Annotated in this window: 57 protein-coding genes (2 of these 57 running past the window's edge); 33 read left to right on the top strand and 24 right to left on the bottom strand. The window is 66.0% G+C overall.

The window, feature by feature from the left end:
- A protein-coding gene (locus tag AC07M1_RS17090) for a TetR/AcrR family transcriptional regulator (protein WP_495163829.1) crosses the window boundary here: on the top strand, positions 1-187 show its 3' end. 323 nt of this gene lie to the left of the window's left edge; only the last 187 of its 510 coding nucleotides appear in the window; its start codon lies off the left edge, out of view; the stop codon is at positions 185-187.
- Positions 188-191: 4 nt separating this feature from the next.
- Here AC07M1_RS17090 and AC07M1_RS17085 read toward each other — a convergent pair whose 3' ends face one another.
- Positions 192-557 carry a winged helix-turn-helix transcriptional regulator gene (locus AC07M1_RS17085; RefSeq protein WP_495163828.1) on the bottom strand — a complete coding sequence of 122 codons (366 nt, stop codon included), beginning with the start codon at positions 555-557 and terminating at the stop codon, positions 192-194.
- Between the two features lie 134 nt (positions 558-691).
- Between AC07M1_RS17085 and AC07M1_RS17080 the strand changes: the two genes are divergently transcribed.
- The 4 genes from AC07M1_RS17080 to AC07M1_RS17065 all read left to right on the top strand — a co-directional run bounded on the left by AC07M1_RS17080 (position 692) and on the right by AC07M1_RS17065 (position 5,111).
- Complete coding sequence (locus tag AC07M1_RS17080; protein ID WP_495163827.1) at positions 692-1,681, top strand: zinc-dependent alcohol dehydrogenase family protein; 990 nt, start codon at positions 692-694, stop codon at positions 1,679-1,681.
- A gap of 69 nt (positions 1,682-1,750) precedes the next feature.
- The gene (locus tag AC07M1_RS17075; protein WP_495163826.1) at positions 1,751-3,109 is read left to right on the top strand and encodes an amidohydrolase family protein; all 1,359 of its coding nucleotides are present in this window, start codon (positions 1,751-1,753) and stop codon (positions 3,107-3,109) included.
- 78 nt (positions 3,110-3,187) lie between these two features.
- On the top strand, positions 3,188-3,952 hold the full coding sequence (locus tag AC07M1_RS17070) for a tryptophan 2,3-dioxygenase (protein ID WP_495163825.1): 765 nt from the start codon (positions 3,188-3,190) through the stop codon (positions 3,950-3,952).
- 10 nt (positions 3,953-3,962) lie between these two features.
- Positions 3,963-5,111 (top strand): aminotransferase class V-fold PLP-dependent enzyme, encoded by a 1,149-nt coding sequence (locus AC07M1_RS17065; protein ID WP_495163824.1) that lies wholly within the window; start codon positions 3,963-3,965, stop codon positions 5,109-5,111.
- On the opposite strand, the gene AC07M1_RS17060 is transcribed toward AC07M1_RS17065, so the two are convergent.
- Complete coding sequence (locus tag AC07M1_RS17060) at positions 5,088-5,516, bottom strand: CoA-binding protein (RefSeq protein ID WP_495163823.1); 429 nt, start codon at positions 5,514-5,516, stop codon at positions 5,088-5,090. The genes AC07M1_RS17065 and AC07M1_RS17060 overlap by 24 nt on opposite strands.
- Before the next feature lies 1 nt (position 5,517).
- Positions 5,518-6,480 carry an Mrp/NBP35 family ATP-binding protein gene (locus AC07M1_RS17055; protein WP_495163822.1) on the bottom strand — a complete coding sequence of 321 codons (963 nt, stop codon included), beginning with the start codon at positions 6,478-6,480 and terminating at the stop codon, positions 5,518-5,520.
- Between the two features lie 109 nt (positions 6,481-6,589).
- Here AC07M1_RS17055 and hflK point away from each other — a divergent pair, with 109 nt between their 5' ends.
- The 4 genes from hflK (at position 6,590) to AC07M1_RS17035 (ending at position 12,027) form a co-directional block, all read left to right on the top strand.
- Positions 6,590-7,735: an FtsH protease activity modulator HflK gene (gene hflK, locus AC07M1_RS17050; RefSeq protein WP_495163821.1), complete on the top strand. Its 1,146-nt coding sequence runs from the start codon at positions 6,590-6,592 to the stop codon at positions 7,733-7,735.
- Positions 7,732-8,595, top strand: coding sequence for a protease modulator HflC (gene hflC / locus AC07M1_RS17045; RefSeq protein ID WP_495163820.1), 864 nt, complete (start codon positions 7,732-7,734; stop codon positions 8,593-8,595). Before hflK ends, hflC begins: the two co-directional genes overlap by 4 nt.
- 178 nt (positions 8,596-8,773) lie before the next feature.
- A complete protein-coding gene (locus AC07M1_RS17040) occupies positions 8,774-10,288 on the top strand; it encodes a Do family serine endopeptidase (protein WP_495163819.1) in 1,515 nt (504 codons plus the stop codon).
- Between the two features lie 74 nt (positions 10,289-10,362).
- On the top strand, positions 10,363-12,027 hold the full coding sequence (locus AC07M1_RS17035; protein WP_495163818.1) for a helicase HerA-like domain-containing protein: 1,665 nt from the start codon (positions 10,363-10,365) through the stop codon (positions 12,025-12,027).
- A gap of 103 nt (positions 12,028-12,130) precedes the next feature.
- Here the strand turns inward: AC07M1_RS17035 and queF are convergent, their stop codons facing one another.
- Positions 12,131-12,577, bottom strand: coding sequence for a preQ(1) synthase (gene queF, locus AC07M1_RS17030; RefSeq protein ID WP_495163817.1), 447 nt, complete (start codon positions 12,575-12,577; stop codon positions 12,131-12,133).
- 71 nt (positions 12,578-12,648) lie between these two features.
- Between queF and sseA the strand changes: the two genes are divergently transcribed.
- From sseA to AC07M1_RS17010, 4 genes are read left to right on the top strand one after another with little or no spacing between them, the layout of a single operon-like run.
- Complete coding sequence (gene sseA, locus AC07M1_RS17025) at positions 12,649-13,485, top strand: 3-mercaptopyruvate sulfurtransferase (RefSeq protein ID WP_495163816.1); 837 nt, start codon at positions 12,649-12,651, stop codon at positions 13,483-13,485.
- Complete coding sequence (metC, locus tag AC07M1_RS17020) at positions 13,482-14,675, top strand: cystathionine beta-lyase (RefSeq protein WP_495163815.1); 1,194 nt, start codon at positions 13,482-13,484, stop codon at positions 14,673-14,675. Before sseA ends, metC begins: the two co-directional genes overlap by 4 nt.
- Positions 14,672-15,991 carry a mechanosensitive ion channel family protein gene (locus AC07M1_RS17015; protein ID WP_495163814.1) on the top strand — a complete coding sequence of 440 codons (1,320 nt, stop codon included), beginning with the start codon at positions 14,672-14,674 and terminating at the stop codon, positions 15,989-15,991. Before metC ends, AC07M1_RS17015 begins: the two co-directional genes overlap by 4 nt.
- 9 nt (positions 15,992-16,000) lie before the next feature.
- Positions 16,001-17,137 (top strand): GNAT family N-acetyltransferase, encoded by a 1,137-nt coding sequence (locus tag AC07M1_RS17010; RefSeq protein ID WP_495163813.1) that lies wholly within the window; start codon positions 16,001-16,003, stop codon positions 17,135-17,137.
- On the opposite strand, the gene AC07M1_RS17005 is transcribed toward AC07M1_RS17010, so the two are convergent.
- The 5 genes from AC07M1_RS17005 to AC07M1_RS16985 form a co-directional block, all read right to left on the bottom strand.
- Positions 17,134-18,834: a hypothetical protein gene (locus AC07M1_RS17005; protein ID WP_495163812.1), complete on the bottom strand. Its 1,701-nt coding sequence runs from the start codon at positions 18,832-18,834 to the stop codon at positions 17,134-17,136. The two genes, AC07M1_RS17010 and AC07M1_RS17005, sit on opposite strands and share 4 nt — an antisense overlap.
- A gap of 88 nt (positions 18,835-18,922) precedes the next feature.
- Positions 18,923-20,380 (bottom strand): hypothetical protein, encoded by a 1,458-nt coding sequence (locus AC07M1_RS17000; protein WP_495163811.1) that lies wholly within the window; start codon positions 20,378-20,380, stop codon positions 18,923-18,925.
- Between the two features lie 62 nt (positions 20,381-20,442).
- On the bottom strand, positions 20,443-22,161 hold the full coding sequence (locus tag AC07M1_RS16995) for a hypothetical protein (protein WP_495163810.1): 1,719 nt from the start codon (positions 22,159-22,161) through the stop codon (positions 20,443-20,445).
- Between the two features lie 81 nt (positions 22,162-22,242).
- Positions 22,243-23,460 carry an argininosuccinate synthase gene (locus AC07M1_RS16990; protein WP_495163809.1) on the bottom strand — a complete coding sequence of 406 codons (1,218 nt, stop codon included), beginning with the start codon at positions 23,458-23,460 and terminating at the stop codon, positions 22,243-22,245.
- 34 nt (positions 23,461-23,494) lie between these two features.
- Positions 23,495-24,832 carry an MATE family efflux transporter gene (locus tag AC07M1_RS16985; RefSeq protein WP_495163808.1) on the bottom strand — a complete coding sequence of 446 codons (1,338 nt, stop codon included), beginning with the start codon at positions 24,830-24,832 and terminating at the stop codon, positions 23,495-23,497.
- 49 nt (positions 24,833-24,881) lie between these two features.
- Here AC07M1_RS16985 and AC07M1_RS16980 point away from each other — a divergent pair, with 49 nt between their 5' ends.
- Positions 24,882-25,301 (top strand): DUF1801 domain-containing protein, encoded by a 420-nt coding sequence (locus AC07M1_RS16980; RefSeq protein ID WP_495163807.1) that lies wholly within the window; start codon positions 24,882-24,884, stop codon positions 25,299-25,301.
- Positions 25,302-25,344: 43 nt separating this feature from the next.
- Positions 25,345-25,722: an EF-hand domain-containing protein gene (locus tag AC07M1_RS16975; protein ID WP_495163806.1), complete on the top strand. Its 378-nt coding sequence runs from the start codon at positions 25,345-25,347 to the stop codon at positions 25,720-25,722.
- A 162-nt stretch (positions 25,723-25,884) separates the two neighbouring features.
- Here AC07M1_RS16975 and AC07M1_RS16970 read toward each other — a convergent pair whose 3' ends face one another.
- From AC07M1_RS16970 to AC07M1_RS16955, 4 genes are all read right to left on the bottom strand, one after another.
- Complete coding sequence (locus AC07M1_RS16970) at positions 25,885-27,123, bottom strand: class I SAM-dependent methyltransferase (RefSeq protein WP_495163805.1); 1,239 nt, start codon at positions 27,121-27,123, stop codon at positions 25,885-25,887.
- Positions 27,124-27,191: 68 nt separating this feature from the next.
- Positions 27,192-27,941 (bottom strand): molybdopterin-dependent oxidoreductase, encoded by a 750-nt coding sequence (locus AC07M1_RS16965; RefSeq protein ID WP_495163804.1) that lies wholly within the window; start codon positions 27,939-27,941, stop codon positions 27,192-27,194.
- Positions 27,938-28,660 (bottom strand): cytochrome b/b6 domain-containing protein, encoded by a 723-nt coding sequence (locus AC07M1_RS16960; protein WP_495163803.1) that lies wholly within the window; start codon positions 28,658-28,660, stop codon positions 27,938-27,940. The genes AC07M1_RS16965 and AC07M1_RS16960 overlap by 4 nt, the downstream gene beginning before the upstream one ends.
- Before the next feature lie 95 nt (positions 28,661-28,755).
- Positions 28,756-29,457: a glutathione S-transferase family protein gene (locus AC07M1_RS16955; RefSeq protein ID WP_495163802.1), complete on the bottom strand. Its 702-nt coding sequence runs from the start codon at positions 29,455-29,457 to the stop codon at positions 28,756-28,758.
- Positions 29,458-29,570: 113 nt separating this feature from the next.
- Here AC07M1_RS16955 and AC07M1_RS16950 point away from each other — a divergent pair, with 113 nt between their 5' ends.
- Entirely contained in the window at positions 29,571-29,909 is a 339-nt protein-coding gene (locus tag AC07M1_RS16950) for a winged helix-turn-helix transcriptional regulator (protein WP_495163801.1), read from the top strand.
- A gap of 61 nt (positions 29,910-29,970) precedes the next feature.
- On the opposite strand, the gene AC07M1_RS16945 is transcribed toward AC07M1_RS16950, so the two are convergent.
- The gene (locus tag AC07M1_RS16945; protein ID WP_495163800.1) at positions 29,971-30,501 is read right to left on the bottom strand and encodes an AAA family ATPase; all 531 of its coding nucleotides are present in this window, start codon (positions 30,499-30,501) and stop codon (positions 29,971-29,973) included.
- A gap of 107 nt (positions 30,502-30,608) precedes the next feature.
- Entirely contained in the window at positions 30,609-31,367 is a 759-nt protein-coding gene (locus tag AC07M1_RS16940) for a sulfite exporter TauE/SafE family protein (RefSeq protein WP_495163799.1), read from the bottom strand.
- 89 nt (positions 31,368-31,456) lie between these two features.
- On the opposite strand from AC07M1_RS16940, the gene AC07M1_RS16935 reads away from it, so the two are divergent.
- Both AC07M1_RS16935 and AC07M1_RS16930 read left to right on the top strand, forming a co-directional pair.
- Positions 31,457-32,290, top strand: a complete 834-nt coding sequence (locus AC07M1_RS16935) for a PhzF family phenazine biosynthesis protein (protein WP_495163798.1) — start codon at positions 31,457-31,459, stop codon at positions 32,288-32,290.
- Between the two features lie 18 nt (positions 32,291-32,308).
- Complete coding sequence (locus tag AC07M1_RS16930) at positions 32,309-32,917, top strand: class I SAM-dependent methyltransferase (protein WP_495163797.1); 609 nt, start codon at positions 32,309-32,311, stop codon at positions 32,915-32,917.
- On the opposite strand, the gene rlmN is transcribed toward AC07M1_RS16930, so the two are convergent.
- Positions 32,918-34,135, bottom strand: a complete 1,218-nt coding sequence (gene rlmN, locus AC07M1_RS16925; RefSeq protein WP_495163903.1) for a dual-specificity RNA methyltransferase RlmN — start codon at positions 34,133-34,135, stop codon at positions 32,918-32,920.
- A 139-nt stretch (positions 34,136-34,274) separates the two neighbouring features.
- On the opposite strand from rlmN, the gene AC07M1_RS16920 reads away from it, so the two are divergent.
- On the top strand, positions 34,275-34,637 hold the full coding sequence (locus tag AC07M1_RS16920) for a DUF4168 domain-containing protein (RefSeq protein ID WP_495163796.1): 363 nt from the start codon (positions 34,275-34,277) through the stop codon (positions 34,635-34,637).
- A gap of 28 nt (positions 34,638-34,665) precedes the next feature.
- Here AC07M1_RS16920 and AC07M1_RS16915 read toward each other — a convergent pair whose 3' ends face one another.
- A complete protein-coding gene (locus tag AC07M1_RS16915; protein ID WP_495163795.1) occupies positions 34,666-35,133 on the bottom strand; it encodes a hypothetical protein in 468 nt (155 codons plus the stop codon).
- Complete coding sequence (locus tag AC07M1_RS16910) at positions 35,130-35,759, bottom strand: histidine phosphatase family protein (protein ID WP_495163794.1); 630 nt, start codon at positions 35,757-35,759, stop codon at positions 35,130-35,132. Before AC07M1_RS16910 ends, AC07M1_RS16915 begins: the two co-directional genes overlap by 4 nt.
- Positions 35,760-35,934: 175 nt before the next feature.
- On the opposite strand from AC07M1_RS16910, the gene AC07M1_RS16905 reads away from it, so the two are divergent.
- The 3 genes from AC07M1_RS16905 (at position 35,935) to AC07M1_RS16895 (ending at position 38,697) form a co-directional block, all read left to right on the top strand.
- On the top strand, positions 35,935-36,531 hold the full coding sequence (locus AC07M1_RS16905) for an outer membrane beta-barrel protein (protein ID WP_495163793.1): 597 nt from the start codon (positions 35,935-35,937) through the stop codon (positions 36,529-36,531).
- A 193-nt stretch (positions 36,532-36,724) separates the two neighbouring features.
- Positions 36,725-37,828, top strand: a complete 1,104-nt coding sequence (gene dnaN / locus AC07M1_RS16900) for a DNA polymerase III subunit beta (RefSeq protein ID WP_495163792.1) — start codon at positions 36,725-36,727, stop codon at positions 37,826-37,828.
- Between the two features lie 65 nt (positions 37,829-37,893).
- Positions 37,894-38,697: a Coq4 family protein gene (locus AC07M1_RS16895; protein WP_495163791.1), complete on the top strand. Its 804-nt coding sequence runs from the start codon at positions 37,894-37,896 to the stop codon at positions 38,695-38,697.
- A gap of 149 nt (positions 38,698-38,846) precedes the next feature.
- Here AC07M1_RS16895 and AC07M1_RS16890 read toward each other — a convergent pair whose 3' ends face one another.
- Positions 38,847-39,662 carry an LD-carboxypeptidase gene (locus tag AC07M1_RS16890; protein ID WP_495163790.1) on the bottom strand — a complete coding sequence of 272 codons (816 nt, stop codon included), beginning with the start codon at positions 39,660-39,662 and terminating at the stop codon, positions 38,847-38,849.
- Positions 39,663-39,828: 166 nt separating this feature from the next.
- On the opposite strand from AC07M1_RS16890, the gene AC07M1_RS16885 reads away from it, so the two are divergent.
- The 3 genes from AC07M1_RS16885 (at position 39,829) to AC07M1_RS16875 (ending at position 41,910) form a co-directional block, all read left to right on the top strand.
- Entirely contained in the window at positions 39,829-41,226 is a 1,398-nt protein-coding gene (locus tag AC07M1_RS16885; RefSeq protein WP_495163789.1) for a UDP-N-acetylmuramate--L-alanine ligase, read from the top strand.
- 67 nt (positions 41,227-41,293) lie between these two features.
- Positions 41,294-41,710: a hypothetical protein gene (locus tag AC07M1_RS16880; RefSeq protein WP_495163788.1), complete on the top strand. Its 417-nt coding sequence runs from the start codon at positions 41,294-41,296 to the stop codon at positions 41,708-41,710.
- On the top strand, positions 41,707-41,910 hold the full coding sequence (locus AC07M1_RS16875) for a helix-turn-helix transcriptional regulator (RefSeq protein WP_495163787.1): 204 nt from the start codon (positions 41,707-41,709) through the stop codon (positions 41,908-41,910). Before AC07M1_RS16880 ends, AC07M1_RS16875 begins: the two co-directional genes overlap by 4 nt.
- Positions 41,911-41,973: 63 nt before the next feature.
- Here AC07M1_RS16875 and fsa read toward each other — a convergent pair whose 3' ends face one another.
- Entirely contained in the window at positions 41,974-42,627 is a 654-nt protein-coding gene (fsa, locus tag AC07M1_RS16870) for a fructose-6-phosphate aldolase (RefSeq protein ID WP_495163786.1), read from the bottom strand.
- A gap of 115 nt (positions 42,628-42,742) precedes the next feature.
- On the opposite strand from fsa, the gene AC07M1_RS16865 reads away from it, so the two are divergent.
- Entirely contained in the window at positions 42,743-43,414 is a 672-nt protein-coding gene (locus AC07M1_RS16865) for a DUF2490 domain-containing protein (protein ID WP_495163785.1), read from the top strand.
- On the opposite strand, the gene AC07M1_RS16860 is transcribed toward AC07M1_RS16865, so the two are convergent.
- A complete protein-coding gene (locus tag AC07M1_RS16860) occupies positions 43,411-43,857 on the bottom strand; it encodes a hypothetical protein (protein WP_495163784.1) in 447 nt (148 codons plus the stop codon). The two genes, AC07M1_RS16865 and AC07M1_RS16860, sit on opposite strands and share 4 nt — an antisense overlap.
- Before the next feature lie 68 nt (positions 43,858-43,925).
- Between AC07M1_RS16860 and AC07M1_RS16855 the strand changes: the two genes are divergently transcribed.
- The 4 genes from AC07M1_RS16855 to AC07M1_RS16840 all read left to right on the top strand — a co-directional run bounded on the left by AC07M1_RS16855 (position 43,926) and on the right by AC07M1_RS16840 (position 49,800).
- Positions 43,926-46,091, top strand: coding sequence for a primosomal protein N' (locus tag AC07M1_RS16855; protein ID WP_495163783.1), 2,166 nt, complete (start codon positions 43,926-43,928; stop codon positions 46,089-46,091).
- Positions 46,092-46,161: 70 nt separating this feature from the next.
- The gene (locus AC07M1_RS16850) at positions 46,162-47,718 is read left to right on the top strand and encodes a hypothetical protein (protein WP_495163782.1); all 1,557 of its coding nucleotides are present in this window, start codon (positions 46,162-46,164) and stop codon (positions 47,716-47,718) included.
- A 70-nt stretch (positions 47,719-47,788) separates the two neighbouring features.
- Complete coding sequence (locus AC07M1_RS16845) at positions 47,789-49,321, top strand: S1C family serine protease (protein WP_495163781.1); 1,533 nt, start codon at positions 47,789-47,791, stop codon at positions 49,319-49,321.
- On the top strand, positions 49,321-49,800 hold the full coding sequence (locus AC07M1_RS16840; protein WP_495163780.1) for a GNAT family N-acetyltransferase: 480 nt from the start codon (positions 49,321-49,323) through the stop codon (positions 49,798-49,800). The genes AC07M1_RS16845 and AC07M1_RS16840 overlap by 1 nt, the downstream gene beginning before the upstream one ends.
- A 9-nt stretch (positions 49,801-49,809) precedes the next feature.
- On the opposite strand, the gene AC07M1_RS16835 is transcribed toward AC07M1_RS16840, so the two are convergent.
- Positions 49,810-50,304, bottom strand: coding sequence for a DUF1203 domain-containing protein (locus AC07M1_RS16835; protein ID WP_495163779.1), 495 nt, complete (start codon positions 50,302-50,304; stop codon positions 49,810-49,812).
- Positions 50,301-51,335 carry a bifunctional DNA-binding transcriptional regulator/O6-methylguanine-DNA methyltransferase Ada gene (gene ada, locus AC07M1_RS16830; RefSeq protein ID WP_495163778.1) on the bottom strand — a complete coding sequence of 345 codons (1,035 nt, stop codon included), beginning with the start codon at positions 51,333-51,335 and terminating at the stop codon, positions 50,301-50,303. Before ada ends, AC07M1_RS16835 begins: the two co-directional genes overlap by 4 nt.
- A gap of 128 nt (positions 51,336-51,463) precedes the next feature.
- Here ada and purE point away from each other — a divergent pair, with 128 nt between their 5' ends.
- Both purE and AC07M1_RS16820 read left to right on the top strand, forming a co-directional pair.
- The gene (gene purE / locus AC07M1_RS16825; RefSeq protein WP_495163777.1) at positions 51,464-51,949 is read left to right on the top strand and encodes a 5-(carboxyamino)imidazole ribonucleotide mutase; all 486 of its coding nucleotides are present in this window, start codon (positions 51,464-51,466) and stop codon (positions 51,947-51,949) included.
- A gap of 20 nt (positions 51,950-51,969) precedes the next feature.
- The gene (locus tag AC07M1_RS16820) at positions 51,970-53,037 is read left to right on the top strand and encodes a 5-(carboxyamino)imidazole ribonucleotide synthase (RefSeq protein ID WP_495163776.1); all 1,068 of its coding nucleotides are present in this window, start codon (positions 51,970-51,972) and stop codon (positions 53,035-53,037) included.
- Between the two features lie 5 nt (positions 53,038-53,042).
- Here the strand turns inward: AC07M1_RS16820 and AC07M1_RS16815 are convergent, their stop codons facing one another.
- Positions 53,043-53,924, bottom strand: a complete 882-nt coding sequence (locus tag AC07M1_RS16815) for a LysR substrate-binding domain-containing protein (protein WP_495163775.1) — start codon at positions 53,922-53,924, stop codon at positions 53,043-53,045.
- 99 nt (positions 53,925-54,023) lie between these two features.
- On the opposite strand from AC07M1_RS16815, the gene AC07M1_RS16810 reads away from it, so the two are divergent.
- A protein-coding gene (locus tag AC07M1_RS16810) for an FMN-dependent NADH-azoreductase (protein ID WP_495163774.1) crosses the window boundary here: on the top strand, positions 54,024-54,727 show its 5' portion. Its footprint extends 4 nt past the window's final position; only the first 704 of its 708 coding nucleotides appear in the window; its start codon is at positions 54,024-54,026; the stop codon falls past the right edge of the window.

The following is a 54,727-nucleotide window of genomic DNA, read 5'->3' as shown; positions in this document are numbered from 1 at the left end:
GCTCCAGCACCACCTCGCCGGCATGGTCGCCGCAGGCCTCAAAGACGCGCACGTCCCGGCCACGATGCGGGCCACCGCCATCGCCGCAGCCCAGTTCGCGATGCTGCGCCTGTGGCTCGGCGGCACCGCGCCCTGCACCGCACAGGCGCTGGCACGGCAGATGATGGCCTGCGCCCGGATCGCTTGACCGGTCAGGCCGTCAGATGGTCCGCGCGCGCCGTCAGCTCACGCCGGCTCAGCCAGCCATGCCCCCAGTCGCGCAGGCCCAGCAGCACCGGCTCCAGCGCGCGGCCCTCTTCGGTGATCGCATAGTCGACCCGCGGCGGCACCACCGCAAAGACGGTCCGCTCGACCAGCCCGTCCTCCTCCAGCTCGCGCAGCTGCTTGATCAGCATGCGCTGCGAACAGCCCTTCAGCTCGCGTTGCAGCGCGTTGAACCGCCGCTCGCCGCGCAACAGATGATACAGGATCATCCCCTTCCACTTGCCGCTGATCAGGTTGAGCGCGGCGTAGAGGGTGCAGCCCGGCACCACGTCATAATCCTTCAGCTTCTGCATCTCGGTTCCCGGGGTGGTTACTTCCGGTTCACTATGTGAATCCGATTACCGTATTTTCAATTCCGGCTGCGCCCACATCTCCCCCGCTCCCGCCGCGCTGATCCCCGGCCCGGCATTCATCACGGAGTGGAAACATGGCGAAACAGGTTCGGTTCGAGTCGATCGGCGGTCCCGAAGTCTTGCGCATCGTCGAGGTCGATGTCCCCGCGCCCGGCCCCGGCGAGGTCCGCATCGCGGTCAAGGCGCTCGGTCTCAACCGGGCGGAGAGCATGTACCGATCGGGCAGCTATATCATCGACCCCATCTTCCCCGCCCGGCTCGGTTCGGAGGCTGCGGGGGTGATCGACGCGGTCGGTCCCGACGTCACCGGTCTCGCCCCGGGGGATCGCGTCGCGGTGGTCCCCGCGTTCAGCTATCACGATTATGGTCTCTACGGCGATCTCGTCCTCGCCCCGGCGCGCGCCACGGTGAAGCTGCCCGACGACCTGAGCTGGACCGACGCGGCGGCGGTGTGGATGGCCTATGTCACCGCCTGGGGCGCATTGATCGACACCGCGGGGCTGAAGGCGGGTGAGACGGTGTTGATCCCCGCCGCCTCCAGCAGCGTCGGCCTCGCCGCGATTCAGGTCGCCAACGCCATCGGCGCGATTCCGGTCGCGCTCACCCGCACCGCCGCCAAGGCCGATCTCCTGCGCGAAGCCGGCGCCGCGCATGTCATCGTCACGGACACCGCCGATCTCGTCACCGAAGTCCGCCGCATCACCGGCACGGCCGGCGCTCGCGTCGTGTTCGATCCCGTCGGCGGCCCCGCTTTCGCGCAGCTCGCCGCCGTCACCGCCGAGCGTGGCACGATCATCGTCTATGGCGCGCTCGATTCACGCACGACCCCGCTTCCCGTCGGCGATGTCCTCGGCCGCAGCCTCACCGTCCGCGGCTATCTGATCTTCGAGGCGTCACAGGACGATGCCAAGCTCGCCGCGGCCACCGCCTTCGTTCTCGACGGCCTCGCCGGCGGCACGTTGCGCCCGCGCATCGACCGCGTCTTTCCGTTCGCCGCGATCGCCGACGCCCACCGGCACCTCGAAGCCAACGGTCAGATCGGCAAGATCGTCGTGACAGTGTAGCCGGGCAGGCGCGACGGCGGCGGGCGATTCCGCTGTCGCGCCCGACGCGCGCCGGGCTAATCAAAGCCCATGCGATGCTTATCCCTGTGGCGCGCCCTCGCGCTGATGCTGTCCGTGGTCTTCGCCGTCGCGGCACAGGCGGAGGAAACGCCTTCGCGCATCGCCTTTGTCGGCGCCAATGTCGTCCCGATGGACCGCGAGCACGTGCTGCGCGATCAGGTCGTGCTCGTCGAGAATGGCCGCATCGCCGCGATCGGTCCGAAGGTCGCCATTCCCGCCGACGCGCGCCGGATCGACGCCCGCCACCTGTGGCTCAGTCCCGGCCTCGCCGACCTACACACCCACGCCCATACGCGCGACGATCTCGCCATCTACCTCTCCTACGGCGTCACCACCGTGCTTCACATGGGGGAAGCGTCGAACGCCTTTGCCGGCCGCACCCGCCTCGCCGCCAATGAAGGGGCGATCCCCAGTCCACATATCTACACCGCACTCGCGGTCGATGGCTCGCCGCGCTACGGCCATCTCGTCGTCACCAATGCGGAGGAGGCGCGCGCCGCCGTCCTGCTCGCCCGCGCCAATGGCTATGCCTTTATCAAGGTCTACAACAACCTCTCCGCTGGTACCTTTACCGCGCTCGCCGCTGCGGGCCAGGAGTATGGCATTCCCCTTATCGGCCACACCGTCTCCGCGATGGGCGGGCTCGATCGCCAGCTCGCTGCGGGCCAACTGCTCGTCGCCCATGCCGAAGAATTCATCTACAGCCATTTCTTCGCGCCCGACTTCGATTCCGGGCAGAGCGTCCCGCCCGACAGCGCCATCCCCGGCGCGATCGCGCTGGTGAAACACCACAACGCCTTCGTCACCGCCGATCTCGTCACCTACCGCATCATCGCGCAGCAATGGGGCAAGCCCGCCGCCGTCCAGGCCTGGCTCGCCAGCCCGGAGGCGCGCCTGCTCTCCCCGCGCTACCGGCTCGACTGGCCCAATGCCGGCTACGACCGGCGCAGCGGCGATCTCATGCCCCGCTCCGCCTTTCTCGCCCGTCTGGTCAAGGCGTTCGCCGACGCGGACGTCCCGCTGGTCTCGGGCACCGATACGCCGACCATCCCCGGTCTGTTCATCGGCGATTCGCTCCACCAGAATCTTGCGTTGCTCGAAGCGGCGGGCCTGACCCGTTACCAGGCGCTCGTCACCGCCACTCGCAGCGCCGGCGCGTTCATTGCCCGTGCCCGCCCCAGCGAGCCGTCCTTCGGTATGATCGTGCCGGGCGCGCGCGCCGACCTCGTCCTCACCCGCGCCAACCCGCTCGACGACCTGTCGACGCTGCGCCAGCCGGCCGGGGTGATGATGCATGGCGTGTGGCGCGACCGCGCCGCGCTCGACGCGCTGATCGCGCCGATCGTCGATCGTTACGCGGCGCGATGACTGTGCTTTCCTCGGCGCCTGCGTCCCGATAGGACCCCGTTGCACACGACATGATCCACCCTCAGCGCGGATACCAGAATGAGCGATGACATGACCTATGGGCGCTATCTCGCGCTCGACCAGCTTCTCTCCGCCCAGCATCCGATCTCGGACGAGCATGACGAATTGCTGTTCGTCATTATCCATCAGACCAAGGAACTCTGGCTCAAACAGGCGATCGCCGAGCTGCGCATCGCGCTCGATCTGGTCCGCAACGACAAGCTGGTTGAGGCCTATAAGAGCCTCGCCCGCGTCAGCCGCATCCAGGCGGTGATGACGCTGTCGTGGGACGTCCTCACGACGATGACCCCCAGCGACTACAGCGCTTTCCGCAGTGTACTCGGTGGCTCCAGCGGCTTCCAGTCGGACCAGTTCCGCGCGGTCGAAACCCTGCTCGGCCTGCGCGGCGGCGGCGTCCCCGGCCCGCTCACCACCCAATTCGCCGCGCTGCCCAGCCTGTGGGACGAGGCCAATGCCGCGCTCGCCCGTGCCGGCTTCGATCTGCCCGAATCGGCGCTGAACCGCGACTGGACCAAACCCTATCAGCCCAGTCCCGAGATCGAGGCCGCCTGGGTTCAGGTCTATCGCGAGCCGCATCGCTGGTGGGAGCTCTACCAGCTCGCCGAGAAGCTGGTCGACATTGACGACGCGCTCGCCACCTGGCGGCATAAGCATGTTCTCACGGTCAGCCGCGTGATCGGGATGAAGCCCGGCACCGGCGGCACCCCCGGCGTCCCCTATCTCCAGTCGACGCTGTCAAAGCGCGCCTTCCCCGAACTCTGGTCGCTGCGCACGTCGCTGTGAGGATTCGCCTGTGAGCTACAAGCACCTCTTCCAGCGTGCGCTGGCTGCCGCGCCCGACCGGCTCCACTTCGCCGCGCACAGCCACAGCCTGTGGCCCGACGCCTCGTGGCTCGGGCAACAGGCGGCGTGGGAGGACGCCGCGCGCCTCGCCGATCATAAATGGGGCCGGGTAATGGGCGAGATCTACCCCGCCGCGCAGGGAGAGGTCGCCGCCGAGCTTCGCTTGCCCGATCCGTCCACGATCGTGTTCGCGGGCAACACCCACGACCTGCTGCTCCGCGTCGTCTCCGCGCGCGCGGAACATCCGGTCCGCATCCTCACCAGCGACGGCGAGTTTCACAGCTTCCGCCGCCAGTCGCGGCGCTGGCTCGAATCGGGCCGCGTGGTGCTCGACATCGTCCCTAATGGCTCCGATTTCGCCGATCGCTTCCTCGCCGCCGCGCGCGCCGGCGGCCACGACCTGATCTTCGTCAGTCAGGTGATGTTCGAAACCGGCGCCGTCTTCGCCGCGCTGGCCGACCTCGCCGCACTCGCCCGCCCCGACGGCCCCTGGGTGGTGATCGACGGCTATCACGGCTTCATGGCGATCGAGAATGATCTGTCGGCGGTGGCCGACCGCATCTTCTACGTCGCCGGCGGCTATAAATACGCGATGGCGGGCGAAGGCGCCGCTTTCCTCCACTGCCCGCCCGGCTTCGGCGCGCGGCCGGAGATCACCGGCTGGTATGCCGAGTTCGCCGAGCTGGAGAAGGCGCCGGGCAAGATCGGCTATTCGGCCGACGCGATGCGCTTCATGGGTTCGACCTTCGACCCCTCCGGCCTCTACCGCTTCGTCGCGGTGCGCGACATGCTCGCCGCCGAAGGCATCACCACCGCCACCGTCAACACCCATATCGCCCCGTTGCGGGAGCAACTGATTGCCGGCCTCGCCGCCACCCCGCTGGCCGAGGCGCAATTGCTCAACCCCGGCGGCGATCCCCGCGCCCGTTTTCTCGCGCTGCGCTCACCCAAGGCGTCGGCATGGAAGACGGCGCTCGAGGGCCACGATATCGTCACCGACGTCCGCGGCGACGTGTTGCGCATCGGCTTCGGCCTCTATCACGACGAACGCGACGTGAAGCGACTGCTTGGCGCGTTACGCGACCTTCGCGACGCCTAGCCGCGGGATCTCGATCGCGGGGCAGCGGTCCATCACCACCTTCAGCCCGGCCGCCTCGGCGCGCTCGGCGGCTTCATGGTTGACGATCTGGAGCTGCATCCACACCGCCTTCGCCCCAACCGCGATCGCCTCGTCCACCGCCTCCCCCGCCGCCAGCGGACGGCGGAAGATGTCGACGATGTCGATCGACTCGCCGATGTCCGCCAGCGCCCCGAAGACATATTCGCCATGGATATGTTCTCCCACAATCTGCGGGTTGACCGGGATTACCCGGTATCCGCGTCCCTGCAGGAACTTCATCACGCCATAGCTCGGCCGGTCGGGCCGGTCGGACGCGCCGACCATCGCGATGGTCCGGGCATTCTCGAGCAGCGCCTTGATGTCCTCGTCGCGGGTCAGGGGCATCTCATCCTCCGTTGGCAGCGAGCCAGTCATTCACCTGGCCGGCTATTTCAGTGAACGCCGCCGCCTCCGGCCCGTTCCCCGCCACCGGCGGCGTGCCCGCGTCCGATGCCGTCCGGATCGCGATGTCGAGCGGAATCCGCCCCAGGAACGGCACGCCCAGCTTCGCCGCCGCCGCCTCCGCGCCGCCATGTCCGAACGGATCGGACACCTCGCCGCAATGCGGGCAGGCATAGCCCGCCATATTCTCGATCAGGCCGATCACCGGAATCCCGGCCTTGGCGAACAGGTCGATCGCGCGCGTCGCGTCGATCAGCGCCAGGTCCTGCGGGGTCGAGACAATCACCGCCCCCGCCGGCCGGTGCTTCTGGATCATCGTCAGCTGCACGTCGCCCGTCCCGGGCGGCAGGTCGATCACCAGCGCCTCCGCCGCGCCCCAATTGGCATCGACCAACTGGGTCAACGCGCCCGCGATCATCGGGCCGCGCCACGCGATCGCCTGCCCTTCGGCCACCAGGCCGCCCATCGACAGCATCGGCACGCCATAGGCGGTCGCCAGCGGCACCAGCTTCTTGTCATGCGCCTCGGGCTTTCTGCCTTCGATCCCCATGATCTTGGGCTGCGAGGGGCCATAGATATCGGCATCGACCAGCCCCACCCGCCGCCCAAGCCGGGCCAGCCCGATGGCGAGGTTGGCGGAAACGGTGGACTTGCCCACCCCGCCCTTGCCGCTCGCCACCGCGATCAGCTTGCGGTTCACCCGTTGCGCCGTCCGCGCGATCCGTACCTCGTCGATCCCCGGCAACGTTGCCGCCGCGCGGATATCGGCCTCCAGCGCGTCCTGCGCCGCTTCGGGCAGGCCGGTGACGTCGAGGATGATGCTCGCCCGCGCCCCCTCCACCCGAACGGTGGCGCGCCCGGCGGCAACGGGGGCAAGGACGGCTTCGATCTCGGCTCTTTCGGTCATGGCCGCGCAGATAGGGTGAGTTTGTGCCGAGCGAAAGCCGCACGATTCCAACTCAAACAACACAGCTGCCCACTGTAAATCCGCGGATCGCCCCCTATAAAGAATGGCTATGGCGAAACTGAGCGGTTGGATCGCGCGCGCCCCCGGACTGTGGGGTGCGCTGTGGAATGAGAACAAGGGCCCCCAGAGTCCGTGGGGCGGCGGCAAAGGCGGCAATGACGGCGGCGACGCTGGCAAGGGCGGTGGCGACGATGCCGGCGGCCCCCGCAACCCCTGGGCCTTTCCCCCCGAGGGCAAGCGCGGCGGACGCGGCAGCGTCACCAGCCTCGATGATTTCCTGAAACGCGCCCGCAAGGGCGGCGGTGGCGGCGGCGGCGGGTTTCCCGGCGGCATGCCCAGCCGCCCGGTTATCTTCGGCGGCATCGCCATTCTCTTCCTGTTGTGGATCGCCTTCACCAGCTTCCACGTCATCGCGCCCGAACAGCGCGGCGTGGTCGCGTTGTTCGGCAAATATTCAAAGACGATGGAGCCGGGTATCGGCTGGACCTTGCCGGCCCCGATCGCCAGCGTGAAGAAGCTCAACGTCCAGCAGATCCGCACCGAGAATTTCCCCGCGACCAGTGGCGAAAATCTGATGCTGACCCAGGATCAGAACATCGTCGATCTCGCCTATTCGGTGCGCTGGGACATCGCGAATCCGGAGGATTACGTCTTCCAGATCGCCAACCCCGAACAGACGGTACGTGCCACGGCCGAAAGCGCGATGCGCGCGGCGGTTGCCGGCGTGAACCTCAACGACGCGATCGGCCCGGGCCGAACCGTGATCGAGGCGCGGGTACAGCAATCGACCCAGGCGATTCTCGACGAGTATAATTCGGGCATCCGCATCCAGGGCGTCTCGATCCGTGGCGCAGCGGCGCCGGGCGCCGTCGATGAGGCGTTCAAGCAGGTCACCGCCGCACAGCAGGAGTCCGAAGGCGCCCGCAACCAGGCGCGCGCCTATGCGCAGCAGGTCCTTGCCGCGGCACAGGGCCAGACCGCCGAGTTCGACAAGATCTACGAACAGTACAAGGCCGCGCCCGAAGTCACCCGCCGTCGCCTTTATTATGAAACCATGGAGGCCGTGCTGGCCAAGTCCAACAAGACGATCGTCGAGACCAACGGCGTGACCCCCTATCTTCCGCTTCCCGCCGCGCGCGGCGGCTCGACGCAGCCGTCGGTCCAGCAAGGCCAGCAGCAGGGAGGCGCCCAGTGAACGGCGTCCTCAATCGGCCGGTCATCTTCGGCGGCCTCGCCCTCGTCATCCTCTTCCTGCTCCTGAGCACGATCGCGATCGTGCCTGAGACCAAGCAGGCGGTGATCCTGCGCTTTGAGCAGCCGGTGCGCACCATCAACCAGTGGCAGCCGGGCGAACAATTCGGCCGCACCACCGGCGCCGGCCTGATCGCGCGCTGGCCGCTGATCGAACGCATCGTCTGGGTCGACAAGCGCGTGCTGGATATCGAGCTTGAGAACCAGCCAGTGCTTTCGACAGATCAGCTCCGGCTCGAAGTGGACGCGTTCGCGCGCTTCCGCGTCGTCGATCCGTTGCGCATGGTCGTGACCGCTGGCACCGAGACGCGCGTCGCCGATCAGCTCGAGCCGCTGTTCGGCTCGGCATTGCGCGCGGAACTCGGCAAGCGTCCCTTCGCCTCGCTGCTCAGCCCTGAACGGACCGCGGTGATGGACAATATCCAGGCCGGTCTTCAGCGCTATGCCAGCCAATATGGCGTCCAGATTGTCGACGTGCGCATCAAGCATGCCGACCTGCCCGACGGCAGCCCCCTCGAATCGGCGCTGCAGCGGATGCGCACCGCGCGTGAGCAGGAAGCGACAACGATCCGCGCCAACGGGCAGAAGGACGCTCAGATCATTCGCGCCGAGGCGAATGCCCGCGCCGCGCAAATCTATGCGACCAGCTTCAACAAGGATCCGCAATTCTACGATTTCTGGCGCGCGATGCAGTCGTACCGCACCACCTTCATCGGCGATCCGCGCCAGAAGCAGGGCGAGACGTCGATCATCCTGTCGCCCGACAATGATTATCTGCGCGAGTTCAGAGGGAAGAGCCGTTGATCATGGGCGATACCGGCTCGGTTCAGCAGAACTGAATCGAGCCGGCTGAACCGGAGAGCTTTCGGTTCGTTCATATTCAATTGCCGTTCAGCTATCCTAGGTGAGTAATACACGCATGACTGACCCTCAGCCCGGCAAAGGCCCGATGACCCAGAGCAAACTCAAAGGAACGTCCCCCGTGCGTTACGCATATGCGATCACCTCGGCGCTGCTGATTGGCGGCGCGAGCGCGGCGCTCGTCCTGCAGACTCCTGCAGGCGCACAGACCGCGCAGAACGAACCCGGCGCGATCCAGGCCGGCGCCCCGCGCGCCGGCGCGCCGATGAGCTTCGCGGATATGGTGTCCAAGCTCCAGCCCGCGGTGGTGAACATCTCGACCACCCAGCGCGTGCAGGTCCAGACCAACCCATTCGCGGGCACACCCTTCGGTGATCTGTTCGGCGGCCAGCAGGGCGGCGGACGTCCCGTGACCCGTCAGGCCGAATCGCTCGGCTCGGGCTTCATCATCTCGGCCGACGGCTACATCGTCACCAACAACCATGTGATCTCGGCCGGCCAGCGCGGCGCGGTGGTCGAATCGATCAAGGTCATTCTTTCGGACCGCAAGGAATACACCGCCAAGCTGATCGGCCGCGACGTCGAATCCGATCTCGCGGTGCTCAAGATCGAGGGTACGAACCTGCCCTTCGTCCGCCTCGGCAATTCCGATCAATCGCGCGTCGGCGATTGGGTGGTCGCGATCGGTAACCCGTTCGGCCTTGGCGGTTCGGTGACCGCGGGAATCATCTCCGCCGTGCATCGCCCCACCGTGGGCGGCGCGTTCGATCGCTTCATCCAGACCGACGCCTCGATCAACCGGGGCAATTCGGGCGGCCCGCTGTTCGATCTCAACGGTAACGTGATCGGCATCAACTCGCAGATCTACTCGCCCACCGGTGGCAATGTCGGCATCGGCTTCGCGATCCCCGCGACCGAGGCGAAGCCGATCCTCGATACGCTGATGAAGGGCGCCAGCGTCCAGCGCGGCTATCTTGGCGTCGGCATCCAGCCGCTGAGCGAGGACCTCGCCAAGTCGTTCGGCGTGCCCAAGGGCAAGGGCGAACTCGTCTCGCGCGTCGAGCCGGGCGAAGCCGCGGCCAAGGCCGGCGTCAAGCAGGGTGATATCATCACCAAGGTCGACGGCAAGGACGTCACGCCAGATCAGACGCTATCGTTCCTCACCGCGAATATTCGTCCGGGCACGCGCGTGCCAATCGAGTTGGTCCGTGACGGCAAGACGATGACGCTCCAGCTCACCGCCGGCACTCGTCCGCCGGCCGATCAGCTCGCCGGCTTCGATCCGGATTCGGAAGAGGGTAATCAGGGCGACAGCGAACAGGGCACGCAGGCCGCGGCGGCATCGCTCGGCATCAGCGTCACCGCGCTGACCCCGCAGATCGCACGCAGCGTCGGTGTCGATCCCGAAACCAAGGGCGTTGTCGTGGTCGGCGTCGATCCGGCGAGCGACGCCGCGCAGAAGGGGATCACCCGCGGCTTCGTCGTGGCCTCGGTCAACCGCGTGCCGGTGGCGACCCCAGCTGAATACAACGCGGCGGTCGCCCGTGCGAAGAGCGGCGGCGCCGAGCGCGTCGTGCTCTACGTCGTGCGCCGCGGCGGCGTCGGCACCTATGTGCCGGTCGACCTCGCCAAGTAGGCTCGACCCGCAATTTTCAACTGACCTGACCGTTTTCCCCGTTATGCTGGCTCCCTGAAATTCAGGAGTTCGGCATGACGGGTGAGACGGAGCTTTTCATCGGAGCCGGCGCGGGCGGTGGCCAGCGCCAGGCACTCGTTCTCAAGCGCGCCAACCGCCACGGACTGATCGCGGGCGCGACCGGCACCGGCAAGACGGTGACGCTTCAGGGCCTCGCCGAAAGCTTCAGCCGCGCCGGCGTCCCCGTTTTTGCCGCCGATGTGAAGGGCGACCTCTCCGGCCTCGGCATGGCCGGCTCCGCCACCGCCAAGCCGCACGAGGCCTTTGCTGCCCGCGCCGCCGAGATTGGCGATACCGAATGGAAATACGCCGCCGCCCCGGTCCAGTTCTGGGACCTGTTTGGCGAGCAGGGCCATCCCGTCCGCACTACCGTCTCGGAAATGGGCCCGCTGCTGCTCTCGCGTCTCATGGGTCTCAATGACGTGCAGGAAGGCGTGCTCGCCATTGCCTTCCAGGTGGCTGACGATGACGGCCTGCTCCTGCTCGACCTCGACGATCTTCAGTCGATGCTTGTCCATTGTGCCGAGCGCGCCGACGAGCTCACCGCCAAATACGGCAACGTAGCCAAGACCTCGGTCGGCGCGATCCAGCGCCAGCTGCTCCAGTTGCGCAGCGAGGGCGGCGCGCACTTCTTTGGTGAGCCCGCGCTCGACATCGACGATTTCATCAAGCTCGACGAGAATGGCCAAGGCGTGGTCAACGTCCTCGCCGCCGACAAGCTGATGGCCTCGCCGCGGCTCTACGCCACCTTCCTGCTCTGGCTGCTTTCGGAGCTGTTCGAGACGCTCCCCGAGGTCGGCGACCCCGACAAGCCCAAGCTCGTCTTCTTCTTCGACGAGGCGCATCTGCTGTTCGAGGAGGCGCCCAAGGCGCTGCTCGACAAGGTCGAACAGGTCGTCCGTCTGATTCGGTCCAAGGGCGTCGGCGTCTATTTCGTCACCCAGAACCCGATCGACATTCCCGAGGATGTCGCCGGCCAGCTCGGCAACCGCGTCCAGCACGCGCTCCGCGCCTTCACCCCGCGCGAACAGAAGGCGATCAAGTCCGCCGCCGAGACGTTCCGCGCCAATCCCGGCGTCGATGTCGCGACCGCGATCACGGAATTGAAGGTGGGCGAGGCCTTGGTCTCACTGCTGATGGCAGACGGCGCCCCCTCCCCGGTCGAACGCACCCTCATCAAGCCGCCCTGCTCGCGCGTCGGTCCGGTGACGCCGGAAGAGCGCAAGGTGCTGATCGACACCGACATCGTCGGCGACAAGTACGACACGGCGCTCAACCGCGAATCCGCCCACGAACTGCTGACCGCCAAGGCCGGCGAGGCCGCCGCCGCCGCCGCCGAGGCCAAGGCGACGACCGAGGCCGAAAAGGCCGCCGCCGCGCAGGCCAAGGAAGACGCCCGTCTCGCCAAGGAGGCCGAGCGCCAGCGGCTCGCCGCCCAGCGCGAAGCCGACCGTCAGGCCCGGCTCGACTCGCAGGCGCAGCGCGCGGCCGAGCGTGAAGCGGCGAACAATCCGTGGAACCGCGCGATCAAGTCCGCGACCCAGTCAGCCTCTTCCGCCGCCGGACGTGCGGTCGCGGGCGAGGTATCGAAGGCGATCTTCGGCAAGAAGTCGGGCGCCGGTGCCAGCGTCGTCGGCGGCATCGTCCGCGGTATCCTGGGGGGATTGTTCAAGGGCTGATTCGCGCGAGTCGCCCTTGTGGACAATTGCTCATCAGAGAGTGGAACATGCGATCGCGCGCCGAACCAACTTCGGTTGCCGCTTGTTCCACTTTCCAGACGCGTCAGCCGCGTCCACGATAGCCCGGAACGTCCTGCGCGGGGATCCACACGCCCTCGGGGACCGGACCGGATTGCCAGAACACGTCGATCGGGATGCCACCGCGCGGATACCAATACCCGCCGATTCTCAACCACTTGGGCTTCATCTCGTCGAACAGTCGCTGGCCGATACCGACGGTACAGTCCTCATGGAAGGCACCATGGTTGCGGAAGCTGCCCAGGAACAGCTTGAGCGACTTGGACTCGACGATCGTCTCGCCCGGCACATAGTCGATCACCAGATGCGCGAAATCAGGCGCACCAGTGATCGGGCAAAGCGAAGTGAACTCGGGCGCCGCAAACCGCACCAGATAATCGGTACCCGTCCGCGGGTTGGGGACGTAATCAAGCGCGGCTTCCTCTGGGGAAGCAGGAAGCGCGCTCTGCTGGCCTAGATGTTTGGGGTTCATGCGCGCCATTTAGGCGTTCTGATCGCATCTGGAAACTCGACGCGACAAGAACGGCAGATTACCAAGGGTAAATGGACGCTCTGGTCACCACGCAATGGCTCGCAGGCGAGCTTTCCGCCCCCGATCTCCGCATTCTCGACGCCACATGGTTCCTGCCCGCCGAAGGCCGGGATGCTGCGGCAGAGTACGCTGCGGGACACGTTCCTGGGGCAGTGTTCTTCGACATCAACGCAATCGCCGATCAGTCCAACTCGCTTCCGACCATGCTGCCTTCACCGGAGCAGTTCGCGACGCAGGTCGGCGCGCTCGGCGTCGCAACCGGCAATCGGATCGTCCTCTACGACAATGCCCCCCATCACACCGCGACGCGCGCCTGGTGGATGCTGCGCAGCTTCGGGATCGACGCGGCCATTCTCGACGGCGGCCTGGCCAAGTGGAAAGCTGAGGGCCGCCCGCTTCTCAGCGGAAGACGGGCTCCTTCGCCCGCCGCGCTTGCGGTCAGCGCGGACACCGCACTCGTCCGCACATTAGATCAGGTAAAGGCCAACCTCGTCAGCCATGCGGAACAGCTGGTCGACGCCCGTTCGGCGGTCCGCTTCACCGGGCAGGAGGCGGAAACCCGCCCTGGCCTCGCCAGCGGCCATATCCCGGGCAGCGCCAACATCCCCTATTCGTCCTTCTTCAATCCTGATGGCACCTGGAAGCATGTTCCAACGCTGCGCTTGTTGTTCGAGGATGAAGGTATCGAGGTCGAACGCCCGGTAATCGCCACCTGCGGCTCGGGGATCAGCGCAGCGGTGGTCGTCTTCGCACTCCATCTGCTCGGCCATCCCGCCGCGCTGTATGATGGTAGCTGGAGCGAATGGGGCGCCGCCCCCTCCACGCCCAAGGCGACCGGTGCAGCATGAGCGGTTCGGATAGCAAGAAGGGCGACGGCACCCGCGTCGTCGGTGCCGGCCGCCGGCCCGAATGGACTCAGGGTATCGTCAACGCCCCCGTCTGGCGCGCCTCGACCATCCTCTATGACAATGTCGGCGATCTACGCGCCGGCGCTGGCCGGGACACGCATCACCGCCTCTTCTATGGCCGTCGGGGCACGCCTACCCAATGGAGCCTCGCCGAAGCGCTAACCGAACTCGAGCCGGGTGCCGAGGCGACCTTCCTCTACCCGTCGGGCGTCGCCGCGGTTTCGGCCGCGCTGCTTTCGGTCCTGTCTCCCGGCGACGAGCTACTGCTCGCCGACAGCGTCTATGATCCGACGCGCAGCTTCGCGACGAGCTTCCTCAAGCGCTTCGGGGTTACCACGCGCTTCTACGATCCCATGATCGGCGGCGGCATCGCCGATCTAATCGGCGAAAGGACCCGTGCGATCTTCATGGAAGCGCCCGGCAGCCTCACCTTCGAGGTGCAGGACGTCCCGGCCATCGTGGCCGCGGCCAAGGCGCGCGGCGTGGTCACCCTGCTTGACAACACCTGGGCGACGCCGCTGCTGTTCCCTGCGATCGAGAAGGGGATCGATCTCACCATCCTCGCCTGCACGAAATACGTCGTCGGCCACTCGGACGTGATGCTGGGCAGCGTCACCACGACCGCCGAATATTGGCAGCAGCTGCGAGCCACCAGCTTCCAGCTCGGCCAGACCGCCAGTCCCGATGATGCCTGGCTCGGCTCACGCGGCCTGCGCACCATGGCGCTTCGTCTCAAGCATCATGGCGAGGCGGCGCTTGAGATCGCGCGCTGGCTGGACACCCGGCCCGAGGTCGCGCGTGTCCTTCATCCCGCGCTACCCTCTTGCCCTGGCCACGAATTCTTCGTGCGTGACTTCAAGGGACCGGCCGGCCTGTTCACCTTCATCCTGCGTGGCGGGAACGAAGCCGCTCGCGCCGCCTTGATTGATGGACTGGAGCTGTTCGGGATCGGCTATAGCTGGGGCGGCTTTGAGAGCCTTGCCATCCCGGTCGATCCGGATCGCTACCGAACCGCCGTGCCATGGGAAGCCGAAGGTGTCGCTGTGCGGCTCCAGATCGGCCTTGAGGATCCCACCGACCTCATCGCGGACCTTGCCGCCGGGCTCGACCGGTTCCGGGCGGCGCAATGACCCCGATCATCCCGTCCGCATTGGCCAACTGGCTCGTGGCGAACGGGGTGCACCTGCCCACCAATGCCGAGCTGATCGAGGGCGCCGTCGCCGGCGGCCTGGCCATCCTCGCGCTCGCGACGGGCTGGTTCACCGGGCGAAAGCTGGGCCCGAAGCTCGCGGAGATATGGCAGAAGCGCGTCGGCTCGCATGCCGAGGGCCTTGCGCACCGCATGCACACCATCGTGCGGCATGGCAGCGCCGCCCTCCTGCTCGCGATCCTCATCAACGTCGCGCCGTGGAGTGGGTTCGCCGCGCTGCTGCTCGGCATCGCGCTCGGGGCCGCAACCGCGGCCTTCACGCTCGCCTTTCTGCGCGGCCTGCATACGCCGCGCTGGATTGCCTGGGTCACTGCGGCGATCGTGTTCGTCGCGATCCTCAGTCATGCGATCGGCGGATTCAATGTCATCACTGACACGCTCGACAAGATCGGCGTCAATATCGGCCGCCGTCGCCTGTCGCTGCTCGCACTTGTCACCGTGCTGGTCACCGCCGTCGCGCTCTATGCCGGCGCGCGGCTCACCAACCGGGTGATCGGCCATTCGATCGGGCAGGCGCGCGGCTTCGACCCCACCCAGAAGCTGCTCTTCCAGAAGATCGCGAGCATCGTCGTGGTCGTCGCCGCCTTCTTCTTCGGCATCGATCTGTTGGGGATCGATCTCACCAGCTTCGCGATCTTCTCGGGCGCGTTCGGCCTCGCGATCGGCTTCGGGCTGCAAAAGACGATCGGCAACCTGATTGCGGGGATCATCCTGCTCATGGACCGCTCGATCAAACCCGGCGACGTCATCGTGGTGGGCGAGAGCTTCGGCTGGGTGAACAAGATCGGCGTGCGCGCGGTCAGCGTCATCACCCGTGACGGCAAGGAACACCTGATCCCCAACGAAATCCTGATGACTCAGGAAGTGGAAAACTGGTCCTTCTCCGACCGCAACGTGCGCGTGCGCATTCCCGTCGGCGTCGGTTATGAGACCGACCTCAAGCTTGCCCAGGCATTGATGCTTCAGGCGGCGACCGACAGTCCCCGCGTTCTCAAGAATCCTCCTCCCAATGTCTGGCTTACCAGCTTCGGCGACTATGCGGTGGAGCACGAGATCCTCGCCTGGATCAGCGATCCGGAAGGCGGCGTCGGCAATGTGAAGAGCGACGTCCTCAACCGCTTATGGGTGTTGTTCAAGGAAAACGGCATCGACATTCCGGTGCCGCGCCGCGAGATCATGGTGAAGAGCTGGCCAAAGGGCGAACAGACGGTTCAACTCCCGCCCGCGAAAACCTAAATAGAGCGCGTGTCCTCATCCGTAACCGCCCGCATCGCCAACGGAGTCGCGTCGATCCCGGCGGCGCAATGGGACGCATGCGCGGGCGACGCGAATCCCTTCGTCTCTCACGCCTTTCTCTCGGCGCTGGAACGTTCGGGTTCCGCGACGGCAGAGACCGGCTGGCAACCGCTGCCGATCGTGATCGACGGCCCCTGCGGCACCCCCGCCGCGATCGTGCCCACCTATGCCAAGAGCCACAGCCAGGGCGAGTACGTCTTCGACCATGCCTGGGCCGATGCGTGGGAGCGCGCGGGCGGGCGTTACTATCCAAAGCTGCAAGCGGCTGTCCCCTTCACGCCCGTACCCGGCCCGCGCCTGCTGCTGCGTGATGCCGCACTAGCGCCAGGTCTGATCGCAGGCCTTGAGGCCGTCACCGATCAGAACCGCCTCTCCTCCGCGCACGTCACCTTTCTTGACGACGCTCAACTCCCCCTATTCGAGCAGGCGGGCTGGCTGATACGCTCAGGCACGCAGTTCCACTGGCGGAATGACGGCTATTCGCGCTTTGACGACTTCCTCGATGCTCTCTCCTCCCGCAAGCGCAAGGCGATCCGCAAGGAACGCGAACGGGCATTGGACGGCCTCACCATCCGTCATCTCACCGGCACGGACATCACCGAAGCCCATTGGGATGCCTTCTGGACCTTCTATCAGGACACCGGCAGCCGGAAATGGGGTCAACCCTATCTCACCCGACCCTTCTTCTCGATGCTGAACGAGGCGATGGGCGACAAGGTGCTGCTGATGCTCGCGGAACGCGACGGGCGCCCCATCGCGGGCGCGCTCAATCTGATCGGCGCGGACGCACTCTACGGCCGCTATTGGGGCTGCGTGGAGGACGTGCCGTTCCTCCATTTCGAGCTTTGCTATTACCAGGCGATCGAGGCCGCGATTGCGCATGACCTGTCCCGTGTCGAAGCGGGTGCGCAGGGGGAACATAAACTCGCGCGCGGCTATGTCCCCGTCACCACCTGGTCGGCGCATTACCTGCCTGACCCGGATTTTCGTCGCGCGGTCGCCGACTATCTGGAACGGGAGCGCGCCGCAGTGGCGCACGAACAGGAATTCCTCGGCGAACTGACGCCCTTCCGGCGAACCGGTTAGACTTTCTTCTGCGCGTTGGCCCAGGCTTCCAGCTGCTTCTGCTTGTCGCGCTTCAACAAGTCCCGGATCTTTTCGATCTGACCATGATAGGGGCCAAGGTCGACCGGGTTAAGCACCGCCGCGGGCGTGCCGTGATCGATCTTGAACAGCACGCTACGCCCGTCGCGCCAGATCGGGATCAACCCCGCTTCCAGCCTCTTGTCATAGGGCGGTGGGCTGATCACCCACAGATAGTCATATGCTTGGCGCGGGAAGCGCGCGAGACTGACCGCAACCGGGCGCCACCATTCGCGCGGACATTTGGTATCGGTCACGATCTGTGACGGATCGTGGTTGAATCCGCGCGCCTGCTTGTAGCGTACCGTCAGCAGCTGGCCGCCCGCCATCGACCACTGGTCGTTGGTGTAGGCGAGTTTGCGCACCATCGCCATGCCCGGCAGATGCTGGAGCCGGGTCATCGTCCATTCGTTATAGCAGGTCTCGCCGACAAAGCTCAGCAGCCGTGCGCCTTCGGGCACATGCTCGAGCGCGGCGAGCTCGCGATCATAGGACTTGTCATAGATGACATAGCTCCACGTCGTCGCTCCCATGCGGACGAGGAAGAAAGCAAGCCCAGCCATCGCCAGCGCATTCGCGCCGCGCATCGTCATCCCCGGCTTGGGTCGCAGGGAGATCACCGCGATCGCGATCATATAGGGGGCCAAGCGCATATCGGCATAGGCCGATCCGAACACAACGCGCGGCAGCAGCACGAACACGGCGATCAGGAACAGCGCCGAGATGCCCAGGTGTCGCGAATAGCCGATATTGGGATCGCGCACGCCCTTGAGCAGGATCAGGTAGATCACACCGAGACAGGCGATATCGAAAAGCTGCCAGCGGTCGCGCAGCACCATCAGGACCCACCAGATCTTGGCGCGCCAGTTGAACCAGTCGCCCGTCTGTCCGCTGACATGACCGCCGCTGCGCCATGCGAGCATCAGCAGCGCCGGCGGCACAAGGACGAGGCAATGGATGCCCGCCCAGATCCACGGCACCACCCAGCGCTGCACAAAATCGGCATGCCAGGGCCCGCTGCGTGGGCCGCTCTTGTCGTGCTGACGGATCAGCTCGGCGGCAAAGCAGAGCACGCCCAGCATACCCCAGCCAAAGGTGTGCGTGACCCAGATGATGAGACCGATCGGCACAAACAGCACCGCTCGCAGCTTGATATGTCCCAGCCGCGCCAGCCGCAGCCACAATGCGAAGGCGTTGAGCGCCAGGGCCATCGACAGCGCGAAGTTCGCGAAGCCGAAGTGGAAAGCGTAGTTATAGGCGAGCGGCAACGCGAACAGCGCGGTCGCGGGGATACGACCATGCACCTCCCGAGCGATCCAAAGCAGACCGGTGACGGTGAGCACGGGGGTGGCGATGACAATCAGCTTCACCGCCAGCTCCAGGCCGAAGATCGGTTCGAGCGGAATGATCAACAGGTCGAGTCCGAGATTGCCGATCAGGCTCCACTCGAACTTGTACCAATCGTTGAGCCACGGCACCTCGCCGTGCGATAGCTGAACGCGGAACCGCGCCATATGCCCGGGCAAATCCACCATCGGCGGAATGTCGGGCCACAGCAAAGGGATTGCCGCCGCGATCGCCGCGAACAGCACGAACCAACGCGTCTGCCACCAGCGCGGCGTCTCAGAACCCCCTTGCATCGGCCGCTTCTAGTGCGCGGGTATGGCGCGGGGCAAGCGGGCTTTGGGGTTGCGACCTACCAATTTTCGACGAAATGTGACGTTACAGCTACTGGATGACTGGCGATTCCGGGGATTCGATGCGCAGCAGCATATCCGTCCCGTTGCGCCAGACGAGCGTCATGCCGCGCAGACCACGTGGATCGAATGCGGGCGGACGAATCAGCCAGACATGATCAAAACGGGTACGCGGCAGGCCGGCCAGCGCCACATCCAGCGTACGGAATTCCGAACTTTGCTTGCATGTGCGATCCACCACGATCTGAGACGGATCGAGCGCATAACCCTCGACTCCCGGCGCGACCACGCGCAACAGCGCCGTGGCGCCGAGGTCAAACTGGTCGTTGGTGAACGCCGCGCGCCGAACGATCGCCATGGACGGAAGATGCGCAAAGCGCTCCACATGCCAAGGCCGCTCGCAGTTGGCGCCGACGAACGCCGCCACGCGCGCGCCGCGTGGAATTCGTTCAACGGCTTCCAGATGCCGCTCCCAGTCGCGATTCTCGATCCACAGGCTCGCGGCTCCCGCCGTCGTACGGACCAGCACGAACGCCAACCCGATCCAGGCAAGCACCCTCTGTTCGCGCGGGCTTACCGAATCGCAGCGGATTGCGAGCAACGCGAACATCACGGCGTAGGGGGCCAGCCGCATATCGGCAAAAGCCGACATGAACGGCATCGCGACGAACATCGCCAACGCCCCGACCGCTGCCGCGGTAATCGGCACCGCATGCCCGAAGCGCGGCGAGCGGACACAACGGTACAGCGACAGCGCGATCAGGATGATCGACGCGATATCGAACCAGCGCCACCGGTCGCGTAGCACCGTCACCAACCAACCCGGCTTGAGCTTGAGACCCGGAAGCCAATCGCTTTCCGCGCCTCCCTCTCCCGGCCGCCACCCCAGAAACATCGCGAAGGGAGGCGCGAGCGGCAGGCAGGCCAGCCCGCCGTGGAAGATCGCCGCCGGCCATATACGGCCACTGGCCCGCTCCCGCATCAACTCGGTCGCGAAAGCCATCATGCCGAGCATGAGCCAGCCAAAAAGATGCGCGCTCCAGATCACGAAGGCGAGCGGGACGAACAGCGCGGCGCGAAGCCGGAAGCGACGGACTCGCCCGAGGCGTATCCATAGCGCCCAGGCGTTGAGCGTCAGGGCCATCGCCAGCGTGTAGTTGATGAACCCATATTGCAGCGCGGGGTGGTAGGCGAGCGGGAGCGCCAGCAGCGCGAGCGGCTGAACCCGGCCATGCGCCTCGTGCGAGATCCACAATATGCCCGCGACGGTGAGCATCGGTATCGTGATCACGATCGCTTTGACCGCCAACTCAAGCCCGAGCAGCGGCGCCAGCACCGCCGCGAGCAGATCGCCGCCCAGATAGCCTATCGGTCGCCAGGTGAATTGATACCATTGCGAAAGCGTGCCGGTATCGGTGTCGAGCATCACCCGATAGCGGCCCATGTGCCCCGGTACGTCGGTGAAGGGGGGAATGGCGGGCAGCAGCAATGGCACGGCGGCAAGCGCAACCATCAGCAGCGCGAAGCGGCGCGATTGCCACCATGCGCCGTTCACGGCGCGACCCGCAGAATGACGAGCTCGGGGCGGCGCGAAACCGCCCTCGCCCAGCCGGGAGTCCGCCCCGCAGCGGCGAGTTTGACGATCGAGCCGGAAGCGGCGATCCCCATCGGATCGAGATCGCCGACCCAGCCCGGACAATAGGCGATGGCCTGGATACCATGTCGCTCCGCCGCCGCTCTCGCCGCCGCAGGCCCTGCAAGGAACAGTCGATAGTGTGCGATGTTGGCGGCTCCGTTGCGATGATAGGGAGCGGCGAGCACGCGGGCGTCAGTCGCGGCGAGGACATAGCCCCCCATGTCGATCGGCACAGCGATCTTCACCGGGCCGAGCGCGGCGATTCGTCCAAGGTTATCGGGAGTGAAACATGGCGCACGCGCCGTTTCCGTATGACCGACTGCCGCCATGCTTCCAGCAAACGGATACAGGATCCCGGCGGATACCACCCACGCGCCGATCCGGCCTGGCGAGGAGCCGCGCTGGCGAGCGGCTGCAACCAGCCCCGCCAGAACCGGCACCGCGAGGGCCGCGCCGAACGGCGCAAGTCTGAGCTGGATGCAAGCCAGCATCGCTGCGCCCAGCAGCAGCGCATACCAGCCAAGCGAAACAACATCGCGCTGGCCGCGCATCAAGCGAACCATTGCCACCGCCAACCCTGTAAGCATCAGCCCGCCATAGCCGATCGCAACGCCTGGCGGCGCGGCGAACAGCGGTTGCGCCTCCGCGACATGATCGAGCCACAAGACGCGCAAGAGCGGTGGTACAGCGGAATAGGGTCCGGCAAGACAGTCGGGCGCGAATAGGGTCACGGCGATAAGGCCCACGATTCCGGCTATGCTGAGTGCGATCCAGCGGCGCGGCCGTTCAGGCAGCGTGCGTCCCGCGACACCGAGCCCGATCAGCAGCAGCCCGGCCACACCGCCCAGTACCGTGACCGGCGGCGTGAACGCATCGCACAATGGCGGCCAAATTCGCGGCGCCAGGATCAACGCCGCCAACGCCATCCCGCCGGCCAGCCCGGCACCACACCCTGCGAGTTCCGCATCGCGCTCGCGCCCAGCCAAAATCCAACGGAGCACCATCACGATGAGCATGACGGCGCAGAGCGGCGCTGTTTCCAGGCCGATCGCAAGGCTGGCGGCAACCGCCACGCCCGTCAGCACGCCACTGCGGATGTCCGTTCCGCCCGTCAATCCCCGGGCCGCGACCAACAACAGCACCAACTGCAGCCCATGATGATCGATCCGGCCCGGCATGAAGAAGCCGGTTGCCGGATAGGCGATCGCACCGAGGAGCAATGCGATCACCCCGACCGAGGGATCGGGATCCAATCGCCGGGATATCTGCGCGAGGAGCGTGAGCGCGGCGGCGAACAGCATTATTGGCCAGCCGATCACTGCCGCAAGCTCGGCACCATGACGACCTGTCAGCGGCTCCAACAGCACGATCAGCATCGCGGGCACCAGGTCGGGAAGACGCGACCAGTGCATCGCCAGTCCATCCCCCAACCGGTACTGCGTCAGGTCCGAAAAGGCCTGCCCACCGATCCAGTTGCGGATCTGGACAAGCCGCATCATATCATCCGGATCTGGCAGCGTTAGCGCGGTGAGCCGTGCCCAGTCGGCCACGCTCCACGCCACGGACAACAGGACCGCGATCCCGATCGCGATTCCCGGTTCGAACCGGACCCGGCCTGCTCCCCGCTGCTCCATTCCCCCGAGCTAGACCAAGATGGTTAACTCAGCCTAAACCTCGGCCTCGGTTGCAACCGTTAGGCGAGCCTCGCGGCATCGTCAGTCGTCGCGCCGTCCCAACAGACGAAGCCGCAGCGCGTTGAGCTTGATGAAGCCCGCCGCGTCGCGCTGGTCGTACGCGCCCTGGTCGTCCTCAAAGGTCACGACCTTCTCGCTGTACAGCGAGTTGGGCGACTTCCGCCCGACGACATAGACCCCGCCCTTGTAAAGCTTGAGGCGCACGGTGCCGTTGACGTTCTGCTGGCTGTGGTCGATCGCCGCCTGCAGCATCTCGCGCTCGGGCGCGAACCAGAAGCCGTTGTAGATCAGCTCGGCATAGCGGGGCGCCAGCTCGTCCTTGAGGTGCGCGGCGCCGCGATCGAGCGTGATGCTTTCGATCCCGCGATGGGCAAGGTGATAGATGGTGCCGCCCGGCGTCTCGTACATGCCGCGCGACTTCATACCGACGAAGCGGTTCTCGACCAGATCGAGGCGGCCGATGCCGTGTTTGCGGCCTAGATCGTTAAGCGCACCGAGTAGCGTTGCAGGGGACATCGCCTCGCCGTTGAGTGCGATGCCGTCGCCCTTTTCGAAATCGATCGTGATATATTCGGGCGTATCCGGCGCATCTTCCGGGTTCACCGTGCGCGAGAAGACATAGTCGGGCACCTCTTCCCACGGATCCTCGAGCACCTTGCCCTCGGAGCTGGTGTGGAGGAGGTTCGCGTCGGTCGAGAAGGGCGCCTCGCCGCGCTTGTCCTTCGCGACCTGGATCTGGTGCTTCTCAGCGAACTCGATCAGCTTGGTGCGGCTGGTCAGATCCCATTCGCGCCACGGCGCGATCACCTTGATGTCCGGGTTCAGCGCATAGGCGGACAGCTCGAAACGCACCTGATCATTGCCCTTGCCGGTCGCGCCATGGCTGACCGCATCGGCGTTCACTTCCTTGGCGATCTCGATCAGCCGCTTGGAGATCAGCGGGCGCGCGATCGACGTGCCGAGCAGATACAGCCCCTCGTACAGCGCATTGGCGCGCATCATCGGGAAGACGAAGTCGCGGACGAACTCTTCCTTGAGATCGTCAATGAAGATGTGCTCGGGCTTCACGCCGGCGTTGAGCGCCTTCTGGCGCGCCGGCTCCAGCTCTTCGCCCTGGCCGAGATCGGCGGTGAAGGTCACCACCTCGCACTGATATTCCTGCTGGAGCCATTTCAGGATCACGCTGGTGTCGAGGCCGCCCGAATAGGCAAGCACCACGCGATTGATCTTGTCGGCCATTGCATACGCTCCAGAGGGAAAAGTCGCGTGGCCTCTAGGCCCGTGGGCGCGCTTCCGCAACCGTAGCGAACAGGCGGGGTAGATAGAATGCGAGCGCACCCGCCCGGTAGAAATAGCTGGCGACGAACGCGAGCCAAAGGCCGGTCGCGCCGAACGGGCGCAACAGCAGGTCAGTGCCGATATACAGCACCGTCGCCAGGATCGCCGCGTTGCGCAGCGCCCTGCCCTGCGTCGCGCCGATGAACACCCCGTCGAGCAGCCATGCCGGAACCCCCAAAGTCGCGGTCAGCGCGGCGAAGGGCAGCATGGCATAGGCAGCCGCGCGCACCTCCGCATTGGTGGTCAGCAAATCGACCAGCAGCCAGCCGAACGCGGCCGCGATCGCGCTCGCGATCAGCCCGAAACCAAGCGAGAACTCCCCCGTCAGCCGGATCGCGCGTTTCACATCCGCCTTTGCCCCCGCCCCAATCGCGATCCCCACCCGCGATTCGGCGGTGAAGGCGAAGCCGTCGAGCACAAAAGCAAAGATGCCGACGAGTTGCAGCAGCACATGGTTGGCGGCGAGTTGTACCGTCCCCAGCCGCGCGCCGGCATTGGCGAGCCACAGGAACATCGTCAGCAACGCGATGGTGCGGATCATGATGTCGCCATTGACCGCGAACAGCCGCTTCCACGCGGCCGGATCGAAGAACCCCGCGCGCTGGCGCATCAACGCGCCCGGCCCGACGATCCGAAGCACCATCACGATGCCGAGCGCCAGCGCGACCCACTCGGCCAGCGCGGTGCCGAGGCCGACACCCCGCGCGCCCATCCCGAAATGCCACACGAACAGGATGTCGAGCGCGACATTGACCACGTTCATCGCGATCTGAAGCAGCAACGTCTCACGCGTTCGGCCAAGCCCGTAGAGCCAGCCGTTGATCGCGTAGAAGCCTAGCGCCGCCGGTGCGCCGAGGAAGCGCGCGGTCACGAACTCATGCGCGGCGGCGGTCAGCGTCTCGCCCCCGGCCAACAGACTGAGCGCGAGCGGCACGATCAGCAGCTGCAGCGCGACCAGCACCGCGCCGATCGCCAGACCGGCGGCGACGCCGCGCGCGAGCAGCGCATTGACCTCGGCCGCGTCGCCGCGACCATGCGCTTGCGCGGTCATCCCGGTCATGCCCATGCGCAGGAAGCCGAACGCCCAGAAAATGAAATTGATGATCGCGACGCCCAGCGCCACGCCCGCCAGCGCCGCCGCATCCCCGGTCCAGCCGATCACCGCGGTATCGACGAGGCCCACCAGCGGCACCGTCGTCTGGCCGAGCATGATCGGCCATGCCTGCGCGAAGATCGAGCGGCGGGTGAGGACGAGGGGCTGAGCCGCTTGCATGGCGTTCCCATGCGCATATGCTCGCCGCGAAATCCAGCGGAGCCGTCCGATGGCCGAGATCAAGACCAAGCCGACACAGATCACCGCCGATGACTTCATCGCGGCAGTCGAAAGCCCCGCCCGGCGCGAGGACGCCCAGGTCGTCTGCGCGATGATGGAACGAATCACCGGCGAGCCGCCACGTATGTGGGGGCCGTCGATCGTCGGCTTCGGCAGCTACCATTATCGATACGACAGCGGCCATGAGGGCACGATGTGCCGGCTCGGCTTTTCGCCGCGCAAGGCACAGCTCGTGCTCTACATCCTTACCGAAGACCCCGCACAGCACGAACAACTCGCCCGGCTCGGCAAGCACAAGACCGGCAAGTCGTGCCTCTATATCAACAAGCTCGCCGATGTGGACATGGCGGTGCTGGAGAACATGACCCGCGATGCGCTCACCTGGATGAACGCGAAATACCCCGTTTGACGGTTCAAGCGCCGGTCAGCGGGTTCGTGCTATGATAGCGCTCATGCTGATTCTCTTCGCCCTCGCCGCCGCCCAGACCCCGCCCGCCAGCCTCGCGCCCGGCCCACTGCCCAAGGCCGAGGCCGAGCGCCGCGTCGCGGAGCGCTTCGCCGATCTCGACCTTAACGAGGACGGCGTGGTCGAGCGCGACGAAGTCCGCGCCCGCTTCGATTTCGAGACGACCGCCAACGCCACCTATGCCGCCGCGCAGAAGGCGAAGAAGGCGGGCGATCCGCGCCCCGCGATCGACGCGCGCCAACAGCCCTTCGCCAAGGCCGATGCCTGGTTCGATGCCGTCGATACCGACAAGAACGGCAAGATCACCCGCGACGAACTCACCCGCTATCTGGGTGCGGATGTGGAGCAGCTGGGCGTCAAATAGCTCGGCTCCGCGCCGAAGCACTACGACCCTGCCGTCATCCCGGCCTTGTGCCGGGATCCGCCGCGCGGCCCGATATGGGCAAGAGGCTCTGGCCCAGCCGGTGCCGCTAGGTGGACCCCGGCACAAGGCCGGGGTGACGAAAAGATTATAGGCCCCGCCCGGCTAGCGCAGCTTCGCTTCGGCCTCCGCCATGTAATCCCGCGTGATCGGCAGCGCCGTACGCGAGCGTGAATATTGCAGCTGGTAGTTGACCAGCCCGCCATTGCGGAACGCGCACAGCGACCCGGCGAGGTAGAAGGTCCACATGCGGAAGAAGCTCTCGTCGTATAGTGCGACGATCTCCGCCTTCGCCGCTGTGGCGCGGTCGTACCAGGCCTGCAGCGTATAGGCGTAGTGGAGCCGCAGCACTTCGACGTCGGTGAGGAACAGCCGCATCCCCTCATGCCCGCGCACGATTTCCGACAGCGCCGGGATATAGCCGCCGGGGAAGATGTATTTGGCGGTGAAGGCGTCGGTCACGCCCGGCTCGCCGGCGCGGCCGATCGTGTGGAGCAGCATCACCCCCTCTTCGTTCAGCAGCTCGCGGCACTTGCGGAAGAAGGTGCGGTAGTGCGCCGTGCCGACATGCTCGAACATGCCAACCGAGACGATGCGGTCGAACTGGCCCCCAAATTTCTCAGGGGTCACATGGCGATAGTCGATCAGTTCGAACTTGACCTTGTCCGCGACGCCGGCCTTTTCCGCCCGCTCGCGCGCGATCTTGAGCTGCTCTTCGGACAGGGTGACGCCCAGCACCTCGGCGCCGGTCTTGGCATGCAGATAGAGCGCCATCCCGCCCCAGCCGCAGCCGATGTCGAGCACCCTCATGCCAGGCCGGATCGCGAGCTTGGCGGCGATATGCGCCTTCTTGTCCGCCTGTGCCTGTTCCAGGCTGTTCGCCGGATCGGTGTAATAGGCCATCGAATATTGGCGGTCGGCGTCGAGAAAGTGGTCGTAGAGCGTCGCCGACAGGTCGTAATGGTGCGCCACGTTGCGCTTCGATCGGCGCGCCATGTTGATCCGGTCGAGCCGGAAGCGGACATTGTCGAAGCTGCGCTTGAGCAGCCCCGGGTTGAGGTTGCTGACCCCCGCTTCCCATTTGTTGTTGGCGGTGAACAGGTTGAGCAGCGCGAGGATGTCGCCCTGTTCGATCACCAGCGATCCGTCCATGAACGCCTCGGCCGCGCCGAGCGAGGGATCGATCAGGATCCGCCGCGCCACGGACGGTTCGGTGAAGCGGATTGTGATCGGCGCGATTTCGGGATCGGGTGCGCCGAAGCTGCGCGCCGTTCCGTCGGCATGGATCACGGTGAACTCCCCGCGCTTGATGGCGCGGGCGAAGAAATGGTCGATAAGAGCCATGGCGCTAGGCTAGCGGGCGAAACCCCGTTCGCAAGTGCGGAAAAGCCGCGAACCCGAAAAACTTCTCATCAAATCCCGGCATACCATTCATAATCCGCGATATCCTCCCACAGCCCACCCTTGCCGCCGTGGATCGCGTCGATCGAGGCCACCGCTTCGATCCGCATCACATATTTGGCGTGCTTGTAGCCCAACTGCCGTTCGACCCGCAGGCGTAGCGGCGCGCCATGTTCGACCGGGAGCGTGCGGTTGTTCATCGCCCAGGCGAGGATGGTCTGCGGGTGGAAGGCATCGATCAGGTCGATCGATTCATAATAGGGCCGGCCATAGAGCGTGTCGGCGCAATGAAAGACCAGGAAGCGCGCGCTGTCCCTCAACCCCGCCAGGTCGAGCAAGGTCGACAGCTTCGGCCCGTGCCATTTCCCGATCGCGCTCCACCCCTCGACACAATCGTGGCGCGTGATCTGCACCCGCTGCGGCAGCGACCGGATATCGGCGAGCGACAGGCTGAGCGGCCGCGCCACCAGGCCGTCCACCTTGAGCCGCCAGTCGGCGAAATTGCCGCGCATCAGCACGCGATAGGCCGGATCGGCCGGGAAGGTCGATCCGTTGGCGCGGAAGCGCGGCGACATCTCGGCCTCGCTGAATTGCCGGGCCAGCGCGTTGCGGTCGGTGATCGCGCGCTGCAGGCTCTTGTGCACCGCCTCGGCCTTGAACAGCAGATCGCGGCCGGCCTCGCTGTTACCGATCCTGTCGCATCCGGCGACGACGCTTCCCGCCCCGGCGATCAGCAGCGAGCGGCGGGTGATCAGGCTCATTGCGGCACCTTCCACTTGCCGGTGATCATCGACCGAATTTCATTCCACGCCCCCGCGAGGATGACGAGCGCGAGGTGGACGATGATGAAGAGGGCGAGCAGCATCGCGACGATGAAGTGGATCGATCGCGCGCTTTGCCGCCCGCCGAAGAGGTCGATCAGCCACGGCCATGCCGCGTTCATCCCCGGCGACATTGCCAGCCCGGTGAAGATCACCAGCGGCAGCAGCACGAAGATCACCGCCACGTAGGACAGCTTCTGTAGCCCGTTATAGGCGCGTGGATTTTCCGGATCGTGGAAGCGCAGCGCGGCGTGCGCCTTCACCTCCGCGGCGAGATGCGCGGGCGACAATTCCTTTGCTTGCACGCGCAGATCGCGCTGGAAATGGCGGTTGAGCAGGCTCGCGACCATGAATGCCAGCAGCGCGAACGCCAGCACCAACGCGAAGAACAGATGCCAGCGCCGCGCCAAAGCGAGGTTGTAGGTCGAGGGAATGGTCAGCCAGCCAGGCACCCGCCCGCCCTCGAAGATCCAGGCGACACGGAACCAGGGCTGGTCATAGTTCGCGCCATATTGGCCCCAATAGAGCTGGCCATGCGCGTTGAGGATCATCAGGCCGCTGCCCAGCAGCACGATCACGCTGATCGCGGTGATCCAGTGCCAGATGCGCGTGGTCAGCGCGTGGCGGCGGATCGCAATCGGCGGTTCGGGTTCGGCCATGCACCTACTACGCGTATCGGCCGCAAAGGGTTACGGCCGAGGGGCAGAATCGCGCTTCCGCCGGCCCGGCGCAAGGCCGAACCGGCGGGGGCTGTCTATGCGTGCTTGCGCAGGATCTCGGCGAGCGGGATCTCGCCCAGCATCGTGCCGTTGCCCGGCGGGGTCTCGCCAAACTCGCGCGCCTGGGCGAAGGCGACAGCGGGGTCGGCCATCAGCCGCTCGATCAGCGCCTCGACCTTGGGATAGGCGCCCGGCTCGATCGCCTGGTGGAATTCGCCCCAACGCGCGACACCGATGAACACGCCATCGGCCAGCGTCGGACGATCGCCAAGCAGATAGGGACCGTCACCGATCAATTCCTCCAGCCGTGCATGCCGGTCGTTGACCATGTCGCGCCCGAACTGGCGCAGCGCCGTCTTATAGGCCGGGTCGTCGCCCTCCATCTCCAGCGCGACCCAATAGGGGGTGAAGGCACCGGTAAAGCCGGTGTTGATGAACGCCATCAGCTGATGCATCCGGTCGGCTTCCGGCGTGCGGGGATCGAAGCTGACGCGGCGTTCGTGATCGCGCGCCTCGATCCAACGGGCGATCGCCATCGTCTCGGTCAGCACGCGGCCATCCTCGGTAATGAACGCCGGAGTCTCGCCGCGCGGATTGAGGCGCAGATAGTCGGGCGTCTTCATCTCGCTCAGCATGTCGACGCGCGACAGCCGATAGGGCTGGCCGAGCCATTCGAGCGATGCGACAAGCCCCATCGAGCTCCCCAGCGGGAAGCCATAAAGCAGGGTCGGTTCCATGATGTTCTCCGTGATCTTTGGGGGATCACCGCGCGGTGTGACTGGCATTTAGGGAGCCAAGCGCCCAAGTAAATTACGCACAAAAATGTCACTTCTGGAGCGGAGCCGAAAAAATGCAGGACGTCGTGTCGAACTGCCCGATCGAGGATGCGATGCGCGTGCTGAGCGGCCGCTGGGCGACCTTGCTGCTCTATTATTTGAAGGACGGCCCCAAGCGCTTCAGCGAGCTGCAGCGCGACAATCCCAGCATCTCGCACCGCATCCTGACGCTGGAATTGCGCAAGCTCGAGGACGCTGGCCTGGTCGCGCGCACCGCGTATCAGGGCTTCCCGCTGCGCGTCGAATACAGCCTCAGCGCGCCCGGCGCGGAACTGATGCCGATGATCGACGCGATCGGCGACTGGTGGGCCACCTCATTTCCCCGGCGGAGGGAGTGCCGCGATGCGGCTTAGGTCGGGACGGGCCGCTATGAATGGGATGCGGAATGGCAGCGTCGCGGAAGTCAGCGATCGATCAAATGCATTTTGAAAGAATGTCGTCAACGACTTGGCCGATCGGGGCGGTCGCGTTGATTCGAACCGCGTTTCCGGGAACGTCCTCACCTGTCTCATGCAGTCGAATGATCATCGCCTTTTGCGATGAAATTCCGCCCCACTCATTCGATGGTCTGCTGGAAAGGCGTTGAAGCAGGGTGTCCCTATCAATCTCGAGAACAAATACCTGATCAAACAGGTCAATGAAGCGCCCGAAGTTACGAGAGCCACCGCAAAAGAAGGAAGCGGCGTGGCTCTGGTCGCCCGCTATGTTCCTAACCTTCTCGATGTCCCAGATATGGTTCTCGTGCGCCAAGCCATCGAGCGGTTCGCCGGTCTGAGGATCGCCCTGATACGCTAACGCACGGTCACCGTGAATGGCGTGGTAGCCGCGCCGTTCCAGCTCGTCACAAACCGATGTCTTGCCAGTCCCCGAAACGCCCTCGATCAGATAGTTTCTGGTTCCCACCAACTTGCTCCGGATCGCCGCGGCAGCTTTTACCAAAAACATATGCAGGCTGATATGTCTGCAATCGGGTCGCCAGCGCGCACGCCTTCCTTGTCATCCCGGCACAAGGCCGGGATGACGGCCGCAGCGCAATACGCGACCGCCCCGCCTTACCCATAGGCCCGCATGAAGAAGATCACCGTCGTCGATGCCGTCACCAGCAGCGTCCACACCCGCACCGCCCGCGCCGACAACTTCTTGCCGATCGCCGCGCCGGCCCAGCCACCGATGATCGACCCCGCCAGCATCGGCAGGCACGCCCACCACCACACCATCGCGAAGGTGGTGAAGACGATCGCCGCGGCGAGGTTGGCGACCGAGAGCATCAGCGTGCGGATCGCGAACAGCTCACGCGGCTGGATATTGGCGAGCAGGCCATAGACCGCGGTGGTGATCAGCCCGACTCCGCCGCCGAAATAGCCGCCATAGATGCCGAGCACCGATTGCGCGCCGACCAGGGTCCGCTTGCCGATCGTCACCCGCGCATGCAGCCAGTCCGCCGCGCTCCGCCCGAACAACATCACGACGAAGGCGAACAGCAGCAGCCACGGGACGATGATGTCGAACATGTCGCTGGGCGTCAGCACCAGCAACAGGCTGCCCGCGATCCCGCTGATGAAGGTGATCGTGGCGAGCAGCACCACTGACAGGCCCGCCACCGGCCCCAATTCGTCCCGAAATCCCCAGGCGCTCGCCGCCGCGCCGGGCAGCAGCGCGACGTTGGAGGTGGCGTTGGCGATGTTCGCGGGCAGGCCCAGCGCGATCAGCGCGGGCAGCGTCGCGAACGATCCGCCGCCGGCCAGCCCGTTCATCGCGCCGCCGACGACCCCGGCCACGGCGGCAAGCGCCAGATTCGCCCACGAGTCCATGCCGCCCATGCCCCTTTCGCGATGGCTCTTGCGTCACGCGGTCCGGCACCACAAGTCCGGGGCCAACAAATAGAGGCAGGGTGGAAGTGATGAAGCTGGATCTGGTCGACGTGTTCGGGGCGCGGGCGCTGCGCGGCAATCCGCTCGCGGTGGTGCATGGCGCGGAGGGCATGAGCACGGCGGCGATGCAGTCACTCACCCGCTGGCTCGGCTTCTCCGAGACGACCTTCCTCCTGCCGCCCACGGATCCCGCCGCCGACTATCGCGTGCGCATCTTCTATCCGGCGGGCGAGCTGCCCTTTGCCGGACACCCCACGCTCGGCACCTGCCACGCCTGGCTCGCCGCGGGCGGCGTGCCGAAGAACCCCGACCGCATCGCGCAGGAATGCGGCGTCGGCCTGGTCGAAGTGCGGCGCGACGGCGAGCGGCTGGCGTTCCGTGCCCCGCCGCTGATCAACGGCGCCCCGCTCACCGATGCCGAACGTGCCGACACCGCCGCCCTCGCCAATGTGCCGGTCGATGCGATCATCGACGCCCGCCATGCTCATAACGGCCCGCAATGGCGGATGCTGCGGCTGAGCACGGCGGAAGAGGTGCTTGCCGTGCAGCCCCAACCGCGCGCGCCGGCGGGCACCGATATCGCCCTGGTCGCGCCCGCCGCGCCAGGCAGCGGCGCGGATTGGGAGATCCGCGCCTTCTTCACCGATCCGGCGGGCAAGCTGGTCGAGGATCCCGTCACCGGCAGCCTCAACGCCGCGGTCGCGCAGCATCTGTTTGCGGACGGCCTAGCCAAGGGGAGCTATGTCGCAGCGCAAGGCCGTTGCACCGGCGCCGACGGTCGTGTCCATTGCAGCGTCGACGATCAGGGACAGGTCTGGATCGCCGGCCGCACCGATACGATCGCGGCGGGCGCGACTCTATAGAGTCTAGGGAGAAGCCGGGTGGGCGACGCGATCACCGACTATGCCGCACGGGCAACCCCCGATCTGATCGCGGGCTATGACGCGCTATCGCCGGAACAAATTTATGCCACGGTGCTGGATCTGCTTCCGGACTCGCCCGCCCGGGTAGTGGACATCGCCGCTGGCACCGGTCGCGATGCGGCGTGGTTCGCGGCGAAGGGGCATCGCGTGCTGGCGGTTGAGCCGGTGCGCGAGTTCCGCGAGGCCGGGACGGCGCTGCACGGCGACCAGGTCGAATGGCTCGACGACCGGCTACCCGAGCTGGCCGGAGTGGCGCAACGCGGACCGTTCGACCTGATCGTGCTGTGCGCCGTCTGGCACCATCTCGACACCGCAGACCGCGCGCGGACGGTTCAGAGCCTGACCCGGATCGCGGCGCAGGGTGCCACGCTGATCCTGTCGCTGCGCCACGAGCCGGGCGAGCTCGGACCCCACAGCTATCCGGCACCGCCTGACGAGGCGATCGATCTCGCCCGCACGGCGGGTTTCGAGCTGATCCGTCAGGCGGAAGCGCCGGCGGTGCATCCGCTCAGCCGGGCGGCCGGCGTCCACTGGACCTGGTTGGCTCTCACTAGAACCGCAGGCTAATCAGCCCAGCGCGGCCTGCTTCTCTTCGGCCAGCCGGTCCAGCTCGGCGCGCGACTTCTTCTCGCTCGCCGTCTTGAGCTGGCCGCATGCCGCGTCGATATCGCGGCCGCGCGGGGTGCGGGCGGGCGCCGAGATGCCCGCGCCGAACACGATCTCCTGGAACGCGCGGATACGCTCGGGCGTCGAGCATTCGTACGGCGCGCCGGGCCAGGGGTTGAACGGGATCAGGTTCACCTTGGCGGGCAGCTTGTACTTCTTGATCAGCCGGACCAGCTCGCGCGCGTCCTCGTCGCTGTCGTTCTTGTCCTTGAGCATCACATATTCGAACGTGATGCGGCGCGCGTTGTTGGCGCCGGGATAGTCGGCGCAGGCTTGCAGCAATTCCTCGATGCCGAACTTGCGGTTGAGCGGCACGATCTCGTCGCGCACTTCCTTGGTCACCGCGTGGAGCGAAACCGCGAGGTTGACCCCGATCTCCTCACCCGCGCGCTCCATCATCGGCACCACGCCGCTGGTCGAGAGCGTAATGCGGCGCTTGCTCAACGCCAGGCCGTCACCGTCCATCACGATCTTGAGACCGTCGCGGACATTGTCGAAATTGTAGAGCGGCTCGCCCATGCCCATCATCACGATGTTGGTGAGCATGCGGCCGTCGGGTTGGCTCGGCCATTCGCCGAGCGCGTCGCGGGCCAACATCACCTGCCCGACGATCTCACCCGGCTCAAGGTTGCGGACCAGGCGCATCGTGCCGGTATGGCAGAAGCGGCAGTTGAGCGTGCAGCCGACCTGGCTGGACACGCACAGGGTTCCGCGATCGGCGTCGGGGATGAACACCATCTCGTAATCCTGGCCGTCGTCCGAACGGAGCAGCCATTTGCGCGTGCCGTCGGTCGAGACCTGCGCCTCGATCACTTCCGGGCGCGAGATCACGAAGCGCTGCGCCAGCCAGGGCTGCATCGACTTCGAGATGTCGGTCATCAGGCTGAAGTCGGTGACACCGCGATTATAGATCCAGTGCCACAGCTGCTTGGCGCGCAGCTTGGCCTGTTTCGGCTCGAGCTGCGACGTCTCAAGCGCCATGCGCAAATCATGCTTGGACAGGCCGAGCAGGTCGATTCTGCCATCGGCGCGTGGCTTCAATGCCCGGGGAACCGGCACGGGATCGATGTGCCCGGGGATGGGCATGAGGGCGGCCGGAGCTGTCTGCATGGCGCGCATATAGGCGAAATGGGCGGCGAAATCCACTCCCCGCCTCACCCCGCCCACGGCTCGCCGTGTCGAAGCACGATTGCGGCAACCGGATCGCGCTGGAAGCATTCGACCGAGGCAACCCGAATTTGTTGTTGGAGAGTTTGACATGAAATTCCGTCACGCCCTGATGCTGGCCGGCGCCACCCTTATCACCACGCCCGCGCTGGCTCAGGACACCGCGGCGCCCGCCGCATCGGCACCCCAGGCCGCGACCGCCGCACCGGCGACCGTGAGCGACGCCGAACTCAAGCAGTTCGCCAAGGCCGCACTCGCGGTCGACAAGGTGAACAAGGACGCTGCGGTTCCGGCCGCCGACAAGCAGAAGAAGATGGCCGATGCCGTGACGGGCAGCGGGCTTGCCGCGGCTCGGTTCAATGAGATCGCGCAGGCATCGCAGGCCGATCCGGTGCTTCAGCAGAAGGTTCAGGCCGCGATCGTGGCCGAGCAGCAGGCTTCGCCGACCCAGTAATCGTCCCCCCCGGGTTGTGCGGACAGGCCTAGCGCCGCGCGCAGCCCATGGCGGCGGCGTCGATCGCGGTGGCTGCGCCCTTCAGGGCATAGACATCCGCGAAGGCGCCGCCGCCACTCGCCAGACTTTCGACGCTCATGCTCCGGCTCGACCGGATCGCCGCGACGATCGCCGCATCGGTACGCGGATCGGGCGCCCAGGCGTCGCTTGGCCCGGCCATCAGCTCGAACCGCCGCTCGCCTACCGCCAGCGTGACCTTGGCACGCGGATCGCGCGGACGACTCAGGCGGATATGGATCTGATTGCGCGCGCCCGCACGCGGCCAGCTGGCGACGCTGGCGAACGCGCCCCGTCCGGCGCCCTGCGGTGGCTGGCTGATCGCATAGCAGCGCTGTGGCGCCGAATCGCGAAATGCGCCCCAGCTGTCGAACACGCCGAGCGATTCGCGGCCCTGTCCCTGGAGCGCCGCGATCAGCATAATGGCCGCCGCGATCATGCCGGCGCGTGCCCGGTGCCGGTGTGGATCACGGTTTCGACGCCGCCTTCGATCATCACCACCGATCCCTGCGGCAGCACCTGCGCGACGGGCGCTTCGAAATCAGGATGCACCTCCTGCCCGGTCATGATCCCGCGCAGCACGCGGCTCGATATTCCATGCATAATCACCAGCCGGTCGCCGGGATCGTCATCGGTATCGGCAAGCCAGCCTCCGACACGCTCGGCGATCTGATGATAATCTTCTCCTTCCGGCGCAACGCGGAGCAGTCCGCCCGGCGCGACGATCTCGCCATACTCAAACGCCAGCTCGGCATAATAGCGCCCGCCCCATGCGCCCATGCCGATCTCGGCCAGCCGCGGATCCTGCCGCGCGCCATGCCAGTCGAGTTCCAGGTGCTCAGCGATCACCGCCAGCGTCTGAAGCGCGCGTCCGGTGTTCGAGGCCCATAGGGTGAGTTTGGGCTCCACGCCCAGAATGACACGCAGTGCCCGACCCATTTCGTCCGCCTGCGCGAAACCCGCACGGGTCAGCGGGGTGTGCGGATGCTCGCCCTGAAGCCGACCCGCGGCGTTGAACACCGTCTCGCCATGCCGGGCGATGAAGTCGCGGCCCAACCTTGCCATTAGTCCGCTCTCCCCAGCCCATGCTGCGCCTGCGTTGCACCAAGCGAAGCTAGGGCGCGCTGTGGCCAAAAAGCAACGGTTTTCCGCGTTTATGCAGGGTTCATGCAACGCAGCATGATTTGGCGCATTTAGACGGCTCCCGCCCAAGCGGGGGTGTATTTGTACAGGAGTTTTTATGCGTAAACTGGTTCTGGCCGTACTGGCCACGAGCGCGATGGCGGCCCCGGCCCTGGCCCAGGACGCGACCTTCACCGGTCCCCGCGTCGAGGCGCTGGTCGGCTATGACGCCGCCAAGGACGGCACCGACGGCGACGGCGCATCGAAGGACGGCGTCACCTATGGCGGTGCGATCGGCTATGACGTCCAGCTGGGCGGCGCGGTGATCGGCGCCGAAGCCGAACTGACCGGTTCGGGCGTCGGCACGCGCACCAACAATCTGCTGGTCGCCGGCGACCGCTTCCGCGCCGATCTGGGCCGTGACATCTATGTCGGCGCGCGCGCCGGTGTCGCGATCACCCCGACGACCCTGCTCTACGCGAAGGGCGGCTACACCAACGCCCGCGTCGAGACGACCTATGAGACCGGCAACACCAAGACCGAGATCCATGAGGACATGGAAGGCTTCCGCGTCGGTGCCGGTGCCGAGTTCAAGCTGTCGAACAACATGTATCTGAAGGGCGAGTATCGCTACTCGAACTACGGCAAGATCGACGGCTACGACATCGACATCGACCGTCATCAGGTGGTCGCGGGCGTCGGCATCCGTTTCTAAGGCGAATGCCTTAGAAACGGGCACGACTCGGCATCATCCACAGATGATGCCAGAATCATGCGATACGAAGGGCCGGGGCGCTTGCTCCGGCCCTTTTTCACGTTAAGGATATCTCGACCTTCCGACGGCAATCCGTGCGCCGTCTGGCAGCCTGTTGTCTTTAGGGGCCGCCGCCCCGGGGGTTTGAATACACATGAAAGCGACGATCGAACGCGCAACGTTGTTGAAGGGCCTGAGCCACGTTCAGTCCGTGGTGGAGCGTCGCAACACGATTCCGATCCTGTCCAACGTGCTGATCGAGGCTTCGGCCGAGGGTTCGCTGCGCCTGATGGCGACCGATCTCGACCTGCAGATCGACGAGACCGTGCCCGCCGCGGTCGATCAGGCCGGCGCCACCACCGTCTCCGCGCACACGCTGTTCGACATCGCGCGCAAGCTGCCCGAGGGGTCGCAGGTCGAGCTGACCGCCGCCGAAGGCAAGATCAAGATCAACGCCGGCCGCGCCAAGTTCGAGCTGGGCACGTTGCCGCGTGACGATTTCCCGGTGATCGCCGAGGGCGAGCTGCCGACGGTGTTCGAACTGTCAGCCGAGATTCTCAAGCAGATCATCGACAAGACCCGCTTCGCGATCTCGACCGAAGAGACCCGCTACTACCTGAACGGCATCTTCCTGCACGTCGCCGACGACACGCTGAAGGCCGCGGCGACCGACGGTCACCGCCTCGCCCGCGTTACCGTGGCGCGCCCGGACGGCGCCGAATCGATGCCCGACGTGATCGTGCCGCGCAAATGCGTCGCTGAGCTGCGCAAGCTGCTTGACGAAGTCGACGGATCGGTCGGCGTGTCGCTGTCGGGTTCGAAGATTCGCTTCGACCTGGGCGCCGCGATCCTCACCTCGAAGCTGATCGACGGCACCTTCCCCGACTACAGCCGCGTGATTCCCACCGGCAACGACAAGATCCTGAAGATCGATCCCAAGAGCTTCATGGAAGGCGTCGACCGCGTCTCGACCATCGCGACCGAAAAGACCCGGGCGGTGAAGATGGCGCTGGATCGTGACCGCATCACCCTGTCGGTCACCAGTCCGGACAACGGCACTGCCGCCGAAGACGTGCCCGGCGACTATGCCGCCCAGCCGTTCGAGATCGGCTTCAACTCGCGCTACCTGATGGACATCCTGGGGCAGGTCGAGGGCGATCTGGTCGAAGTGCACCTGGCCGATGCCGCCGCGCCGACGCTGATTCGCGAAAACGACAAGTCGCCCGCCCTGTACGTCTTGATGCCGATGCGGGTCTGACCCGGGGTCTTGAACAGCGCGCGATAATGGCTTATTAACACGCTTGTCAGTAAGGATAAGCGATCATGGCCACGCAAGCGCAGATGCAGCCGCCCGCCACGCAGGCGCCCCTTCCCCAGTCGACCGCGCAAGCGATCGACTGGAGCCAGCCGCGCAGGCGCGAATGGGGTACGGCGCTGCGTGCGCTGCTCAAGCTGCTCGGCAATGCGGATGATACGGTTCAGGTCTTCCGCATCATGCGTGCGCTCAACGGCGACACGGCGGCGAAGAATTACCGCAAGCTGCTCACGACCCCGCACGGCGGTCGCCTTGCCTATCAGCGGATCGAGTTGTCCGAGCGATTCTCCGATCGCGCCTGGATCGATTCGCTGCCCGAAGGCAGCGTCGGCGGCGCCTATCGCGCCTTCCTCGACCGCACCGGCTATTCAGCGCAGGGGCTGGCGGACGTCAGCTATGCCGATGCCGAGGTTGAGCGCAATGTTCAGCATCCGCACGCCTGGTTCGGCCGCCGCGAGCGGGACATCCACGATATCTGGCACATCCTGACCGGCTATCAGGCCGACGAGCCGCTGGGCGAGGCGTGCCTTGTCGCCTTCTCCTATGCGCAGACCGGCGGTCTCGGTTGGGCGTTCATCGGCGGCGGCGCGGCCCTCAAGAGCCTCAAGATCACCGGCAAGACGACCTTTGCCAAGGCCGTGCTCGAGGGCCGCCGTCACGGCAAGCGCGCCAAATGGCTGTCGGGCGAGGATTATGAGGCGCTGATGTACGAACCGCTCGATGCCGCGCGCCAGCGGCTGGGGATCGCGGATCCGCAAATCTACCGCCAGGCACAGGCCGAACTTCGCGAAATGGGGCTGATCGGCCTCTGACCCGAATACACTTTCTTTGACCGTCATTCCCGCGCAGGCGGGAATCCATTCTGGCCGCCCTGTCGGATAGAGCCGGAACGCCAGCTGCAGTGGATCCCCGCCTGCGCGGGGATGACGGCAGCCAGCACAGGCCAAACGTCGATCGGGCGTTAAGTCACCCCGAACGGCACGACGCGGTTCAACGCGATGTGCCCGATGCCCGAACGGCCGAGATAGGGCACGCCCATCTCCCGGCACCAGCGGACGATCATCTGCTCGATCGATTCGCCGAACGGTACGTCATTGTCGACGACGTCGGTCACCGCGCCCAGCCGCACGCCCGCGATTCCCTGAAGCTGGGTGGAATGCGCCATCTGGAACAGCATCCGGTCGATCCGGTACATCGGCTCGCCCACTTCCTCGATGTGCAGGACATGATCGGTGAGGTCGGGCAGCCATGGCGTGCCGATCATCGCCGTCAGGATCGCGAGGTTGAACGCCGCCGCCGGGCGCCCGTCCAGCGTCGGCTCCAGCCCCCGACGATCGCCGTCGATCAGCCAGCCAAGCACCCAGCCCGCATCCACGCCCTTGTCGTCGCGGCCCATCGCGCTCGCCATCGATCCATGGGCCTGCCGTCCGATCCGCCGGGCATAGAGCGCACCGAGCATGAACCCCATGTCGGAATAGCCGATATAGGTCTTGTGGCGCGCCGCCGGGCCAAGCTGCGGCATCGCGCTGTGGAGGATGCGGTTCGAGCCATAGCCGCCGCGCGCGAACCAGATCGCATCGAACGCGGGATCGTTGGCGAATTCCAGGAACGCCGCAGCACGATAATCGTCCGGTCCGGCGAAATGCCCCTCGGTGACGAAGCATTGCGGGTGGAACACGATCTCGTGCTTCGGCCAGGTCAGCGCCATGAACGCCTTCATCCGCACCGCAGATTCTTCGCTAACTGTTCTCGCCGGTGCGACGACGCCGATCCGCATGCCTTACCCCTTGCACTCACCCGCCAGGCCCCGAACCAGATCCGGGGTTGTCGAAGCCCTGCTCGTTCTTCCCATCGGACAAGAAGAACAGCCCTTCGACAAGCTCAGGGCGAACGGGGTGGGAGTGCCTTGCTCCCCGCGCGCGAACCGGCGATAGCCCGCCACGATGCAACACGGCAAATCCTGTTTTTTCGTCGGGATCGGCGGCAGCGGCATGATGCCGCTCGCGATGATCCTGGCCGGGCAAGGCGCGAAGGTCGCCGGTTCGGACCGCAGCCTCGATTCCGGGCGCCTGCCCGCCAAGTTCGACGCCTTACGCGCGCTTGGCATCGACCTGTTCCCGCAGGACGGCAGTGGTATAACCTCACCCGATCAGATGGTGATCGCCTCCGCGGCGGTCGAGGACAGTGTCCCCGACATGGTTCGCGCCACCGAACTTGGCTGCCCGCGCATGACCCGCGCGGAACTCAACGCCGCGCTGTTCAACGCCGCCGGCACCTCGATCGGTGTTGCAGGCACCAGCGGCAAATCGACCGTCACCGGCATGATCGCATGGATCCTGCACGCTTTGGGCCGCGATCCCACGGTGATGAACGGCGCGGTGATGAAGAACTTCGTCCGTCCCGACGCGCCCTTCGCCAGCGCGCTGGTCGGGAGCGACGGTTTCTATGTCAGCGAGGTGGATGAGAGCGACGGGTCGATCGCGCTCTATACGCCGCACGTAGCTGTGCTCAACAATGTCAGCCTCGACCACAAGTCGCTCGAGGAACTGCGCTCGCTGTTCGGCGATTTCGCGGCCAAGGCACGCACGACCATCGTCAATGTCGGCGACGCGGAAAGCGCCGCGCTCGCGATGGCGCTCGACCGAAGTCGCACGGTGACCTTCGCGGTCGAGGGCGATGCCGACCTGTCGGCGCGCAACCTTGCGCTCGAGGCGTTCGCGGTCCGCTTCGATCTCGTGACGACGGGTAGCACCGTGCCGGTTCGCCTCGCCGTACCAGGCCGCCACAATATCGCCAACGCGCTCGCAGCGATCGGCGCAAGCGTCGCGGCGGGTATCGCGCTGCCCGACGCGGCGCGGGCGATCGAAGGCTTCACCGGTCTGCGCCGCCGCTTCGAGCTGGTGGGCGAGGCGAACGGTATCGCGGTGATCGACGATTTCGGGCACAACCCCGACAAGATCGCCGCCACGCTCGACACGCTCCACGCCTTTCCCGGCCGAGTCCTCGCGCTGTTCCAGCCACATGGCTATGGCCCGCTCAAGGTGATGCGGCGCGAACTGGTCGAAATGTTCGTGAACAAGCTCGCCCCCGGCGATCAGCTCGTCCTGCCCGATCCTGTTTACCAGGGCGGTACCGTCAACCGCGAAGTGACGAGCGCGGACATTATCGCCGACATCGCCGCATCGGGCCGCGACGCGCGCCATATCCCCGACCGTGCCGCCGCCGCCGCGCACCTCGTGGCCGAGGCACGACCGGGCGACCGCATCGTCATCATGGGCGCGCGCGACGACACGCTCAGCCTCCTCGCACGGGAAATGGTCGCGCGGTTGCGAGACAGGTAAAGCATCCTTGACATGTAAAGCGTCATTGACGTAAAGTTTCCTTGTCTAGTTAGAAAGGAAGCTTGACATGGAAATCTCCTCTGCATCGGTGCGTTTCCTGTGGCGCTTCATGGGCGCGACGCTTGTCTATGGCCTGCTGATCACCTGCGCCTCCTGGGTGGCGAAGGGCCTCAACCCGTCCCCGATCGGACTGGTCGCCCTGTCGATCCTGCCCGCGATCGGCATCGCAGCCTCCTTGATCGTCGTCGGACTGTATCTCGTCGAGGAAACCGACGAATATGTGCGGAAGCGTCAGGCGGTCGCGATGCTCGTCAGCATCGGCATTCTGCTCACGCTTTCGACCGGCCTCGGGTTTCTCCAGCAGAGGAACCTGATCAGTGCCGTCGATCTGCTCTGGGCATTCCCCGCCTGGTGCGTTCTGTGGAGCGTCACGCAGTGCTGGATGGCGATCCGCGACTGTCGCCGTACGGCCGACGCGGCATGAAGAACCGTCTGCGCGTGTTGCGCGCCGAGCGTGAATGGAGTCAGCAGGACCTTGCCGAGCGGCTCGAGGTCTCGCGCCAGAGCGTCAACGCGATCGAGACCGGACGCTACGATCCTTCACTGCCACTCGCCTTCAAGATCGCCGACCTGTTCGGTCTGCGGATCGAGGATGTGTTCGAAAACCCCTCCACTGCGGGCTAACCCCTAATGGCCCGCAGGATAGGCCATCCCGGCATATAGCCGGGATGGCCTTCTTTTTCGCGTTCAGCCGATGGTCTGACCGGTCTTTGCCCAGTCGGCGAGGAAGCCTTCGATGCCCTTGTCGGTCAGCGGGTGCTTGACCAGCTGACGGATCACCGCTGGCGGCGCGGTCATCACGTCGGCGCCGAGCTTGGCGGACTCCAGGATGTGGATGGGATGACGCACCGATGCGACGAGGATCTCGGTCCCGAAGTCGTAATTGTCATAGATCAGGCGGATATCGCTGATCAGTTCCATGCCGTCGAAGCCGATATCGTCGTGGCGGCCGACGAAGGGCGAGACGAAGGTCGCGCCCGCCTTGGCCGCGAGCAGCGCCTGGTTCGCGGAGAAGCAGAGGGTGACATTGACCATCGTGCCGTCATCGGTCAGCGCCTTGCAGGTCTTGAGGCCGTCGATGGTCAGCGGCACCTTGACCGCGACATTGTCGGCGATCTTCCGCACGATTTCGGCTTCGCGCATCATGCCCTCATGATCCAGCGCGACAACCTCAGCCGAGACGGGACCGTCGACGATCTGGCAGATCTCCGCGACCACTTCGAGGAAGTTGCGGCCGGCCTTGTGGATCAGCGAGGGGTTGGTGGTGACGCCGTCGAGCAGCCCCGCCTCCGCCAGCTCGCGAATGTCGTTGGTATCGGCGGTATCGGCAAAAAACTTCATGGCGGCGGCCTTCTGTTCAAATATGTGACAGTCGTGTGACGGCGTGCTAGTCGCGCGCCCGATCGCGCTGCCCTCTATCACTGGAAGGCGGTCACCGCATAGCCTGGATGCACTGATGTCACGCCTTCTGATTTGTGCTTTCCCGTTGCTGCTTCTGCCCGCTGCCGCAATGGCGCAGGACCATGACAGCGAATTGTGGGTCACCGGCTCCGCCAAGATCGCGGTCTCCGACCCCACCGACATCGAATTCGAATCGATCAACCGGTTCAGCGATGATTCGGGCGGCCTGTACGAAATCGAACTCGCCGGCGGTCTGGCGCAGGAAGTGGCAAAGGGCGTTTCGATCGGCGGCGCTTATGTCCGCGTGGTCAATTATTCGCGCGGACGGGTGACGCGAACCGAAGACCGGTTTCGCGTCCAGCTCGGCCTTGCCGGAAACGCCGGACCGTTCAAGCTGTCGGGCCGCCTGCGGCTTGAGCATCGTTCGCGCTCGGACGGCGACGATACCGGCTATCGCCTGCGCCCCCAGATCAAGGCGGCCCTCCCCCTTGGAAAGAGCGATTTCAGCCTGGTCGGCAGCCACGAAAGCCTGATCGTGCTCAACGATACCGACTGGGGAGAAAAGGCCGGCTATGACCGGATGCGCAACATGGTCGGCGTCAGCTGGAAGGCGAGCAAGCTGCTGTCGATCGAGGGCGGCTATCTCAATCAATACCGCTTCGCGCGTGGCAACAGCCGTGACACGATGGATCATGCGCTGGCGGTGACGGTCGGCCTCAGCCTCTAGTCCGCAACCAGCATCGTCTTGGCGGCCGGCTTGTCGAGCCCGGTCAGGTAGAGGCGATACGTTCCCGGCTGAAGGTCGAAGCGCACGATCTTGCGGATCGTCGAGCATTGCGGCCCGTGGCCATGGACCACCGATTTGAGTGCTTCGCCACCCGACGCGCCCGGCACCACGTCGATCCAGCCGCGCTGGTCGAGCGCGACGCCATAGCGCCCGGCCCTTTCGACCTTGAACCCGATCATCACCGCGCCGCCCGGCCGGGTGCCCGCCGGAACATCCTTCAGCTTCGCGAGATCGCCCGCCTGTACCGTCACCGCCTTGTTCACCCCGAACTCGACGCCGGGCACCCCCCAACCGGAAAGATTGGTGGGCATCGCCACATCGGCGGCGGGGCATTGCGGTGCGGCGGGCGCGGCCTGAAGCAGCAGCAGGGCAGCGAACAGCATCGGCGAGTCTCCTTCGCGTCGTTCGATAGCGCTTTCCTACCCGCGCCGGAATGACGATATGACCATCAATGTCCCGCGCCCGCGTCATCGTCCTCAACTCCGCGCTCGGCCCGCTCGACTATCGCGTGCCGCATGGCATGACGGTCGAGCCGGGATCGATCGTCATCGCGCCGCTCGGTCCGCGCCAACTGGTCGGCGTGGTGTGGGAAGCCGAGCGACTTCCGGTCGAGGAGATTAGCGACAATCGCCTCCGGAACCTGATCGCGGTCGCCGACGCCCCGCCCGTCCCCGCGCCGCTGCGCCGACTGATCGAATGGACCAGCGACTATTATCTCGCGCCGCTCGCGTCGGTGCTGCGAATGGCGCTGAGCTCCACTTCTGCGCTTGAGGGCGGCCGGACCATCGTGGAATATCGCGCGACGGGCGAATTGCCCGAGCGCATGACCGCGCAGCGCGAACAGGCTCTGGAACGGATCGGCGACCGTCAGGGCTTGATCCGTGAGCTCTCGACGATCGCCGACGTCTCCGAAGCCGTGATCCGTGGCCTGGTAAAGATCGGCGCGATCGAAGGGATCGCGGTCGATCTCGATACCCCCTACCCGATGCCCGATCCGGCCTTCGCCCCGCCCGCACTGTCCGACGTGCAGGGTGACGCCGCCGCGACCCTGCGCGGCGCCGTCGCGGCAGAAGCGTTCCAGCCCTTCCTGCTCGACGGCGTGACGGGTTCGGGCAAGACCGAAGTCTATTTCGAAGCCGTCGCCGCCGCGATCGACGCGGGCAGGCAGAGCATCGTCCTGCTCCCCGAAATCGCGCTGACCGAGCCCTTCCTCAAGCGCTTTCACGCGCGGTTCGGGGTCGAGCCGGTGGCATGGCATTCGGGCCTGCGCCAATCGCAACGCCGCCGCGCATGGCGCGCCATCGCGAGCGGTGAGGCGCTGGTCACCGTCGGCGCGCGCTCGGCTTTGTTCCTCCCCTACCCCAATCTCGGCCTGATCGTGGTCGACGAAGCGCATGAGACCAGCTTCAAGCAGGAGGAAGGCGTCCATTATCACGCGCGCGACGTCGCCGTGATGCGCGGCCGTTTCGAACGCTGCCCGGTGGTTCTCGCCAGCGCCACCCCGGCGATCGAAACGCGCCAGCAGGTCGCGCTGGGGCGCTATGCCGAGGTCAAGCTTCCCGGCCGCTACGGGGCGGCGGAAATGCCGGATATCGAGGCGATCGACCTGCTCGCCGAACAGCCTCCACGCGGCCGCTGGCTCGCCCCGCGTCTGGTCAAGGCGATCGACGAGACGCTGGAGCGCAAGGAACAGGCCTTGCTGTTCCTCAACCGCCGCGGCTACGCCCCGCTGACGCTGTGCCGCACCTGCGGGCATCGCTTCCAATGCCCCAATTGCACCGCATGGATGGTCGAGCACCGCCTCATCAGCCGCCTCGCCTGCCACCATTGCGGCCACACGATCCCGACACCCCGCGCCTGTCCGGAGTGCGATACCGAGGATAGCCTTGTCGCGTGCGGCCCCGGCGTCGAGCGCATCGCCGACGAGGTCGCGGCGCTGTTTCCCGACGCCAAGACCGCCATCGTCACCAGCGACACCATCTGGTCCCCCGCCAAGGCCGCCGAGTTCGTCAATCGGATGGAGGCGGGCGATATCGACATCGTCGTCGGCACCCAGCTGGTGACCAAGGGCTATCACTTTCCCAACCTCACGCTGGTCGGCGTGGTCGATGCCGATCTTGGTCTGGAGGGTGGCGACCTGCGCGCCGCCGAGCGCAGCTTCCAGCAGATCATGCAGGTCGCCGGACGCGCGGGTCGCGGCGAGAAGCCCGGCACCGTGCTGATCCAGACCCACAGCCCCAAGGCGCCGGTGATGCGCGCGCTGGTCAGCGGCGATGCCGAGAGCTTCTACGCCGCCGAAACCGAAGCGCGGCGCGAAGCAGGTGCGCCGCCTTTCGGCCGCTTCGCAGCGATCATCGTGTCCAGCGAGGAAAAGGAAGCCGCGCTCGAGACCGCGCGTCTGATCGGCCGCGCCGCGCCCCAGGTCGAGGCGATGCAGGTGTTCGGCCCCGCCCCAGCTCCGCTCGCCATGCTGCGCGGCCGCCACCGCTTCCGTCTGCTCGTTCATGCCCGCCGCGCGCTCGACGTTCAGGATGTGATCCGCGATTGGCTAGGCGCAATCGAATGGTCGGCGAAAGTACGCGTCGTTGTCGATGTGGACCCGTACAACTTCTTGTGAGTCCGCGATTTGTGTCTGTTCGAATCCGGCGTGCCCACATAGCATCCGCCCAATAGGGGGAGGCTATTCGATGATTCGCATCTTGTTGGCGGCTTCGCTTCTGTTCGCGCCGGTGGCCGCGCATGCCGACTGGTACGAAGCGAGCACCGATCATTTCGTCGTCTATTCCGACGACAGCCCGGAGCGGCTGGAGAAATTCGCCACCCAGCTTGAGCGATTCGACAAGGCGCTTCGGGCGATGCGCGGTCTCGCCGCCCATCCTGTCGGCGACGCCAATCGCGTCGTCGTCTATGTCGTCGGCGGAACCGGCACGGTCTCACGGCTTGCGAAGGATAGTCAGGCGGCGGGCTTCTATCGCGCCCGTGCCGGCGGATCGATGGCGGTGGTCCCGCGCCAGGCCGGGTATGACGAACTCGATCTCAGCTCGCAGGCGATCCTGCTGCACGAATATACCCATCATCTGATGCTCAGCATCTGGCCGCATACGGCGTTCCCGAGCTGGCTCATCGAAGGCTATGCTGAGTTCCACGCGACCGCGCGCTTCGAGAAGGACGGCAGCGTCTCATTCGGATTGCCACCGCAATATCGCGGCTATGGCCTGCTCGCCGGCAACGCGCTTCCGGCCGACAAGCTTCTGACCGCCGAAGGCCGCGCGTTGAACGACATGCAGCGCGACGGCCTGTACGGGCGCGGCTGGCTGCTCACCCACTACCTCACCATTGGCGGAAAACGGCCGAACCAGCTTCAAACCTATCTGCTGGCGATCAACAGCGGCAAGGCGCCGCTGGCCGCCGCGACCGAGGCCTTTGGAGACCTCCGCGCCCTCGACCGTGAACTTGAACGCTACAAGACCGGCAAGTTCCAAGGCAGGACGGTCCCGACCGCTCTCGTTAAGCTTGGGCCGGTCACCATCCGCAAGCTGACCCCCGGCGAGGCCGCGACGATGGACGTGCGGATCGTTTCGAAGAACGGCGTCGATGAGCGAACGGCTCCACGCGTCTATGCGCAGGCAAAGAAGGCCGCCGCCCCCTTTCCAAATGATCCCGGTGCGCAGATCGTTCTGGCCGAAACTGCCTATGACGCCGGTGACTATCGTGAAGCCGAAGCCGCCGCGGATCGCGCGATCGCCGCCAACCCCAAGGCGGTCGACGCCTTTGTCTACAAGGCGATGGCGCGCATGGCCGTCGCGGTGAAGGCTGACGACACGAGCAAGGAAACCTGGTCGGCAATCCGCAAGATCATCGGCACGGCCAACCGGCTCGACCCCGACGATCCCGAACCATTCATGCTGTTCTACAACAGCTTCATCCAGGCTGGACTGACCCCGACCAAGAATGCCCGGGAGGGTCTGTACACCGCATTCCAGCTTGGTCCGCAGGACAAGATGCTGCGAATGTCCGCCGCGACGAGCTATCTGCAGGACAACAACCCCCAAAGGGCTCGCGAACTCCTCAAGCCGCTCGCCTTCGATCCCCATAACCGGGAATTGGCCAAGATTGCGGCGGACCTCATCGTCGCGATCGACGCCGGCAAGACCACCGAGGCGCTCAAGGCGCTGGAGAATGACGTAAGCGAAAAGGACGAGGACAAGGACAAGGGAGGCGCCGGGAACAAGGACGGGAAGTAGCACCCGACCTTGAACGCGCCGTGATTATGGTCGACAGCGCAGCTTCCATCGTGATCGACGGAGTGTTTGTGTGACCACGGGCCGCTTCCTGCTGTTGTTGACCGGACTGTTCGCGCTGCTGGGCTTCACCGCACCGGCACGAGCCGACGACATCTCCGCCGCGGGACGCGGGGTGGTGCGGATCGTCACCATCGCCACCGCGGAGGGCGAGGTGGTCGGATTCGGCCATGGCAGCGGTTTCGCGGTCGCGCCCAACCGCGTGCTCACCAACGCGCATGTGGTCGAGGCGGCGGAACGCTATCCCGGCAATGTCATGATCGGCGTCGTCCCGTCAGAGGGCGACAAATCCTTTCAGGGCCGGCTGATCGCGATCGATTCGGACCGCGATCTCGCATTGATCGAATTCGGCGGCATCCGCCTGCCGACGCTTACGTTCTACAATGGCCCCGTGAGCGAGGGCGAAGCGATGATTGCCCTGGGCTATCCCGGCAATGTCGATCTGGCCACCGCGCGCTCGGCAATGGACTTCATCACGCCGCTTTCGCCGATCCGTTCGCAGGGCGTGTTTTCGGGTCGACGCAACCTTCAGGGCGTGAACGTCCTGCTCCACACCGCGGGGATCGCGCGCGGCAATTCGGGCGGACCGCTGCTTGACCCGTGCGGGCGCGTACTGGGCGTCAATTCGGCGGTGACACGGGGCGACGAGGGCGATGCCAGCTTCGGCTTCGCCGTTGCCAATGACGAAGTCGCCGCTTTCCTGCGTGAGGCGAAACAACCGATGCCCGTCAATGGCGTCGCCTGCACCAGTATCGCCGATCGGCTGGCGCAGGACCGCAGCGAAGCGGAGAAGGCCCGCGCCGCGGACGAGGCCAAGGTGCGCGAGGATGCGGCACGCTCCGCCGCCGACCGCGAAAGCGCGCTCGACAAGGCGCTGGTCGCCAACTTCACGATGCGCGAGAATTTCCTGGCGGGCGCCGGGCTGCTACTGGTGCTGGGCGTCGCGGGTATCGGCGTAGGCGGCTTTTTCCACACGCAGGGAAAACGACGCGAGATGATCTGGGCATTGAGCGGCGGCGGCGTATTGGTGCTGGCCGCCTTCATCCTGTTCTTCGTCCGTCCGGCTTTCGATCCCTCGACGATCACGAGCGCGGCGCGTGTCACCGTTCCGCCACCGGCGACGCAGACGAGCGGTCTCGGCAAGATGGTCTGCACTATCGATCCCGCGCGTTCGCGCGTGACGGTTTCCAGCACGCAGGACGTCAATATCGACATCAACCCCGATGGCTGCGTCAACGACCGCACCCAATATGCCGAGACCGGCCAGCTCAACTGGCAGCGCATCCTAGTGCCCGACGACGAACAGACCGTCTCGGTGCTCGAATACGCCCCGACGACGCGGACCTATTCCACCACCCGCTATCTGCTCTCATCGAGCCAGATGGCGGATGCGCGCAAGCTGCGCAGCGACGTCAAGATCAAGGCCTGCTCGACCGATCCGGCGCAACGGGCCGACCTCGCCGCGAAGCAGCAGGCCGTCCGCACAGCCCTGCCGCAGGTGTTCAACGAGCGGCTGGTCTACAGCTGCAAGCCGGCGGCGGAATGATGCGCTGGCGCCCCATGAGCGCCGTCGATCTCCCGGCGGTGACGACGATCTCCACCGAAGTCCATGGGCGCTACGCCGAACCGATCGAAGTCTATGCCGAGCGGCTGCGCCTATGCGCCACGGGGTGCTTCACCTGCGAGGTTGGCGACACGGTGCGCGGTTTTCTGGTGACACACCCCTGGCGCCGCGCTGAGCCGCCGCCCGCACTGGGCGCGATGTTGCATGTGATCCCGGAACCCGCGGACACCTGGTACCTTCATGATATCGCGCTGTTGCCGGACACGCGCGGACTGGGCGCTGGGCACGCGGCGGTCGCGCTGGTCGATGGCCTGGCACGAGCGGCCGGCGTGCTGGACATAACCCTGGTCGCCGTCAACGGTGCCGATCGTTTCTGGGCGGCACAGGGTTTCGACTACACCGATGCAAATGCCGGCGGCTACGGGCCGGGCACCTATGTGATGCGCCGGCCCGTCGACTGAGGCCGAAGCCTAGTCCTCCACCCCTTCGCGCAGCACCTTCTTGCGATCGACCCGCGCGGCGAAACAGCCGCGGCGTGCGTTGTGGACATGGAGATAGGCAGCGCGCGGATCGGCGAACACTCGCGCGATCTCCGCCTCAAGTCCCACGCCGTCGAGCACCTCGGCATCGATCATCATGTCGTCCGCATCGAACGCGCGCACCGAAAGCAGGCGTGAGCGCAACTGCGCCGGGACCGCGGCTTCATAGCGTGCCCGAACTTGCGCACCTTCCGCGACGAAGATCGCATGGCGCGAGCGATAGGGCGTATCGACCGGCAGATGCTCGTGATTGACCAGCAGCACTGCCGCGCCCGGTTCGACATCCTCGAGCGTCACACGACACGGATAGCCGGGCTTGGCGTCGACGATCATCCGCACCGCCCCCTGCGTCGCCAGTTCGTCGCTGGTAAGACCATAGAGATGTACGAACGGCGCCGGATCGAGGCCACGGATGACATAGCTCATTCCGCCACTCCCTCGCGCCGCCGCAGCACCTTCTTGCGATCGACCCCATAGGCGTAGCCGCCGATGCTGCCATCGCCCCGCTGCACGCGATGGCAGGGGATGATGACCGCGACATTGTTGGCGCCGCACGCCGTTCCGGCCGCACGCACCGCTCCGGGACTACCCGCCGCGATGGCGAGCTGCGCATAGCTCATCGTTTCACCGCTCGGAATCGTACGCAGCGCCTGCCACACCGCTTCCTGGAATGCCGTCCCGCGTACATCGAGCGGCAGATCGGCATGACGCCCCGGCTGCTCGACCTCCGCCACAACCCGCAGCGCCAGTTCGGCGAGCGCCGCACCGCCCGGCACGATCTCCGCACGGGGAAAGCGCGTGGCGAGGCTCAAACTATCCTCGTCGAACGCAACCCGGCACAACCCCTTGTCGGTTGCCGCGATCAGCAGCGGTCCAAGACTTGTGTCCGCCACCGTCCAGCGGATCGTCACTCCCGCCCCGCCGTTGCGCCAGGCGCTTGGCGTCATGCCGAGACGCGCGTTGCTCGTCTCGTAGAAGCGGCTCGGCGCCGAATAGCCCGCCTCATAGATCGCGCTGGTGACATTGTCTTCGGCGGTGAGCGCCTCGGCCGCGCGCCGAGCCCGCAGCGACCGGGCATAGGCGGCCGGGGTCACCCCGGTCGCGCGCTTGAACAGCCGCTGGAAATGATGCGGGGCGTAGCCGACATGGCCGGCAAGCTCGTCGAGCGTTACCGGATCTTCGGCGCCTTCCAGCACGGCCACCGCCCGCGCCACCGCGATCCGCTCGCGTCCGATCTCGTCGGGCTTGCAGCGCAGGCAGGCGCGCAGGCCCGTGGCGCGCGCGGCGTCCACGTCGGGAAAGAACACCACATTCTCGCGCTTGGGGTGCCGCGCCGCGCAGCTCGGCTTGCAATAGATGCCGGTGGTCAGCACGCCCGCGATCACCCGCCCGTCATAGGCGCGGTCGCGGCGCTGGAACGCTTCCCAGGCTTCTTCGTCGGGGATCATCTTGCTCATGGTGCCGATATAGGGGCGCGATACAAGCATCGCTTCCCGGCACTTGCGTCCAAACTATGCTCGGCAAAGCTTGATGCGGCGCGTCTGCACCACTAGGGGGACGCTTTCCCGCAATACAGGGGCATGGAATGGCGGACGCACCTCTGGTCGGCATCATCATGGGCAGCACCTCCGATTGGGAGACGATGCGCCACGCCGCCGACGTGCTCGCCGAACTCGGCGTGCCGCACGAAACCCGGGTCGTCTCCGCGCACCGCACACCGCAACGGCTCTATGATTACGCGACCACCGCCGCCGATCGCGGGCTCAAGGTGGTCATCGCGGGCGCCGGCGGCGCGGCGCATCTGCCCGGCATGGCGGCGTCGATGACGCACCTTCCCGTGCTCGGCGTACCCGTTGAATCCAAGGCGCTGAAGGGCATGGACAGCCTGCTCTCGATCGCCCAGATGCCCGGCGGCATCCCCGTCGGCACGCTCGCGATCGGCAAGGCGGGGGCAATCAACGCCGGCCTGCTCGCCGCCGCGATCCTCGCCACCTCCGACCCCGCCCTTACCGACCGGCTCAAGGCCTGGCGCACCCGCCAGACCGACAGCGTCGCCAACGATCCCGAATAACCCCGAACAACCGGAGCCCAATGACCGCGATCCCCCCCGGCAGCACCATCGGCATCCTCGGCAGCGGCCAGCTCGGCCGGATGCTCTCGGTCGCTGCGGCGCAGCTCGGCTATCGCTGTCATATCTATGCGCCCGAAAGCGGGCCGGGCTGCGACGTCGCGGCGGCATTCACCCAGGGCGACTATGACGACGCGGCGGCGCTGACCGCCTTCGCCAACGCGGTCGATGTGATCACTTACGAGTTCGAGAATGTCGATCCGCGGTGCATCGCGCATTTGGCGCCGATCGTTCCCGTCCGTCCGGGTAGCATGGCACTCGACATTTCGCGCGCGCGCCCGATCGAAAAGGCCTTTGTCCGCGATCAGGGCGGCACCACAGCGCCATTCCGTGAAGTCACCAGCCTCGCCGATCTGGAAGCGGCGGTTGCCGGGATCGGGGTCCCCGCGATCCTCAAGACCTCGATGTTCGGTTATGACGGCAAGGGTCAGGCACGCCTGAAGTCCCCCGGCGACGTGGCCGATGCGTGGGAAACGGTGGCGGGCCAGCCCTGTGTCCTCGAAGGCTTCGTCACCTTCACGCATGAATTCTCGATCATGCTGGTGCGCGGGATCGACGGATCGACCGTTCACTACCCCGCCCCGCACAATGTCCATCGCGACGGCATCCTCGCCAGCTCAACCGCCCCCGCTCCGGAAGCGGTACAGATCCAGGCAGAGGCCGCCGTGGCCCTCGCCGAGAAGCTCGCCCATGCGCTCGACTATGTCGGGGTGCTGACCTGCGAGTTCTTCGCCACCGACAACGGCCCGGTGTTCAACGAGATGGCTCCGCGCGTCCATAATAGCGGCCATTGGACGATCGAAGGCGCCGTCACCTCGCAGTTCGAGAACCATATCCGCGCCATCTGCGGCCTGCCGCTCGGCTCCACGGCACTGACGGGCACCTCGGTCGAGATGGACAACCTCATCGGCGACCAGGCCGATGCCTGGCCCGAATTGCTCGCCGAGGGCGACGCCCACCTCCACCTCTACGGCAAGCACGAAGCGCGTCCCGGCCGCAAGATGGGCCATGTCACGCGGGTACGGCGCTAACCCATTCAGCGTGGCCGCGCGACCGCTTCGCGCAGCCAGTTCATCACGGCTACGACTTCGCGGCCGTGCGGCTCCGCCCGTGTGACGATCTGGTAGTAGATGCCCTCGATCATCGGGCCAAAGGGCTGAACGAGCAGTCCGGCGCGGATCTCCTCTTCCGCCAGAACCACGCTGGCGATGATCGCACCCTGCCCCGCGATCGCCGCCTGGATCGCGTGATCGCCGTTGGTGAAGCGCGCGCCCTGATCGAGCTTCAATCCGGTAATTCCGGCCAATTTAGCCCAGCGGTGCCAGTCAGGCGTGGTGTCGCGCAGCCAATCGGTATGCAGCAATGGTACCCGATGCAGGTCCTCGGGTCCGGTCAGCCCAAGCATCGGGCTGCACAACATACCGAACCGTTCGGCAAGCAGCGGCTCCGATTGCAGTCCGGCCCCGATATCGCCGCCATAGCGAACGGCGATGTCCGCCGCCCCGGCCGCGATATCGACTGGCGCTTCGTTGGCGTTCAAACGCAGGTCGATTTCGGGATGTTGCGCGTTGAACACCGGAACGGCGGGTAACAAGCGGCGGGAGGTGAACTGGGTGGTCGCGCTAACGGTAACGCTTTGCCGCTTTGGCCTCAGGTCGCCGATCACCTGCGCAAATGCGTCGAACCCGTCGCGCAGGGTCGGATAGAGCCGCCGCCCCGCCTCGGTCAGCGCAACCCGCCGCGTCCGCCGCACGAACAGCGATAGCCCCAGCGTCTCTTCGAGCAGGCGGATCTGGTGGCTGATCGCGGTCGGTGTCACCGCCAACTCGGCTGCCGCCTCGCGAAAGCTCAAATGCCGCGCGGCCGCCTCGAACGCGCGAAGCGCTGCCAGCGGCGGCAATCGACGCACGCGCGACATGGCTGAATTTACCTCATCCATAGGCTGAGCAATTCGCATTGGCTGCACGATCAATCAAGCGCCATCTATCCAGCTCAAACAGATGAGCAGGATATCATCATGATCCCGACCGACTCTCGCAATCTCCTGTGGATCGACTCCAGCGCCCGGCCAGGTCGCTCCGGCCGAGATCCGCGCGGCTCACACACACGCAGGCTCACCGCGCGTTTCATCGAAAGCTGGAAGGCCGCGCGTCCGCAGGATGCGATCACCTATCGCGACGTTGGGGCCAATCCGCCCGCCCCGGTCACCGGGGACTGGGTCGCCGCCGCCTTCACCAAGTCGGACCGGCGCGATGCGGTTCAGCGCGCGACACTGGCCGAGAGCGACGTGCTCACCGCCGAGTTGATCGCCGCCGACCTCATCGTGATCGGCGCGCCGATGTACAATTTCGGTATCCCCGCCCCGCTCAAGGCATGGATCGACAATGTCGTACGCGTCGGCGTGACCTTCGGGTTCGACCGGGCACGCGGCGAAATCCCCTATTGGCCGATGCTGACCGGCGGCAAGCAGCTGGTGATCCTCGGCGCGCGCGGCGACCATGGCTACGACCCCGGCGAAAGGCTCGCCGACATCAACCTCGTCGAGGCCAGCCTCACCATCCCGCTCGGCTATATCGGGATCGACCGGCATGAGGCCGTTGCGATCGAATATGATGAATTCGCCGACGACAGGCTCACCGCATCCATCGCCACCGCCGAAGCCCGAACCGAAGCGCTGGTCGCGCGTCTCGCCGCGGCGATGTCCCCAGCCGCCCAAGCGGC

It is taken from the genome of Sphingomonas sp. GW821-FHT10C01 (assembly GCF_059415525.1).
The sequence above is the reverse complement of the archived record's forward strand: the minus strand, read 5'-3'. Positions and strand labels throughout refer to the sequence as shown.

Excerpts from the sequence above, each read along its gene's own strand:
- AC07M1_RS16945 (WP_495163800.1), bottom strand. The coding sequence starts at position 30,501 with ATGTTTTTGGTAAAAGCTGCCGCGGCGATCCGGAGCAAGTTGGTGGGA.
- fsa (WP_495163786.1), bottom strand. The coding sequence starts at position 42,627 with ATGAAGTTTTTTGCCGATACCGCCGATACCAACGACATTCGCGAGCTG.
- metC (WP_495163815.1), top strand. The coding sequence starts at position 13,482 with ATGAGCGGTTCGGATAGCAAGAAGGGCGACGGCACCCGCGTCGTCGGT.
- AC07M1_RS16990 (WP_495163809.1), bottom strand. The coding sequence starts at position 23,460 with ATGGCCGACAAGATCAATCGCGTGGTGCTTGCCTATTCGGGCGGCCTC.
- AC07M1_RS16920 (WP_495163796.1), top strand. The coding sequence starts at position 34,275 with ATGAAATTCCGTCACGCCCTGATGCTGGCCGGCGCCACCCTTATCACC.
- AC07M1_RS17055 (WP_495163822.1), bottom strand. The coding sequence starts at position 6,480 with ATGACCGAAAGAGCCGAGATCGAAGCCGTCCTTGCCCCCGTTGCCGCC.
- AC07M1_RS17015 (WP_495163814.1), top strand. The coding sequence starts at position 14,672 with ATGACCCCGATCATCCCGTCCGCATTGGCCAACTGGCTCGTGGCGAAC.
- AC07M1_RS16955 (WP_495163802.1), bottom strand. The coding sequence starts at position 29,457 with ATGGAACCGACCCTGCTTTATGGCTTCCCGCTGGGGAGCTCGATGGGG.
- AC07M1_RS16980 (WP_495163807.1), top strand. The coding sequence starts at position 24,882 with ATGGCCGAGATCAAGACCAAGCCGACACAGATCACCGCCGATGACTTC.
- AC07M1_RS16840 (WP_495163780.1), top strand. The coding sequence starts at position 49,321 with ATGCGCTGGCGCCCCATGAGCGCCGTCGATCTCCCGGCGGTGACGACG.
- AC07M1_RS16970 (WP_495163805.1), bottom strand. The coding sequence starts at position 27,123 with ATGGCTCTTATCGACCATTTCTTCGCCCGCGCCATCAAGCGCGGGGAG.
- AC07M1_RS16860 (WP_495163784.1), bottom strand. The coding sequence starts at position 43,857 with ATGCTGTTCGCTGCCCTGCTGCTGCTTCAGGCCGCGCCCGCCGCACCG.
- AC07M1_RS16960 (WP_495163803.1), bottom strand. The coding sequence starts at position 28,660 with ATGGCCGAACCCGAACCGCCGATTGCGATCCGCCGCCACGCGCTGACC.
- AC07M1_RS16975 (WP_495163806.1), top strand. The coding sequence starts at position 25,345 with ATGCTGATTCTCTTCGCCCTCGCCGCCGCCCAGACCCCGCCCGCCAGC.
- AC07M1_RS17075 (WP_495163826.1), top strand. The coding sequence starts at position 1,751 with ATGCGATGCTTATCCCTGTGGCGCGCCCTCGCGCTGATGCTGTCCGTG.
- AC07M1_RS16820 (WP_495163776.1), top strand. The coding sequence starts at position 51,970 with ATGACCGCGATCCCCCCCGGCAGCACCATCGGCATCCTCGGCAGCGGC.
- AC07M1_RS16995 (WP_495163810.1), bottom strand. The coding sequence starts at position 22,161 with ATGGAGCAGCGGGGAGCAGGCCGGGTCCGGTTCGAACCGGGAATCGCG.
- dnaN (WP_495163792.1), top strand. The coding sequence starts at position 36,725 with ATGAAAGCGACGATCGAACGCGCAACGTTGTTGAAGGGCCTGAGCCAC.
- AC07M1_RS16905 (WP_495163793.1), top strand. The coding sequence starts at position 35,935 with ATGCGTAAACTGGTTCTGGCCGTACTGGCCACGAGCGCGATGGCGGCC.
- AC07M1_RS16940 (WP_495163799.1), bottom strand. The coding sequence starts at position 31,367 with ATGGACTCGTGGGCGAATCTGGCGCTTGCCGCCGTGGCCGGGGTCGTC.
- AC07M1_RS17060 (WP_495163823.1), bottom strand. The coding sequence starts at position 5,516 with ATGCCCCTGACCCGCGACGAGGACATCAAGGCGCTGCTCGAGAATGCC.
- AC07M1_RS16950 (WP_495163801.1), top strand. The coding sequence starts at position 29,571 with ATGCAGGACGTCGTGTCGAACTGCCCGATCGAGGATGCGATGCGCGTG.
- AC07M1_RS17005 (WP_495163812.1), bottom strand. The coding sequence starts at position 18,834 with ATGCAAGGGGGTTCTGAGACGCCGCGCTGGTGGCAGACGCGTTGGTTC.
- AC07M1_RS16835 (WP_495163779.1), bottom strand. The coding sequence starts at position 50,304 with ATGAGCTATGTCATCCGTGGCCTCGATCCGGCGCCGTTCGTACATCTC.
- AC07M1_RS16965 (WP_495163804.1), bottom strand. The coding sequence starts at position 27,941 with ATGAGCCTGATCACCCGCCGCTCGCTGCTGATCGCCGGGGCGGGAAGC.
- AC07M1_RS17085 (WP_495163828.1), bottom strand. The coding sequence starts at position 557 with ATGCAGAAGCTGAAGGATTATGACGTGGTGCCGGGCTGCACCCTCTAC.
- ada (WP_495163778.1), bottom strand. The coding sequence starts at position 51,335 with ATGAGCAAGATGATCCCCGACGAAGAAGCCTGGGAAGCGTTCCAGCGC.
- AC07M1_RS17080 (WP_495163827.1), top strand. The coding sequence starts at position 692 with ATGGCGAAACAGGTTCGGTTCGAGTCGATCGGCGGTCCCGAAGTCTTG.
- AC07M1_RS16850 (WP_495163782.1), top strand. The coding sequence starts at position 46,162 with ATGATTCGCATCTTGTTGGCGGCTTCGCTTCTGTTCGCGCCGGTGGCC.
- AC07M1_RS16880 (WP_495163788.1), top strand. The coding sequence starts at position 41,294 with ATGGAAATCTCCTCTGCATCGGTGCGTTTCCTGTGGCGCTTCATGGGC.
- AC07M1_RS16985 (WP_495163808.1), bottom strand. The coding sequence starts at position 24,832 with ATGCAAGCGGCTCAGCCCCTCGTCCTCACCCGCCGCTCGATCTTCGCG.
- AC07M1_RS16895 (WP_495163791.1), top strand. The coding sequence starts at position 37,894 with ATGGCCACGCAAGCGCAGATGCAGCCGCCCGCCACGCAGGCGCCCCTT.
- AC07M1_RS16875 (WP_495163787.1), top strand. The coding sequence starts at position 41,707 with ATGAAGAACCGTCTGCGCGTGTTGCGCGCCGAGCGTGAATGGAGTCAG.
- purE (WP_495163777.1), top strand. The coding sequence starts at position 51,464 with ATGGCGGACGCACCTCTGGTCGGCATCATCATGGGCAGCACCTCCGAT.
- AC07M1_RS16915 (WP_495163795.1), bottom strand. The coding sequence starts at position 35,133 with ATGATCGCGGCGGCCATTATGCTGATCGCGGCGCTCCAGGGACAGGGC.
- AC07M1_RS16910 (WP_495163794.1), bottom strand. The coding sequence starts at position 35,759 with ATGGCAAGGTTGGGCCGCGACTTCATCGCCCGGCATGGCGAGACGGTG.
- AC07M1_RS16890 (WP_495163790.1), bottom strand. The coding sequence starts at position 39,662 with ATGCGGATCGGCGTCGTCGCACCGGCGAGAACAGTTAGCGAAGAATCT.
- AC07M1_RS16885 (WP_495163789.1), top strand. The coding sequence starts at position 39,829 with ATGCAACACGGCAAATCCTGTTTTTTCGTCGGGATCGGCGGCAGCGGC.
- AC07M1_RS16815 (WP_495163775.1), bottom strand. The coding sequence starts at position 53,924 with ATGTCGCGCGTGCGTCGATTGCCGCCGCTGGCAGCGCTTCGCGCGTTC.
- hflK (WP_495163821.1), top strand. The coding sequence starts at position 6,590 with ATGGCGAAACTGAGCGGTTGGATCGCGCGCGCCCCCGGACTGTGGGGT.
- queF (WP_495163817.1), bottom strand. The coding sequence starts at position 12,577 with ATGAACCCCAAACATCTAGGCCAGCAGAGCGCGCTTCCTGCTTCCCCA.
- AC07M1_RS17035 (WP_495163818.1), top strand. The coding sequence starts at position 10,363 with ATGACGGGTGAGACGGAGCTTTTCATCGGAGCCGGCGCGGGCGGTGGC.
- AC07M1_RS16935 (WP_495163798.1), top strand. The coding sequence starts at position 31,457 with ATGAAGCTGGATCTGGTCGACGTGTTCGGGGCGCGGGCGCTGCGCGGC.
- rlmN (WP_495163903.1), bottom strand. The coding sequence starts at position 34,135 with ATGCGCGCCATGCAGACAGCTCCGGCCGCCCTCATGCCCATCCCCGGG.
- AC07M1_RS16865 (WP_495163785.1), top strand. The coding sequence starts at position 42,743 with ATGTCACGCCTTCTGATTTGTGCTTTCCCGTTGCTGCTTCTGCCCGCT.
- AC07M1_RS16855 (WP_495163783.1), top strand. The coding sequence starts at position 43,926 with ATGTCCCGCGCCCGCGTCATCGTCCTCAACTCCGCGCTCGGCCCGCTC.
- AC07M1_RS17070 (WP_495163825.1), top strand. The coding sequence starts at position 3,188 with ATGAGCGATGACATGACCTATGGGCGCTATCTCGCGCTCGACCAGCTT.
- sseA (WP_495163816.1), top strand. The coding sequence starts at position 12,649 with ATGGACGCTCTGGTCACCACGCAATGGCTCGCAGGCGAGCTTTCCGCC.